General features: G+C 67.7%; 57 protein-coding genes and 4 pseudogenes (2 of these 61 cut by a window edge). 36 read left to right on the top strand and 25 right to left on the bottom strand.

Annotated features, from left to right (window positions below):
* The 5 genes from dapA to EV644_RS03305 all read left to right on the top strand — a co-directional run.
* Positions 1-449 carry the final stretch of a 4-hydroxy-tetrahydrodipicolinate synthase gene (gene dapA, locus EV644_RS03325; protein WP_132187014.1) on the top strand. The gene continues 475 nt to the left of window position 1, outside the view, so the window shows 449 of its 924 coding nt (coding positions 476-924); the start codon falls outside the window, past its left edge; the stop codon is at positions 447-449.
* Entirely contained in the window at positions 446-1150 is a 705-nt protein-coding gene (locus tag EV644_RS03320) for a dienelactone hydrolase family protein (protein ID WP_132187015.1), read from the top strand. Before dapA ends, EV644_RS03320 begins: the two co-directional genes overlap by 4 nt.
* A 100-nt stretch (positions 1151-1250) precedes the next feature.
* Positions 1251-1820, top strand: a complete 570-nt coding sequence (locus EV644_RS03315) for a carboxymuconolactone decarboxylase family protein (protein WP_132187016.1) — start codon at positions 1251-1253, stop codon at positions 1818-1820.
* Positions 1817-2800 carry an ornithine cyclodeaminase family protein gene (locus EV644_RS03310; protein ID WP_255511266.1) on the top strand — a complete coding sequence of 328 codons (984 nt, stop codon included), beginning with the start codon at positions 1817-1819 and terminating at the stop codon, positions 2798-2800. The genes EV644_RS03315 and EV644_RS03310 overlap by 4 nt, the downstream gene beginning before the upstream one ends.
* Before the next feature lie 60 nt (positions 2801-2860).
* Positions 2861-4075 carry a M24 family metallopeptidase gene (locus tag EV644_RS03305; protein WP_132187018.1) on the top strand — a complete coding sequence of 405 codons (1215 nt, stop codon included), beginning with the start codon at positions 2861-2863 and terminating at the stop codon, positions 4073-4075.
* Positions 4076-4113: 38 nt separating this feature from the next.
* Here the strand turns inward: EV644_RS03305 and EV644_RS03300 are convergent, their stop codons facing one another.
* A complete protein-coding gene (locus tag EV644_RS03300) occupies positions 4114-4872 on the bottom strand; it encodes a hypothetical protein (protein WP_199239611.1) in 759 nt (252 codons plus the stop codon).
* A 17-nt stretch (positions 4873-4889) separates the two neighbouring features.
* On the opposite strand from EV644_RS03300, the gene EV644_RS03295 reads away from it, so the two are divergent.
* The 3 genes from EV644_RS03295 (at position 4890) to EV644_RS03285 (ending at position 7655) form a co-directional block, all read left to right on the top strand.
* Positions 4890-5825 (top strand): alpha/beta hydrolase, encoded by a 936-nt coding sequence (locus EV644_RS03295; protein WP_132187019.1) that lies wholly within the window; start codon positions 4890-4892, stop codon positions 5823-5825.
* Positions 5822-6715: an alpha/beta fold hydrolase gene (locus EV644_RS03290; protein ID WP_132187020.1), complete on the top strand. Its 894-nt coding sequence runs from the start codon at positions 5822-5824 to the stop codon at positions 6713-6715. Before EV644_RS03295 ends, EV644_RS03290 begins: the two co-directional genes overlap by 4 nt.
* Before the next feature lie 148 nt (positions 6716-6863).
* A complete protein-coding gene (locus EV644_RS03285) occupies positions 6864-7655 on the top strand; it encodes an IclR family transcriptional regulator (RefSeq protein ID WP_158292731.1) in 792 nt (263 codons plus the stop codon).
* Here the strand turns inward: EV644_RS03285 and EV644_RS03280 are convergent, their stop codons facing one another.
* Entirely contained in the window at positions 7656-8447 is a 792-nt protein-coding gene (locus EV644_RS03280) for an IclR family transcriptional regulator (protein ID WP_132187022.1), read from the bottom strand.
* Between the two features lie 310 nt (positions 8448-8757).
* On the opposite strand from EV644_RS03280, the gene EV644_RS03275 reads away from it, so the two are divergent.
* From EV644_RS03275 to EV644_RS03260, 3 genes are all read left to right on the top strand, one after another.
* Complete coding sequence (locus tag EV644_RS03275) at positions 8758-10830, top strand: FAD-dependent monooxygenase (RefSeq protein ID WP_199239610.1); 2073 nt, start codon at positions 8758-8760, stop codon at positions 10828-10830.
* 2 nt (positions 10831-10832) lie between these two features.
* A complete protein-coding gene (locus EV644_RS03265) occupies positions 10833-11684 on the top strand; it encodes a fumarylacetoacetate hydrolase family protein (protein WP_132187023.1) in 852 nt (283 codons plus the stop codon).
* 348 nt (positions 11685-12032) lie between these two features.
* A complete protein-coding gene (locus EV644_RS03260) occupies positions 12033-12491 on the top strand; it encodes a DoxX family protein (RefSeq protein ID WP_132187024.1) in 459 nt (152 codons plus the stop codon).
* Positions 12492-12586: 95 nt separating this feature from the next.
* Here the strand turns inward: EV644_RS03260 and EV644_RS03255 are convergent, their stop codons facing one another.
* The 3 genes from EV644_RS03255 to EV644_RS03250 all read right to left on the bottom strand — a co-directional run bounded on the left by EV644_RS03255 (position 12587) and on the right by EV644_RS03250 (position 15511).
* Entirely contained in the window at positions 12587-12889 is a 303-nt protein-coding gene (locus EV644_RS03255) for a hypothetical protein (RefSeq protein WP_132187025.1), read from the bottom strand.
* Between the two features lie 175 nt (positions 12890-13064).
* Complete coding sequence (locus EV644_RS44370; RefSeq protein WP_158292730.1) at positions 13065-13235, bottom strand: hypothetical protein; 171 nt, start codon at positions 13233-13235, stop codon at positions 13065-13067.
* A complete protein-coding gene (locus EV644_RS03250) occupies positions 13232-15511 on the bottom strand; it encodes an MMPL family transporter (RefSeq protein ID WP_158292729.1) in 2280 nt (759 codons plus the stop codon). The genes EV644_RS44370 and EV644_RS03250 overlap by 4 nt, the downstream gene beginning before the upstream one ends.
* A gap of 189 nt (positions 15512-15700) precedes the next feature.
* On the opposite strand from EV644_RS03250, the gene EV644_RS03245 reads away from it, so the two are divergent.
* On the top strand, positions 15701-16909 hold the full coding sequence (locus EV644_RS03245; RefSeq protein WP_132187027.1) for a sensor histidine kinase: 1209 nt from the start codon (positions 15701-15703) through the stop codon (positions 16907-16909).
* Positions 16906-17592: a response regulator transcription factor gene (locus EV644_RS03240; RefSeq protein WP_132187028.1), complete on the top strand. Its 687-nt coding sequence runs from the start codon at positions 16906-16908 to the stop codon at positions 17590-17592. Before EV644_RS03245 ends, EV644_RS03240 begins: the two co-directional genes overlap by 4 nt.
* A 347-nt stretch (positions 17593-17939) precedes the next feature.
* Here EV644_RS03240 and EV644_RS47075 read toward each other — a convergent pair whose 3' ends face one another.
* From EV644_RS47075 to EV644_RS03225, 3 genes and pseudogenes are all read right to left on the bottom strand, one after another.
* Complete coding sequence (locus tag EV644_RS47075) at positions 17940-18359, bottom strand: MFS transporter (protein WP_255511277.1); 420 nt, start codon at positions 18357-18359, stop codon at positions 17940-17942.
* A 67-nt stretch (positions 18360-18426) separates the two neighbouring features.
* A pseudogene (locus tag EV644_RS47070) lies at positions 18427-19188 on the bottom strand (MFS transporter); the annotation flags it as partial.
* Positions 19185-19604, bottom strand: coding sequence for a rhodanese-like domain-containing protein (locus EV644_RS03225; protein ID WP_132187031.1), 420 nt, complete (start codon positions 19602-19604; stop codon positions 19185-19187). The gene EV644_RS03225 and the pseudogene EV644_RS47070, both read right to left, overlap by 4 nt.
* A gap of 108 nt (positions 19605-19712) precedes the next feature.
* Here EV644_RS03225 and EV644_RS03220 point away from each other — a divergent pair, with 108 nt between their 5' ends.
* From EV644_RS03220 to EV644_RS03195, 6 genes are all read left to right on the top strand, one after another.
* The gene (locus tag EV644_RS03220; RefSeq protein ID WP_241997784.1) at positions 19713-20198 is read left to right on the top strand and encodes an Lrp/AsnC family transcriptional regulator; all 486 of its coding nucleotides are present in this window, start codon (positions 19713-19715) and stop codon (positions 20196-20198) included.
* 366 nt (positions 20199-20564) lie between these two features.
* Entirely contained in the window at positions 20565-21515 is a 951-nt protein-coding gene (locus tag EV644_RS03215; RefSeq protein WP_241997786.1) for an NADP-dependent oxidoreductase, read from the top strand.
* A 129-nt stretch (positions 21516-21644) separates the two neighbouring features.
* Positions 21645-22139, top strand: coding sequence for a MarR family winged helix-turn-helix transcriptional regulator (locus tag EV644_RS03210; protein WP_132187032.1), 495 nt, complete (start codon positions 21645-21647; stop codon positions 22137-22139).
* A gap of 642 nt (positions 22140-22781) precedes the next feature.
* A complete protein-coding gene (locus EV644_RS03205; RefSeq protein WP_132187033.1) occupies positions 22782-23315 on the top strand; it encodes a DoxX family protein in 534 nt (177 codons plus the stop codon).
* A gap of 115 nt (positions 23316-23430) precedes the next feature.
* Positions 23431-25746: an ATP-binding protein gene (locus EV644_RS45970; RefSeq protein WP_132187034.1), complete on the top strand. Its 2316-nt coding sequence runs from the start codon at positions 23431-23433 to the stop codon at positions 25744-25746.
* 118 nt (positions 25747-25864) lie between these two features.
* Positions 25865-27547 (top strand): glycoside hydrolase family 13 protein, encoded by a 1683-nt coding sequence (locus tag EV644_RS03195; RefSeq protein WP_132187035.1) that lies wholly within the window; start codon positions 25865-25867, stop codon positions 27545-27547.
* An 11-nt stretch (positions 27548-27558) separates the two neighbouring features.
* On the opposite strand, the pseudogene EV644_RS03190 reads toward EV644_RS03195, so the two are convergent.
* The 9 genes and pseudogenes from EV644_RS03190 to EV644_RS03155 form a co-directional block, all read right to left on the bottom strand.
* Positions 27559-27741, bottom strand: a pseudogene (locus tag EV644_RS03190) (IS3 family transposase); the annotation flags it as partial.
* Positions 27742-27929: 188 nt separating this feature from the next.
* Positions 27930-28673 (bottom strand): DUF4158 domain-containing protein, encoded by a 744-nt coding sequence (locus EV644_RS03185; RefSeq protein WP_132187036.1) that lies wholly within the window; start codon positions 28671-28673, stop codon positions 27930-27932.
* Between the two features lie 160 nt (positions 28674-28833).
* Complete coding sequence (locus EV644_RS03180; protein WP_132187037.1) at positions 28834-29604, bottom strand: SGNH/GDSL hydrolase family protein; 771 nt, start codon at positions 29602-29604, stop codon at positions 28834-28836.
* Positions 29601-30161: a PadR family transcriptional regulator gene (locus EV644_RS03175; protein WP_132187038.1), complete on the bottom strand. Its 561-nt coding sequence runs from the start codon at positions 30159-30161 to the stop codon at positions 29601-29603. The genes EV644_RS03180 and EV644_RS03175 overlap by 4 nt, the downstream gene beginning before the upstream one ends.
* Before the next feature lie 41 nt (positions 30162-30202).
* Positions 30203-30361, bottom strand: coding sequence for a hypothetical protein (locus EV644_RS44365; protein WP_158292728.1), 159 nt, complete (start codon positions 30359-30361; stop codon positions 30203-30205).
* A gap of 545 nt (positions 30362-30906) precedes the next feature.
* Complete coding sequence (locus EV644_RS03170; RefSeq protein WP_132187039.1) at positions 30907-31647, bottom strand: ABC transporter permease subunit; 741 nt, start codon at positions 31645-31647, stop codon at positions 30907-30909.
* Entirely contained in the window at positions 31647-32363 is a 717-nt protein-coding gene (locus tag EV644_RS03165; RefSeq protein WP_132187040.1) for an ABC transporter ATP-binding protein, read from the bottom strand. Before EV644_RS03165 ends, EV644_RS03170 begins: the two co-directional genes overlap by 1 nt.
* On the bottom strand, positions 32336-32587 hold the full coding sequence (locus EV644_RS03160; RefSeq protein ID WP_132187041.1) for a hypothetical protein: 252 nt from the start codon (positions 32585-32587) through the stop codon (positions 32336-32338). Before EV644_RS03160 ends, EV644_RS03165 begins: the two co-directional genes overlap by 28 nt.
* The gene (locus tag EV644_RS03155) at positions 32548-33036 is read right to left on the bottom strand and encodes a hypothetical protein (RefSeq protein WP_132187042.1); all 489 of its coding nucleotides are present in this window, start codon (positions 33034-33036) and stop codon (positions 32548-32550) included. Before EV644_RS03155 ends, EV644_RS03160 begins: the two co-directional genes overlap by 40 nt.
* Between EV644_RS03155 and EV644_RS47650 the strand changes: the two are divergent.
* The 5 genes and pseudogenes from EV644_RS47650 to EV644_RS03130 all read left to right on the top strand — a co-directional run.
* Positions 33019-33599, top strand: a pseudogene (locus tag EV644_RS47650) (LD-carboxypeptidase); the annotation flags it as partial. The gene EV644_RS03155 and the pseudogene EV644_RS47650 overlap by 18 nt on opposite strands.
* Positions 33594-34238: a S66 peptidase family protein gene (locus tag EV644_RS03145; RefSeq protein WP_369410484.1), complete on the top strand. Its 645-nt coding sequence runs from the start codon at positions 33594-33596 to the stop codon at positions 34236-34238. The pseudogene EV644_RS47650 and the gene EV644_RS03145, both read left to right, overlap by 6 nt.
* Positions 34235-35419 (top strand): sensor histidine kinase, encoded by a 1185-nt coding sequence (locus EV644_RS03140; RefSeq protein WP_132187045.1) that lies wholly within the window; start codon positions 34235-34237, stop codon positions 35417-35419. The genes EV644_RS03145 and EV644_RS03140 overlap by 4 nt, the downstream gene beginning before the upstream one ends.
* A gap of 7 nt (positions 35420-35426) precedes the next feature.
* Positions 35427-36083, top strand: coding sequence for a response regulator (locus EV644_RS03135; RefSeq protein ID WP_132187046.1), 657 nt, complete (start codon positions 35427-35429; stop codon positions 36081-36083).
* Between the two features lie 8 nt (positions 36084-36091).
* Positions 36092-36652, top strand: a complete 561-nt coding sequence (locus EV644_RS03130; protein ID WP_132187047.1) for a GNAT family N-acetyltransferase — start codon at positions 36092-36094, stop codon at positions 36650-36652.
* A gap of 227 nt (positions 36653-36879) precedes the next feature.
* Here EV644_RS03130 and EV644_RS03125 read toward each other — a convergent pair whose 3' ends face one another.
* Positions 36880-37515 (bottom strand): TetR/AcrR family transcriptional regulator, encoded by a 636-nt coding sequence (locus EV644_RS03125; RefSeq protein ID WP_132187048.1) that lies wholly within the window; start codon positions 37513-37515, stop codon positions 36880-36882.
* A gap of 87 nt (positions 37516-37602) precedes the next feature.
* Here EV644_RS03125 and EV644_RS03120 point away from each other — a divergent pair, with 87 nt between their 5' ends.
* The 3 genes from EV644_RS03120 to EV644_RS03110 all read left to right on the top strand — a co-directional run bounded on the left by EV644_RS03120 (position 37603) and on the right by EV644_RS03110 (position 41378).
* Complete coding sequence (locus EV644_RS03120) at positions 37603-39087, top strand: MFS transporter (protein WP_132187049.1); 1485 nt, start codon at positions 37603-37605, stop codon at positions 39085-39087.
* Positions 39088-39517: 430 nt separating this feature from the next.
* Entirely contained in the window at positions 39518-39886 is a 369-nt protein-coding gene (locus EV644_RS03115; protein WP_132187050.1) for a YciI family protein, read from the top strand.
* 688 nt (positions 39887-40574) lie between these two features.
* A complete protein-coding gene (locus EV644_RS03110; protein WP_132187051.1) occupies positions 40575-41378 on the top strand; it encodes a hypothetical protein in 804 nt (267 codons plus the stop codon).
* Between the two features lie 103 nt (positions 41379-41481).
* Here the strand turns inward: EV644_RS03110 and EV644_RS47065 are convergent, their stop codons facing one another.
* The gene (locus tag EV644_RS47065; protein WP_255511267.1) at positions 41482-41616 is read right to left on the bottom strand and encodes a hypothetical protein; all 135 of its coding nucleotides are present in this window, start codon (positions 41614-41616) and stop codon (positions 41482-41484) included.
* Here EV644_RS47065 and EV644_RS47645 point away from each other — a divergent pair.
* Positions 41563-41700, top strand: a pseudogene (locus EV644_RS47645) (PaaI family thioesterase); the annotation flags it as partial. The gene EV644_RS47065 and the pseudogene EV644_RS47645 overlap by 54 nt on opposite strands.
* A 99-nt stretch (positions 41701-41799) precedes the next feature.
* On the opposite strand, the gene EV644_RS03100 reads toward EV644_RS47645, so the two are convergent.
* Positions 41800-42279, bottom strand: a complete 480-nt coding sequence (locus EV644_RS03100; protein ID WP_132187622.1) for an organic hydroperoxide resistance protein — start codon at positions 42277-42279, stop codon at positions 41800-41802.
* Positions 42280-42505: 226 nt separating this feature from the next.
* Here EV644_RS03100 and EV644_RS03095 point away from each other — a divergent pair, with 226 nt between their 5' ends.
* Positions 42506-43072 carry a COG4315 family predicted lipoprotein gene (locus EV644_RS03095; protein ID WP_132187052.1) on the top strand — a complete coding sequence of 189 codons (567 nt, stop codon included), beginning with the start codon at positions 42506-42508 and terminating at the stop codon, positions 43070-43072.
* A 30-nt stretch (positions 43073-43102) separates the two neighbouring features.
* Here the strand turns inward: EV644_RS03095 and EV644_RS03090 are convergent, their stop codons facing one another.
* On the bottom strand, positions 43103-43912 hold the full coding sequence (locus EV644_RS03090; protein WP_132187053.1) for a DinB family protein: 810 nt from the start codon (positions 43910-43912) through the stop codon (positions 43103-43105).
* 232 nt (positions 43913-44144) lie between these two features.
* On the opposite strand from EV644_RS03090, the gene EV644_RS03085 reads away from it, so the two are divergent.
* On the top strand, positions 44145-45566 hold the full coding sequence (locus tag EV644_RS03085; RefSeq protein WP_132187054.1) for a glycosyl hydrolase family 18 protein: 1422 nt from the start codon (positions 44145-44147) through the stop codon (positions 45564-45566).
* A 343-nt stretch (positions 45567-45909) separates the two neighbouring features.
* The gene (locus tag EV644_RS03080; RefSeq protein ID WP_132187055.1) at positions 45910-46536 is read left to right on the top strand and encodes an MOSC domain-containing protein; all 627 of its coding nucleotides are present in this window, start codon (positions 45910-45912) and stop codon (positions 46534-46536) included.
* Positions 46537-46559: 23 nt separating this feature from the next.
* Here the strand turns inward: EV644_RS03080 and EV644_RS03075 are convergent, their stop codons facing one another.
* Together EV644_RS03075 and EV644_RS03070 are read right to left on the bottom strand one after the other, a co-directional pair.
* Complete coding sequence (locus tag EV644_RS03075) at positions 46560-48119, bottom strand: LCP family protein (RefSeq protein ID WP_132187056.1); 1560 nt, start codon at positions 48117-48119, stop codon at positions 46560-46562.
* A 205-nt stretch (positions 48120-48324) separates the two neighbouring features.
* Positions 48325-49203: a Sco1979 family transcriptional regulator gene (locus tag EV644_RS03070; RefSeq protein ID WP_370451389.1), complete on the bottom strand. Its 879-nt coding sequence runs from the start codon at positions 49201-49203 to the stop codon at positions 48325-48327.
* 198 nt (positions 49204-49401) lie between these two features.
* On the opposite strand from EV644_RS03070, the gene EV644_RS03065 reads away from it, so the two are divergent.
* The gene (locus EV644_RS03065; RefSeq protein ID WP_132187057.1) at positions 49402-50232 is read left to right on the top strand and encodes an SAM-dependent methyltransferase; all 831 of its coding nucleotides are present in this window, start codon (positions 49402-49404) and stop codon (positions 50230-50232) included.
* A 22-nt stretch (positions 50233-50254) separates the two neighbouring features.
* Here EV644_RS03065 and EV644_RS03060 read toward each other — a convergent pair whose 3' ends face one another.
* The gene (locus tag EV644_RS03060; protein ID WP_132187624.1) at positions 50255-50809 is read right to left on the bottom strand and encodes a helix-turn-helix domain-containing protein; all 555 of its coding nucleotides are present in this window, start codon (positions 50807-50809) and stop codon (positions 50255-50257) included.
* Between the two features lie 69 nt (positions 50810-50878).
* Between EV644_RS03060 and EV644_RS03055 the strand changes: the two genes are divergently transcribed.
* Genes EV644_RS03055 through EV644_RS45130 form a run of 3 tightly spaced genes read left to right on the top strand, consistent with a single transcriptional unit; the run spans position 50879 to position 52676 of the window.
* Positions 50879-51565: an AzlC family ABC transporter permease gene (locus EV644_RS03055; RefSeq protein ID WP_132187058.1), complete on the top strand. Its 687-nt coding sequence runs from the start codon at positions 50879-50881 to the stop codon at positions 51563-51565.
* A 16-nt stretch (positions 51566-51581) separates the two neighbouring features.
* The gene (locus EV644_RS03050) at positions 51582-51902 is read left to right on the top strand and encodes an AzlD domain-containing protein (protein ID WP_132187059.1); all 321 of its coding nucleotides are present in this window, start codon (positions 51582-51584) and stop codon (positions 51900-51902) included.
* A 45-nt stretch (positions 51903-51947) separates the two neighbouring features.
* Positions 51948-52676 carry a hypothetical protein gene (locus tag EV644_RS45130; RefSeq protein ID WP_199239608.1) on the top strand — a complete coding sequence of 243 codons (729 nt, stop codon included), beginning with the start codon at positions 51948-51950 and terminating at the stop codon, positions 52674-52676.
* Positions 52677-52755: 79 nt separating this feature from the next.
* Here the strand turns inward: EV644_RS45130 and EV644_RS03040 are convergent, their stop codons facing one another.
* Entirely contained in the window at positions 52756-54837 is a 2082-nt protein-coding gene (locus tag EV644_RS03040; RefSeq protein WP_132187060.1) for a spermine/spermidine synthase domain-containing protein, read from the bottom strand.
* A 622-nt stretch (positions 54838-55459) separates the two neighbouring features.
* Here EV644_RS03040 and EV644_RS03030 point away from each other — a divergent pair.
* On the top strand, positions 55460-55784 hold the 5' portion of the coding sequence (locus EV644_RS03030; RefSeq protein ID WP_132187061.1) for an LCP family glycopolymer transferase. Its footprint extends 1148 nt past the window's final position; 325 of the gene's 1473 nt are visible here — the first part of the coding sequence; it begins with the start codon at positions 55460-55462; its stop codon lies off the right edge, out of view.

Genomic DNA, 55784 nt, shown 5'->3' with positions numbered 1-55784 from the left:
AGGCGGTACGGCGGGCCCCGAACATCGTCGGGGTCAAGCACGCCTCCGCCGACCTGGCCTGGGCCACCGAACTCCTGACCGAGCTCGGCCCGAGCTTCCGGCTGTTCTGTGGTCTGGAGGAGATGTCCTTCCCCATGCTCGCGCTCGGCGCGGCCGGCCTGATGAATGCTGCTGCGAACATCGCGCCCACGCCGATCGGCCAGCTCTGCCAAGCCGTCGCCGACGGCGACCTCGCCATGGCCAGACGACTTCATTTCGAGCTGTTCACTCTCAACCAAGCGGTGTTCTGGGACACGAATCCCATCCCCGTCAAGTACCTCATGTACCGCCTCGGTCTGCTGCCCAGCAACGAACACCGGCTGCCCATGTCACCGCCGCCCCCCGAGCTGGAGACTCGGCTCGACGCACTTCTTCCCCAGCTCCTCCCGATCGCAGGAGTTCCCGCATGAACCGGTGGACCACGCTCGAGACCGCCGACGGCCCCATGCGGGTGTACGAGGCGCACCCGGCCGTACCGACCGGGCGAACGGTCGTGGTGCTGCAGGAGGCCTTCGGTGTCAACGCACACATCCAGGGCATCGCCCGCCGTTTCGCTGCCCGCGGTTTCCTCGCGCTTGCCCCCGACCTGTTTCACCGCAGCGGGATCACCGAGCTCGCCTATGACCAACACGCTCTTGCCATGCCTTTGATCGCAGCGATCGGCCCAGAGCTGATCACAGCCGATGTCCATGGCGTCCTGGCTACGAAGGGCATCGCGCCGGACCGTACGGCGATCGTCGGTTTCTGCTTCGGCGGACGTGCGGCCTTTACCGCTGCGACGGCCACACCCGGATTGGCCGCCGCGGTGGTCTTCTACGGTCCGGGCATCGCCGCCGGGCCGCACGCGGTGCTCGACCGCGCCGCGTCCATCACTGCGCCGATGCTGCTGCATGTCGGAGCCGAGGATCCCACCATTCCCCAGCCGCAGGTCGAGGAGATCGACAGCGTGCTGACCGCCGCCGACGTGGACTTCGAGCAGCTCGTCTACGCCGGAGCGGGGCATGCGTTCGCCTGCGATGCACGACCTCACATGTTCCATGAGGCGTCCGCCGCGATTGCCTGGGACCGCACCTACGCCTTTCTGGACAAGAATCTCCCGCCCACGACCTGACGGCTGCATCGAGCGAAGCCCTTGGCGGGGCAACGGCAGATGCTCGGTGTCTGACATACAGAACTTTAGTCGCGATACAGACAATGACTGTGAGGTGAGCATGACCAGCGCGCTGCGTCGGCTGGACTACGAGCAACTGGACGCGTCCCTGCAGGAGGCACTGGGGCCGAAGGTCCGGCGACTGGGATACCTGGGTGAATTCTTCGCCGTGGCCGGACATCAACCCGCTGCCATGCTGGCGTTCCACGAGTTCACAGAGGCGTTGAAACGGGCGTTGCCACCGGAACTCGCCGAGGTCGTCGCCCTGACGGCCGCGGCCGAGCTGGGAAGCGATTACGAGCGCTGCCAGCATGAGCGGCTCGCCGTCAGCCTCGGGTTTGGCCTGGCCTGGATCGCTGCGGCGGAGGGACGCGAGGGAAGTGACCCCTCATTCCTGAGCGACGAGGCTAGGTGCACGCGCGACCTGGTTCTGGCGATTCTCGCTGACCGAGGCCACGAAGCGGGAGTCCAGGTCGATGTGGCGATCGAGCAGCTCGGGGAGGAGCAGACCGTCGCGGTGCTTCTACTGATCGGACGCTCTGTGGCCCACGGGTTCGTCAGCAACAGCACGGGGCTGACCGCGCCGGTGCCCTCGGTGTTCGACGGCGCAGCGGTGGTGACGGCATCGTGACCGCGCGACTTCTTACCGAGGCTGACGTCACGTCGATGCTTGACCTGCCAGCCGCCATCCGCGCCGTCGAGGACGGTCTGCGTCAGCAGGCCGGTGGCATTGCGCACGCGATGGAGAAGACACACGCAGCCTGGGAGAGTTCCACGCTGCACGCGATCGGTGGCGTGCTCACCGATGACGGGCTCGCCGGGACGAAGACCTGGGCGCACACGCCCGGCGGAGCCGCGCCGTACCTGTTGTTGTTCGATGCCCGGGACGGATCACTTCGAGCGCTCATCGAAGCGTTCGCGCTCGGGCAGCTTCGCACCGCAGCCGTCTCCGGCGTAGCGACCGCTCGGTTGGCCGACCCCGACGCCGGCGAGCTCGCGATCATCGGCACCGGTAAGCAGGCATTGACTCAGGTGGCGGCGGTGGCAGCGGTCCGTCCGCTGCGCCAGGTGCATGCCTACTCCCGGGACCCGGCGAAGGCGTCCGCCTTCTGCCACCAGGTCACAGATCAACTCGCGATCTCGGCGCGGCCGGCAGTCAGCGTTGCCGATGCGGTGCGGGACGCTCCTGTCATCACCCTGGCAACCAGGGCAACCGAGCCGTTCCTGTCTGCCGACCTACCCGCCATAGGGGCCCACATCAACGCGATGGGCGCGGTCACTCCAGAGCGCGCCGAGTTCCAGCCTGACCTGCTGAAGCGTTGCTCGGTGGTGGTGGCGGACAGCGTGGAGCAGGCCCGGCACCTCTCCGCGGAGATGCGTGCGTTCTACGGGCCGGGTCCGGACGCGTGGTCGGCGGTGCGGAGACTCGCCGACCTGGCGCCGGGAGACGTGGCACGCGCAGACGGTCGCGATCTGACCTTGTTCAAGGCGATGGGCGTCGGTCTGTTCGACCTCACGCTGGGTGCGTACTGCCTGCGTCAGGCGGAGGCCAGCGACGTCGGCCTTCCGCTGCCCGCCCCGGTCCGCTCCCGTGCCCGCTTGCACGGCTGAGGTGGCGCATCTCAAGAACCGACCGTACCTGCGGTCACCTACAGAAAGGATCACTGGCTCATGAGCGCGTTGGCAAACGTCATCTCCTATGACCTGGATGAGCGAGACCTCCGTTGGGGACGCGTCCGCGCCGCCATGGGGGAGCAGGGCATCGACCTCCTGATCGTGCTGCCGGAATCTGACGCCACCGACGCACGGTATCTGGCGCAGGAGGCCGGTGCCGTGCTGTTCCCGCTGGAAGGCGATCCGTGGATCGTGATCGGTGGTGAGGACAGCCATCTCGCCCTGACCCGCAAAGCATGGATGGATCAGAGGATCAGCGCGACGGACCAAGGAGTCAACCGGTGGTCCTACGGCAGCGCCGTGGCCGAAAATCTTCGAAAGCTGAAGCTGACCCCCAGCCGCGTCGGCATCGCCGGCCTGGATGGCAGTCTGTACTCGCACGTACGCGCGCTTGACGGATATGCGCTCTATTCCACGGTCACGCGCATTCTGGAGGCCCTGCCAGGTGCGGAGGTGGTCAACGCTGCCCCTCTGATGGCAGGAGTGCGCTACATCAAGAGTGCGGCGGAGATCTCCGCGGTGCGGGCCGGCGTACAGGTGGCAGAGGCGGCGGCGGCCGCGATCGGTGCAGCGTATCGAGCGGGGACGAGCCAGGCCGAGTTGTACCGCGCCGGGTACGCTCAACTGCTCGAACCCGGGGTCGGCGGCCCATTCGGCGGCATGCCGATGCTCGCCTGGTGCCCGGGGCAATGGGGGCAGGTCCGGCCGCGCTTGGTGGGTACTCCGACTGGTCTCGTCGAGGACGGCCTGTGCGTGGCGACCGAGATCATCGCGGTCGTGCGTGGTTGCTTCGCCCAGGTCGCCGAGCCGTACGTGGCCGGTGCGGTGACTGCCGAGCAGCAGGAGGTCTTCGATCTCAACATCGCGGCGTTCGAGGCCGCCTGCCGCGCAATGCGACCGGGGACGACCTGGCGTGAGGTCAAGGAGCGAACGCTGGCCGTGGCAGCGGGCACCGAGTGGAAGATCACCTTCCTCCTGCACGGCGGCGTGGACGGGCCGTTGTTCATCCCCGGGGACCGGCACGAGGACTGGCTCGACGACAAGGTCGAGGCCGGTACGACGCTGATCTGCAAGCCACACGCCTTTCCCGCGGACCAGGATGACCAGATCGCCCGGAGTCACGATGTCACCTGGGGGGACATGGTGGTGGTGCGGGAAGGCGGAGCCGAACGGCTCGGTAGCCGGCCGCAGCAGCTGATCTCGTACTCGTGAGTCCGCATTCACCGGCCGGCGGTTGGACTGGCCACCAGTCAGGCCTCTTCGCGTTCCAGGGCGCGGACCAAGGCCTCGAAGCCGGCGTCGATACCGGCCGCGTCGCCGCTCGTCCGCCACTCGATCAGGAAGCCGCGCAGCGACGCCAGGATGAACTCCGCGACCTCCAGCTTTCGTCGATCCGGCCAGTCCTCGGGGCAGCCGGCCAGCAGGGTGGGCATGTACTGCCTCGACGCCTCCCGCGCGAGCTGCGCATAGCGGGCGGGGTCGTACATCGCCAGGCCGATCGCCTGATCCAGCACCCACGATTCCTCACTGATCAACACCGGCCAGACAGCTCGTACGAACTCCGCCAAGGACAGCCGATCCGGCCCGCCGGTCGCCGCGAGAACGGCACGGCCGATGCGACGATCCCGCAGCTCGAGGACCGCACGGGTGAGGAGGTCCTCGACTCCTTCGAAGTGATACAGCAGCACCTTGTGAGTCGCTCCGGCCGCGCGCGCTGCCCGACGCAGCGAGAAGTCCGCAAGCCCGTTGACCGCGAGATCGTCGGCAACCCGCCCCAGCAACTTCCGTCGCCGCGCCTCGCCCCGCGGCGACCCCACCGACCGCCGATACCCGGGCGCCGCCGGCTCGTCACCACCGAGCCGCTCGCCGCCCGCCCGATCAGCGTCCGCTCGATCCGCCGTCTGGTCGCCCTGAAGAGTCGCGCGACCGGCCGCTGCGGGGTCGTCGGGTGAGGCGTTCACGGTCTCAGCTTCGCCGAGGCGGCGGTCCATGGACAGTTTGCGAACCATGTGGTTCACTTTAGCTCATGGCGAGATCTCGAACTGCAGAGAACGGCGCCGGCGGGCTTCCCCGGCCGGAAGAGCGAGTGAAAGTCCGCTTCCCCAGCGGCGACACCGAGTGCGCGGCCTGGCACTACCCCGGGACGAACGGCGGCTGCGTGATCATGACCGGCGGCCTGGCGGTGACCAAGGAGCCGGGCACCGACAGGTTCGCGGAGCGGTTCCACCAGGCCGGGTTCAGCGTGCTCGCGTTCGACTACCGCCGGCTGGGCGAGAGCGGCGGCCAACCCCGTCAAGTGGTCCGGATCAAGGACGAACTCGCCGACTGGGACGCCGCGATCACCTTCGCCCGGGCGCTGCCGGAGGTCGATCCGACCAAGCTCGCGATCTGGGCCTTCTCCCTCTCCGGCGGGCACATCTTCCGCGTCGCGGCCCGTCATCCCGACCTGGCCGCAGCGATCGCGCAGACCCCGAACGCCGACGGCCCGGCGGCCACCCGGAACGCGACTCGCCACCAGAAGCCGACCGCGCTCCTCCGCACCACCGCGCTCGGCCTTCTCGACGCGATGGGCGGGCTGATCGGACGTTCGCCCCGGCTGTTGCCGCTGGTGGGACCGCCCGGGACCGTCGCACTCCTCACGACTCCGGACGTGCTCGACAACGTCCTCGATCAGGACAACAAGTACCCCGAGTGGCAGCAGACCGTTGCCGCCCGCTCGACCTTCCGCCTCGGTCTCTACCGCCCCGGCCGCGACGCATCCCAGATCCGGTCTCCGCTGCTCGTGGTCGTCGCCGAGCAAGATCGATCAGCACTTGCCGCGCCCGCCGTGGAAGCCGCCCAACGAGCCCCCCACGCGGAGCTCGTCCGAGTCGGCGGGGGCCATTACGCCCCCTTCACCAACGCCCACGAAGAGGTCGTCGCGGCCGAGCTCTCGTTCCTCCAACGCCACCTTGTGCCATGAAGACGATCGAGCTGTCGGCCGGGACCATCGAGTATGAGGACACCGGCGGCACCGGCCCGACGGTCGTGCTCTTGCACGGATTGCTGATGGACGCGTCGCTCTACCACGGCGTGGTCTCCGAGCTCTCGGCCGACCACCGCTGCGTAGTACCGACGTTGCCTCTCGGCGCACACCGGCACGCCATGCACCCGGACGCCGACCTGTCGCTCATCGGGGTCGCCCACTTGGTCGTGGAATTCCTCGAAGTCCTGGACCTCAGCGATGTCGTCCTGGTGGGCAACGACACCGGCGGCGCACTCATTCAGCTGCTCCTCGGCCGAGGCACGAGCGCCCGCGTGGGACGGGTTGTGCTGGTGTCGTGTGAAGCGTTCGACAACTTCCCGGCTCGGGTGACCGGCAAAACCCTGGCGCTCGCGGGCAAGCTCTCGCCGCTGATGTTCGGGCTTTTCATGCAGCAACTGCGACTGAGGATCGTCCGGCGGTCGCCGATCGCGTTCGGCTGGCTGACCCTGCACGGGGACGCCACCACCGCCAAGTGGATCGAGCCGGTGCTGAGGCAACCCGAGATCCGCCGCGACGCAGTACGGCTGCTCCGGGCAGCAGCAGCCCAGGCCGAGCTGCTCGATGAAGCCGCCGAACAGCTGCCGTCCTTCGATCGCCCGGCCCTGGTCGTCTGGGCGGCGAACGACCGCGTGATGCCGCCGGAGCACGGCCAGCGCCTCGCCACCCTTCTCCTCCGGTCGAAGTTGATCGAGGTCGACGACACCTACACCCTCATCGCCCTGGACCAGCCGACCCAGCTGGCTGACCTGATCCGGCAGTTCGCCACGGCCTGGCCCGCACACCGGGCACGCGGCGAGCGCGGCTTCTGCGAGCCGCCACGGCCCTAGCCAGGTTCGGTCGGGGTCACACCATCGCCTGTGCCGCAAGCGGGATCCGGGCCACAAGGTGAAGAGGTGGTCTGCTAGCCGGATCTTAGTTCTCAGCAATTGCGCGATCGAGCGCGATATGCGGCGTGTCACAGCTAAAGTGTCTGTCATGCAGACTACTGAGCCGCCAGGCCCGCGCCCGCAGTATCCGATCGAGGCGGTGGACAAGGCATTCCAGATGCTGAATCTCTTCCGCGATCAGAAACAGGTGCGCCTGGCGGACGTACGTGACGCACTCGGGCTCACCCAGTCGCGCGCGCATCGGCTGATGGCGATGCTCGTGTACCACGGCTTCGCCGAGCAGGACCGGCTGACCCGCACGTACCGGCCCGGTCCCACCCTGGTCGACCTGGGGCTGTCGGTGGTTCGCGGGATGGATATACGCAGCATCGCCCGGCCGGTGCTCGAAGAGTTGGCCGCCGAGGTCGGTGAGACCACAGGCCTCGGTGTGCTGCAGGGCTCGGAGGTCCGTTTCATCGACGGGGTGGAGAGCGAGCTGGCGCTGCGGGTCGCCAATCGGATGGGCAAGCTGCTTCCGGCGCATGCGACGAGCATCGGAAAGGCTCTGCTCGCTGAGCTTCCGGAGGAGACACTCAGGGTGCTCTACCCCAGTGAACAGCTCACCCCGGTGACCACCCACACGATCGCGCGCCGGTCAGAGCTCGAGGAGCAGCTCAAGACCGTGCGCAAGCGCGGCTACGCGGTCAACGCCTCCGAGAGCGAGGAGGGGGTCAGTTCGGTCGCCATGGTGATCCGTGATCCTGCCCGCGGCGCGATCGCGGCCATCAGTATCGCGGCCCCGGTCAGCCGCATGCCCATGAGCCAGGCCAAGACCGTGGCTGAGCGGCTGACCGCCGCGGTCGAGCGCATCAACAAGGCAATCGCCAAGCCGGTCGCCTGATCACTCGTCGATGTGTTGCAGGCGGGTCGTGATGCGCTCGGCGGCGTTGCGGACCGCCTTGGTGACCTTCGTCGTCCTACTCTCCGGGACCCGGGTGGCGAGCGCGGCGATGCTGATCGCGGCCTCGACCTTGTCATCGGCCGACCAGATGGGTGCGGCAACGCCGAGGACGTCGGGGTCCAGTTCTCCGCTGGACAGTGCGAATCCCTGCCGGCGGATCTGCGCGAGCCTGGTGTGCAGTGCGGTGGGGCTGGTGATGGTGTGCCGGGTGAATCGCTTCAGCGGCGCCGCGGCAAGGATCTCGTCAACGTCGGCGGCTGGTGTCCAAGCCAGCAGCACCTCGGCCGCTGCGCCGGCATTGACCGGCATGACGTGGCCCCGCTCGTAGGACAGGCGGATGTGGTGCGTGCTCTCCTCCAACTCGAGACAGACCACCGCAGTGCCGGAGAGACGAGTGAGCAGGACAGTCTCACCGACGTCGTCCGCGAGTTCGCGCATGACCGGCCTGGCGATCTCGGACAGCCCCAAGCCTTTCCGGGCCAGGCGAGCGAGCTCGAACACCCTGGGACCGAGGCGGAAGCCACCGTCGCACTCTTCGATGAAGCCGGAGCTGACCAACCCCTTGAGGTAGCGGTAGCCAGTTGAGCGCGCGACACCGAAGTGCGCAGCGATCTCGCTACCTGACCAGACCAACCTGTCGTCGGAGAACAGTTGCAGGACCTCGAGAGCACGATCCGCGGTGGAGTTGCGGTCGCGGTACCCGCTCGCAGGTCGGTCAAGTTGTCCTGTCATGTAGGACATGTTACCTGGGCCATCGGCTCGGCGTGTAGTGATCGATCCGGGTGGCTACAGGGTCCGGACTCGAAAGCTTGACCACTATCGATGCCGCGCTGGTCACCCCTGAGCACGCCGGCCACCTGAGCTGTCGTTGCCAACGGCCATGTCCTGCAATACAGTCCCTATGTAGCGAGAAATGAAACGAGCACCGTTCCGTCCGAGGAGGGCATGATGCCGTTGCGCCTGAGTTGCTCCGGGTCCGGGACGTCCCCACACGTTCACTGGACATCGCCGTAATGCCTGGCTCGGTAAGGGAGCTCCGATCATGTCGCTTCCGGTGTTGATCGTCGGCGCAGGGCCTGTTGGGCTGACCACGGCGAACCTGCTTGTGTCCCGAGACGTTCCGGTGCTTCTCGTCGAGCGCAATGCCACGACGAGCGACGATGCCAAGGCGATCAGCCTCGACGATGAGTCGCTCCGGACGTTCGACACGATCGGCCTCGCTGACCGAGTGCTCGACATCGTGGTCCCCGGTACTGGCACCCGGTACTTCGATCGCAAGGGTCGGTCGCTGTTCCATGCGGGCGGACCATGGCCGGCCAGGCTCGGCTACCCGATCAAGAACCAGTTCGCCCAGCCGGAACTTGAGAGCATGCTGCTCGGCGCGCTTCGCGACCATCCACGCGCCGACATCCGGTTCGGCACGGAGCTGGTGTCGTTGGCTCAGGAAGCCGGCCAGGTGATTGCCTGCCTGCGTTCGGACGAGACCAATGCACAGGTCGCGGTCAGCTGGGTGCTCGGCTGCGACGGCGGGCGCAGCACCGTCCGCGAACTCACTGGCATCAATATGACCGGGGTCAGCCATGAGGAACCGTGGCTGGTCGTCGATACCACCGGCGACACCCACGACCAGCGGTACGGCATGCACCACGGCAATCCAGCCCGGCCAACCGTGATCGTCGCCGGTCGCGGAGGAAGGTGCCGGTACGAGTTCCTGCTGCAGCCTGGCGAGGGTGCGGCACGCAGTACGCCCGACTTCGCGCTCATCACGAGGCTTCTGGCGCCGTACCGTGCCATCACACTCGAACAGGTCGAGCGGGCGACGATCTACACCTTCAACTCCGTCGTGGCCGACCAGTGGCGCAGCGGCAGGTGCCTGCTGCTGGGAGATGCCGCTCACATGATGCCGCCGTTCGCCGGCCAGGGCCTCAATTCCGGCGTTCGGGACGCGGCCAATCTCGCCTGGAAGATCGCGGAGGTGTGGCACGGCCGAGCCGGTGAGCAACTGCTCGACACCTACGAGTCGGAGCGACGCTCACATGCTGCCGCCATGGTCCGGTTCTCCGCCCGGCTCGGCACCGTGGTCATGACCACGAGCAAGAATCGTGCACGCATACGCGATCTGCTCGTTCGAGCGCTGCTGCGCACGGCGCGTGGTCGCCGGTACCTCACGGAGATGCGGTTCCGGCCACCAGCGCGACACACCGCTGGTCTGGTGTTACCAGGCGGCGAGGGACTGACCGGCACGCAGCTACCAGCGTTTCAGGTTCTCGTGCCTCCCGGACTGCGATCCGTCCCGGTCGACGGCGTACTCAGGCAGGGCTTGTCGGTGCTGGGGATCGACGTACCGCGGGAGAGTTGGCAGCGGATCGAGGACCTGCTGCGACCCTGGGCGCCGCGCCGGATCGATGTCGCGATCGGTCATCGGCTACCTGCCCAGGCGCTCGGCGGCCTCGTCGACGTCGCCGTCGCCGCCGACCGATCGATCGACGGCGAGTTGGCTGCTGTTCGCGGCCGATTCCTGCTCGTCAAGCCCGACCGCTACATCGCAGCCGTGTTCGATGCTGCGGACGAGGTGCTGGAACTACTGCGAACGAGATATCCCGTCATCAAGGAGGACAGTATGGGCATCACTGGCCTGGGGCACACCGGATTCTGGGTCGACGACCTGGCGACGATGCGCGACTTCTACCATCGCGTGCTCGGACTGACCATCACCGACGAGGACGAGGAGCGAGGGATCGTCTTCTTCTCCGCGCGCCCCGCCGAAGAGCACCACGAGTTCGTGCTCCAGCGCGGACGCACCGCACCACCGGGTGCGAAGCTGACGCACCAGGTGTCCTGGCGAGTCGATTCGCTGGAGACGATCCTTGCCTTCCACCAGCGGTTCCGGGAGGAGGGCGTCGAAGTGCAGCAGGAAGTGACCCACGGCAACGCGATCGGGATCTACTTCTTCGATCCGGAGGGCAACCGCAACGAGGTGTACCTGCGGATCGAGAAGGATGTGCGGCAACCGTTCCGTAAGACCCTGAACCTCGACCAGGACGCGGCCGGTGTCCTTGCCGAAGCTCAGCGGTTGCTCACCGATGGCGGCCCCAACTACCAGGCGGTGCAGTAGCCATGCGCCTGTCCACTGTACGGTTGCCGGCCGGCGGCACCGCGGCAGCGCGTTACGACGGGGACGATCTGGTTCTGCTCCAGTACGACGATGTCGGCGCACTGCTTGCCAGCGGCAAAGACTGGATGGAATGGGCGGCCAGGGCGGATGGGGACCGTCTGCCACTGGCGGGCGCGTCGCTCGCTCCGGTAGTGCCGCACCCGAACAAGATCATCTGCCTGGGATTGAACTATGCGTCGCACATCGCCGAGATGGGCCGGCCCACGCCGCAGTACCCGACCCTGTTCGCCAAGTACGACGGTTCCCTGATCGGTGCGAATGACGCCATCCTGGCCCCGGCGGTCAGCGATCAGCTCGATTGGGAGGCGGAGCTGGGCGTCGTCGTCGGACAGTCGGCCCGGCACGTCGTACCGGCCGACGCGCTGGCTCATGTCGCCGGCTACACCGTCGTCAACGACATCACGGTGCGCGACTGGCAACACCGGACACGAGAATTCCTGGCCGGCAAGACGTTCGAGTCCACCACGCCGGTCGGCCCCGCATTGGTCACGCCGGACGAACTGCCCGCCGGCGCATCGGGTCTGGACATCAGCTGTCAGGTCGATGGTGTCGTGATGCAGCACTCCACCACAGCCGACCTGTTGTTCAGCGCCGCCCACATCATCGCCTACGTCAGCACAATCATCACTCTGCTCCCAGGCGACGTGATCGCCACCGGGACTCCTGGCGGTGTCGGCGCCGGACGCGATCCTCAGATCTTCCTCGCTCCCGGACAAGAAGTCGTCACCCGGATCGAAGGCATCGGCGAACTCCGCAATACAGTCACCGCTGATCTCGCGACACCGCCGGGATAACCACGCCCGTGCACACGTACGGATGGTGAACTGATCGAGGTGTTTGTGGCGGCCCACGCGACTCGAGTCATCGGACATCGGAGCACGGTCCGGCCACAACCCGTCGAGGAGTACGTCGCGGTGCAGCCGCCCGATGCGGCCGGAGGCTCGAGCGGCTGCTCCCTGAGGCTTCAGGGTTCCCCCTGAGTCGTACGTCGTCCAGGCGAGGTCGGTGTAGGTCGCCGTACCGCGCCTGAGGTAGGGCCGTACCGCGCCTGAGGTAGGCAAGTGCCGTCGGTTGCCCGACGCGGTGGAGGGGTGGTTTTCGCGACGCTTTTGGCACATCGATCGCGACAGGAGAAACCGACTATGAATGCCTTGATTTACAGGGGAGACCGGGTCGCCGGCTGGTTGAGCCGGCACAGCGTCGATATCTTGCGGGTCAGCCTCGGACTGACCTTCCTCGGGTTCGGCGTACTCAAGTTCTTTCCGGGGGTGAGCCCGGCGGAGGCGCTGGTGATGCGCACCATCGACACGCTCACTCTCGGAATCGTCAGCGGGCGGAACGCCGTCCTGCTGGCCGCGCTGCTGGAGTGCTTCATCGGGCTCACCCTCGTCACCGGCAAGCTGCTGCGGACCGGGCTGCTGGTGCTCGGGTTCTCGCTGCTGGGGATCATGTCGCCGCTGGTGCTGTTCTTCGGCGACCTGTTCCCGGGCACGCCGACGCTCGAGGCGCAGTACGTGCTGAAGGACATCGTGCTGGCGGCCGCCGGACTGGTGATCGCCGCGAAGGCCCTAGCCGCGTCACCACTGCGACTGCGGGCTTGAGGAGTCACCACCGCAACTGCGGGCGAGTGACAAGCGCCGCCCGGTGCTGCTGCTCGCGGTGGTGCTGGCCGGGAACGAGCAGGCCCTGACCGGCACTAGTTGCGCACGGACCCGCACTCCAAGAAGCAGGGCTGCCCCAGCATCAGTGCGGGTTCGGGATGCCAGGGCCGGTGCTCGGTGCGCTGGTCGCGCAACGGCAGGTTCGAGTGCAGCAGCGCGATGCAGTACAGGAGCGGGTCGCGGCTGGCGCGGATGATCTGGCGCGGGTCCTGGCCCGGGTACACCGGTACGGCGTAGTGGTGGTTGCGGTCGCGCCGGCTGCGCGCGACGAAGGCGTGCGTCTCGCCGTCGTACTTCGCGTCGAGCGCGATCTGTGTGAGTTCGGTTCGTGTGGGCATCTGCGGCTCCCCAGCGTGGTGACCGATTGGGTGACGGCAGGCGTTGTGGGCCTGCCGGCAACTGCCGGCAAGCCAGGCCGCCCTAGAGCTCCGCGCGTGTTCCTTCTGAAGAGTTGTGCGGCGAAATAGGGACCGCCCGGGCGGTGTTTGCCCGGGCGGTCCGCGTCGTCCAAGTTCAGAAAGAACTCGGGTGGAGGGAGGGTGGGGAGCCCGCGAGCTCTCGGGCCTGCCGGAGGATCCTGCCGACCAGCGCCATGATGATCAGCGCGTTGACCGCGTGCAGGCCGGCCGTCCTACCACCTCCAATCTCGTCGAACGCACTGGCGATCGCCCGGATCGGCGTCACGATCCGACCGGGGCCGGGGCCGGGGCCGGGGTCGATGTCTCGGCGTCGCGGGCGGACAGGTACGCGTCGGGCCGCCCTTCGACGTGCAGGTTTGGCACCCAGCGCTCCAGCGGACGGGGTAGCCACCAGTTGCTCCGGCCGAGCAGCCGCATCACCGCCGGGACCAGCAGCATTCGGACGATCGTCGCGTCCACCAGAATCGCGGCCGCCATGCCCACCCCGAAAGACTTGATGGTCACGTCGTCGAGCGCGATCATCGCCGCGAAGACCAGGAACATGATGGTTGCGGCGGCAGTGATCACCCGGCCGGTTCCGGCCAGCCCGGTGAGGATGGCCTGGCCGTTGTCCCGGGTGCGCACCCATGTCTCGCTCATCCGGCTGATCAGGAAGACCTCGTAGTCCATCGAGAGCCCGAACAGCAAGGCGAACATGATCACCGGAACGTAGCCCGCCATCGGCGCCGGCGAGTCGATGCCGATCAGTTGGCCAGCCCAACCTCCTTCGAGGAAGAACGCCAGTACGCCGTACGCGGCCGCCACGGAGAGCAGGTTCATCACCGCCGCGGTGACGGCGATCACGACGCTGCGGAACGCCACGAGCAGGAGGAGCACCGACGTGATGACGACTCCGCCGATGAGATACGGCAGCCGGTCGACGATCGATGAGTTGACGTCGATCGTGGTGGCGGTCCTCCCGCCGACGTGTGCCTGCGTACCTGTGTCTTCGACGGCGGCCGGGATCACGGTGTCCCGGACCGAGTGCACCAGGTCCACGGTGGCGCTGTCTTGTGGTCCCGTGGTGGGCACGACCGTGATCAGCGCGGTGTCGCCGGCCGCGTTGACCACCGGCGGCGACACCGCGGCGACGCCGGCTGCCGCCTGGAGCTCAGCGTGCAGCCGCTTGAGGGCCATCTCGCCCTCAGCCCGCCCGAGGTCCGCGACCACCAGTAGCGGACCGCTGGTGCCCGGACCGAAGCCCTCGGCCAGCATGTCGTAGCCCTGCCGGTTGGAGGTGTCCTCGGGGGCGTTGCCCGCGTCGGGCATGGCGAACTGGACCCCGAGGAAGGGAACGGCGAGTACGACCAACAGGGCGATGGCACCCGCAGAGGCGAGCGCGCTGTGCCGCTGCACGAGCCGACTCCAGCGCACCCAGCCGACCGCCGGGACCACGTGGCCGTCGGCGGAGACCCGTACGACACGGCGTCGCCCCAGCGGCAGTCGCAACCGGTCGATCGACCCGCCCAGGTACCCCAGCAACGCGGGGAATAGCGTCAGAGCGGCGAGCATTACGACGAGTATCGCCACCATCGTCACGACAGCGGTGCCGTTCATGATGGACAGTCCCATCGCGAAGAGTCCGCCCATGCTCACGAGCACCGTCCCACCGGCGACCAGGACGGCCCGACCTGCAGTGTCGAGTGTCGCCACTGTGGCCATCTCCTGATCGAGCCCTACGGCCCGCCACTCCCGGAACCGGGTCACCATCAGCAGCGCATAGTCGATGCCCACGGCAATGCCGAGCATCGCCCCGATGAGCGGCGCGAAGTCGGGCACATCCACCACCGCCGCCACCAGGCCGACCAGGCTGGAGCTCACCAGCAAACCACCGACCGCCAGGACCAGGGGCAGCCCGGCTGCCACCAGCGACCCGAACGTGATCAGCAGGACCACGGCGGCCGCGAGCAGCCCCAGCATCTCGGTGCTGCTGCCCTGCGGCGCTTCTGCCAGCTGAACCGCCCGGCCGGTGAGGGCGATCTCCAGGCCTTCGCCCTCGGCCTCGTCAGTGGCAGCCAGCAGCTTCCCGGTGTCCTCGACCGGCATGTCGTTGGGGTTGGTGACATCGAGATAGACGCGTGCGACCAGCGTCCTGCCATCCGGTGAGACCGCAGTACGGGTGACGTACGGATCCTCGACCTCCGCGACGTGTGGCATGCCGTCCATCTGTCTGAGGAGCGCCTCGATCCGGTCTCGGACCTGACTGCCGGCCACGTCATCAGCGCGGACCACCACATCGACGCGGTCGCCGGCCTGAGCCGGGAATCGCTCGTTCAGCAGTGTCTGTGCCTGCTCGGAGTCCGATCCGGGCAGGGACGCGCCGTTGACATTCTCGTCGCCGAACCCTGCCGACAGACCGATGGCGAGGCCGAGCCCGAGGAGCCAAGCCAGGAGCACCATCCCTCGCCGGCGGAAGGACAGGCGTGCCAGCCGTCCCAACGGTCCGGGGCGCACCGGTTCGGCACCGGTGTGGCGATCGTCGGGCAGGTACGTGTCGGTCATGAGGGCCTCCGTTGGTGATGCAACGGAGTCGATCGTCGCGTCGACAAGGAGGCCGGGTCGTCCGTTTGACGACGACACCATCTACGCAGTTCGACGTAGACGTGCCGCGGTCGGACCGCGCTCCTCGTCGTAGTCGCCCGCGCAGCTGACAGCACTCCATGCCGCGGCCGGAAGACCTATGATCGCGACATGCAAGCCCGCGCTGCCTCGTTACACCTGCCTGCGTTCGCGCTGGACTTGTTGATCGCGCTCTTCATCACTGTGATGCAGGTCCAAGGCACCCTGGCCAAAGTGGCAGCGGATCCCGAATCGGTGCTACGGCCCCTCGCGGACCTCGGCCACCTCGGATACATCCTGCTGATCGCAAGTGGCGTCGTCGTTGTCCTGCGGCGCCAGTTCCCGGTGGCGGTCGTCGCGATCATCGCGCTCACCAGCCTGATCTACTACACCCTGGACTTCCCGGACGGGCCCGGCTGGCTCGGGCTCTTCGTCGCCCTCTACACCCTCACTGCGTATGGCGACGGCCGCTGGTCGCTGGCGATCGCCGGGGCCGTGATCGCGGTGCTAGCCGTCGATTGGCTCGTCGCCGCAGCCAACGTCGAGCCACGGGCCGCCATCGGGTGGGTGTTCTTCCGGATCGGGGCGTCGGTGATGAGTGCCGCCCTCGGCGAGTCGGTCCGGACCCGACGCGTGATCGCTGCCGACGCACTGGAGCGAGCCGAGCTGGCTGAACGAACCCGCGAGGAGGAAGCACGGGCCCGGGTCGACGAAGAACGACTCAGGATCGCACGCGAGGTCCACGACACCGTCGCTCACGCCATCGCCATCATCAACGTTCAGTCCGGCGTCACAGCCCACCTATTCGACAAACGGCCCGAACGGACACGCGAGGCACTCGAGGCCATCGAGAAGACCAGCTCCCAGGCGCTGCGCGAGATGCGGTCGATCCTCGGTGTGCTCCGCGATGCCCACGACGGGCGAGTGCCGCACCCGGGCCTCGGACAGATCGACGAACTGATCGCACAGGCACGCCACGCCGGACTCGACATCAAGCTCGAGAGTGCGCCGGCGACCGAGGCACTGCCCAGCGCGGTAGACAGTGCGGCGTACCGAATCCTTCAGGAGTCGATCACCAACGTGATCCGCCACGTCGGTTCGACCCGCGTGACAATCAGGCTCGTCTATGGAGTCGACTCCCTCGAGTTGTGTGTGACCAACGAGCGTGGCGATACCTCCCACGATGGCGGGACATCCGCCGTACCCGGGCGTGGGATCACAGGCATGCGCGAGCGGTGTTCACTCCTGGGCGGCGACCTCGACGCCGGGCCGAGAGCTGACGGCGGGTTCGCGGTGAGCGCACGACTACCCTTTGCGCCGGTGGGAGGAGCGGGCCATTGAACACGTCCTTCGACGACATCCCAATCAAGGTGCTACTCGTCGACGACGAGGGTCTGGTGAGATCAGGCTTCAGGTTGCTCCTCGATGCCGAGGACGGCATCGAAGTGGTAAGCGAAGCCACCAACGGCGCTCAGGCTGTCGAGCAAGCCCGAGCCACCCGGCCCGACGTCGTACTGATGGACATCCGGATGCCGAAGATGGATGGCATCGAGGCCACCAGGCAGATCGCCACGACACACGGACTCGAGCACGTCCGCATCCTCATCCTGACCACCTACGACACGGACGCGTACGTCTTCGAGGGACTCCAGGCCGGCGCCAGTGGGTTCCTGCTGAAGGACGCCGGCCCCGCCGAGCTCCTCCACGGCATACGCGTTGTCGCCGCGGGAGACTCGCTGCTCGCACCGCGAATCACCCGCCGCCTCATCTCACAGTTCACCGCCCGACGAACAGCCAGCAAGACGGCCGAGGAACGGCTCGCGGTGCTCACCGAACGGGAACGAGAAGTCGTGGCCCTGGTCGGTCAGGGCATGAGCAACGACGAGATCGGCGCCGAGCTGTTCCTCAGCCCAGCCACCGCACGCACCCATGTCAGCCGCGCCATGGTGAAACTCGGTGCCCGCGACCGTGCGCAACTGGTGGTCATCGCCTACCAGACAGGACTGGTCAGCCCCCAACCTTGACCACCAGGATCGTCGGCCGACGGAGTTGCCGGCCGCTCCGATTCGAGGAGGTCCCGCCGGAAACATCCGCGAGTGCACTGGTCGCGAATGGCCAGCCGGAGGAGTTCGTCACCGCTCTGATGGCCAGATCCGCGCGCGGAGTGGGGGCAGCCGGCGACCGCACCGACCAGGTACGCCGGCTTATCGGCTGTTCCGATCGCACCTTCGCCCGATGGGTCGCCGACCATGCGGCTACGTTTCGGCGGTTGAGCTCATAACCATCTACAGCCGCATGCCCACGAAAGTCGCGAGGTCCGGTGTCTGTCCCACCCCCTCGCTGCAGTGGCATTCGCGTACCCGCGGACCAGCTAGCGTGTCGTGCTGCGGAGGGGTGAGCGGAGCAGCGGGATGAAGCACAGCGAGGCGATGACAGACGCACAGACCAGCGCCGAGCGGAGTCCGGCGACTTGTCCGATGAACCCGCCCAGCAACGCTCCGCCAGGCAATGCTCCCCAGGACACGAATCGATGCACCGCCGTGGCGCGCGCACGCATCTCAGGACTGCTGTAGCGCTGCCTCAGCGTGACTGCGTTGACGCCGAAGCACCCTTGCCCTATCCCGACGATGAACACGCCGGCGGCAACGACTGCCAACGCAGGTCGACCGAACGCCAACGCTGAGACGAGGATGCCTCCTACCGACGGGATCGCTGCCCAGATCAGGGCTGGGCCCATACCGACGCGGCTGTTGAAGCGACTCGAAAGGAGGCTCCCCAAGGGAAATCCGATGCCACCGATGCCGATGGCAAGACCGACCTCGGTCGGACCGGCGTGCAGGGGTCTGGATGCCGAACAGGACGAGCAAGGTCTCGAACATGGCCGCGCCTAGGTTGTAGGCCGCACCAGTCCACATGATGGCCCGCAGTACCGGACTACGGCGCACATATCGCATCCCCTCCCAAACAGCCCGCCGGGTGGCAATCCGAGGGATAGGTGCCGGGTCTCGGGTCCGGGCGCTCGCACGACCAACCAGAATGAGCGCGAGGGATATCACACTGGCGACATAGGTCATCACGTCGAGGACCAATGCACCGCGGAGGGTCAGCAATCCGATCGCCAGTCCACCGACCGCCGGCCCGATCAGCAAGGACAGCGATTCCGACAACGTGAGTCGGGTGTTGGCCCCGTGCCACAGGCCTTCCTGCGAAACGATCTCGGGAACGAACGACTGATACGACACCTGAAAGAAGACCGTTGCGACGCCGACGGCGGAGACCGCGATCACCAGCAGCCAAAGGTCCGCTGCGCCCAGGCCGATTGCCATCACTACGAGGGCGATGGCGAGGCCCCGAACGATGTCTGCGGCGAGCATCGACCGGGCGAGCCCGAGCCGTCCGACCCACACACCGGCCTGTAGCCCGATCAGGAGGAAAGGGATGCGCAGACATGCGCCCAGGAGCCCTACGTCAGCCGGGGTTCCGTGTGCGAACGTGACTGCCACCAGCGGTAGCGCTATCAGCGTGATCTGATCACCGATGAGGCTGGCACTTTGACCGGCCCATAACAGATGGAATGACCGCCCGAACGTCGGCTTCAGTGCTTGGGAGGTCGAGGTCATCCGACCAGCGGCGCAGTCAGGCCGTCAATTGGAAGCCGCGACCGACCGGACTCGTTCTCGATCTGCAGTCCTTCCCTGGCCCAGTACTCGAAACCGCCGATCAGCTCTCGAACCGAGTAGCCGAGCTGACTCAGTACCAACGCAGCTTTGGTGCTGCCATTGCAGCCAGGACCCCAGCAGTAAACGATCACGTCGGCGTCGCGGGGAACCTCCACCGCCGCCCTCAGTTCCAACTCATCTCCGGGGATGTGGACGGCTCCCGCGATCCGGCCTTGCTTCCATGAGGCGAGGCTGCGGACGTCGATCACCAGCGGCCGAGCCCCGCCGCCGCGAAGTGTTGCGAGGTCTGCGGGGTCGATCTCGTAGCGGAGCTTGGCGGCGAAGTGCTCAGAGGCACTGACAGCGTGAGTGGTCATGACTCAATCGTCGGCGCTGGCTCCACCCGACCACAGGCAAATATCCTGGCGCTCGCGAGGGCTGACCGATAATATCGAGGAAGAATCCTCAGCTAAGCAGGAGATCCCTTGTTACGCCTGGACGAGACCGACAGTCGCATCCTCGAGGTGCTTCAAACCGACGGGCGGATCTCGATGACCGAGCTCGGACGGGCGATCTCGCTGTCCGCAGCCGCCACCACCGAACGGGTCCGGCGGCTGGAAGAAGCCGGAGTCATCGAGGGCTACCGCGCGTCCATCAACACGGAAGCCCTCGGCTACGGCATCGCCGCGTTCGTGCGACTCAAGTACCCGCACGGCAACTACAAGCCGATGCACGACCTGCTCGCCACGACTCCCGAGGTCACGTCAGCTCATCACGTCACCGGAGCCGACTGCTTTGTCCTCCAGGTGATCGCGCACTCGATGGCTCATCTCGAACAGGTCACCGGACGTCTGGCTGGGCTCGGATCCATCACCACCAGCATCGTCTACTCCAGCGCGCTGGAACCTCGATCGATCAAGCCGTACACGCCCAAAGGCACCGAACCTCCGGCACTGAGAAGGCTGGGATAGGTCCGACTCCTCTTCCAGAACGTCGAGGACAGCTTCGTCGGCTCCGACCCGACCGGGTGGCGCCCGTCACCCCGCCGTACGCGTCGTCCTCGACCAGCTCGCCGAAGCAGCGCGACAGAGGCGCCCAGTCCGCGCGTCCTCCTCAAGACGACCGGCTCGAGGTGAACGGCGCCCAGCTGGCTGACGGCATCGCCAACGCCTTCGACCGCGCAGAGCGGCGCCGCAACGGCGGCCCGGCCGAGGGCGACACGTCTAGCAGAGACCGTGGCCACCGCTCAGTGTCGTCTTCCATGCAGGACAGCGCTCCTGATTTATAGGACGCCATTCTTGCCTCAGGATAGTTCTGCATGCTAGAAGTATTGTCTGATGACCGAACAACTGAGGAGCGTGCGCATGGCGGATCGACGCCGGTCGAAGGCAGTGGTCTTCACCGAGTTTGGGTCGCCTGACGTGCTCCGGTACGTCGATGTCGAGGAGCCGCATCCCGGGCCCGGGGAGGTGCGCATCGGTGTGCGCGCCGCGGGCGTGAATCCGCTGGACGTCAAGGTCCGCCGGGGCGTGATGGAGGCGATGTTTCCCACGGCCCTGCCTCACGTTCTCGGGATGGAGCTGGCAGGCGTCGTCGACGAGATTGGTGAAGGCGTCGACGACTGGAAAGTAGGCGACGAGGTCGTTGCCTGGCCGAAGAATGGCTCGTACCGTGAGTTCGCCATCGCAGACAGCCTCATTCGAAAGCCCGCGAAGGTGCCATGGGAGGTTGCGGGTGCCATCGGGATCGCTGCCGAGACTGCGGCGCGCGCACTTGACCTACTCGCTGTCGCCCCTGGCGGAACGCTCCTCGTTCATGCTGCGGCCGGCGGCGTTGGGTCGGTCGCCGCGCAAATCGCCAAAACGCGGGCTATCAACGTCATCGGGACGGCTGGCGTCGCCAATCACGACTACCTGCGCGCTCTTGGCGTGACGCCCGTGACTTATGGAGTCGGCCTCGCCGAGCGCGTACGATCTGTCGCCCCCGACGGCGTGGATTGGGCGTTCGACTGTGCGGGGCGTGACGCGTTACCCGCGTCGATCGAGCTGACCGGCTCGCCCGAACGCGTGTTGACGATCGGCGACCGCAGTGCCCCCGAGTACGGAGTGTCGTTCTCCCTCATGCCCGCGAACCCGCGCCGAGACGTCGTGGTGGACGCGCTCGCAATGGTCCTCGAAGGAACGCTGCAGCTGAACATCGAGCGCGCATATCCGCTCTCCGAAGCGGCGGCCGCTCACGGCCACAGCGAGACCGGTCACCTGCGGGGGAAGATCGTGCTCATTCCCTGACGGAGTTGGTAGCTTCGCGTTGATCTCTCTGTCCGTGGTGCTGGGCCATCAATCTGTCTTCGTGGTGCAGATCGGCGCTGGCTGAGTAGGATATTGTGCGTACGTCGTACGACACGAGGAGCAGATTTTATGAGTCCGGGGTCTTCCAACCTGGCGCGACGCCGCCGGCGGCTGGCGACCGAGATCAAGGATTTGCTGCGGGAGTTGAGCAACGAGCTGTCGTTGCTCAACCACCAGGTCGGCGCGCACCTAGAACTGAAGGACGTCGACCTGGACTGCCTTGAGCTCATCAGCCGGTACGGCCCGATGAGCCCGAGCACCGTGGCAAGGCGGGCGGGGCTGCATCCGGCGACGATGACGGGCGTGCTCGACCGCCTGCAACGGGGCGGCTGGATCACCCGCGAGCGCGACCCGGAGGCCACCGACCGCCGTGCCGTTACTGTGCGCGCCCTCCGCGACCGCAATGCCGAGGTCTTCCACCTCTACTCGGGCATGAACAGCACGATGGACAACGTCCTGGCGGACTACTCCGAGGGCGACCTGGAGCTCCTCGTCGACTTCCTCCAACGCACTACCACCGCTGGCCAGTCCGCCACTGCGACGCTCGCTGAGGCCGAAGCCTAGCTCTCGGGCCACTCCAGGCCTCCAGAGATTACTTGGCGATCGCCGCAGGTGGAGGGTCTCACGCTGCTGTCCCTGTCGGAGACTCTGGGTCAAGGTGATCGTGGCCAGGGAGCTGCCTCGCCGGGTTCGGTCACGCTGCTGACTCCTCACCACCTCCGAGTCTGGCGGCCGGGAGGAGCCGTACGTCACGCTTGTGTGGAACGGGGTCCGTCGAGGGACAAATCGCCAACGGGAGTCCCGGACTCGAGGTGCGGCAGCTGAGCATGCTCTTGCGGGATCTCCTTGCCGTCGCGAGCGACCTCGTCCTGTCGTTCGGTACAGCCGGACCGGAGCGGCGGAGATCCCGGCGGTGGTATCCGCACTCTATTACACGAGATCCATAACTTATCAATAGCATATGTGCTCGAACGTCGCCGTGATCCGTCGGAGGTCATCCACGACAGGCGACGACTCCGAGGACTGGATCGTCGAGGACGCCGCCCTCCGGCGCGCTTGCTGATGCTGAACAGAGATGATACGGTTCCCATATTATCTCTCGTGCAAATTTTCGGCATCAGGGTGGGCAGCGGAAGGAAGCGTCCCGCAGAGGGAAGCAGCGACGACCCGACCGCCAGACCTTCCCGTACGCGAAGGAGCAGTAACATGAACACAACGTTGCACGTCGTTCTCTGGATCGCCCAAGGCTTCCTTGCCTTCTTCTTTCTCGCGGGTGGAGCCCCGAAGGTGCTCGGCCGCGGCATCGACCGCTGGACCGGGTTCGCCGACCTGCCCCGCGCCCAGGTGATCCTCGTTGGCGTCGCGGAGGTCCTCGCCGCCGTGGGTCTGGTGCTGCCCAAGGCGACCGGAACGCTGCCGTGGCTGACCCCGCTGGCGGCCATCGGCCTCGCCGTCATCAGCCTGATGGCCGCTGGGTTCCACGTGCGCGCCAACGAACACCTCAACGTACTCGAGACAACACTCCTGGCTTGCATCGGCGCGGCGATCGCTATCGGCCGCTGGGACCTCATCGACTCAAGCGCCGATGTCTCGCCGTTGACGCTGGTCGTGGCTCTCTGCCTGCTGGTCCCTGCGGCCATCATCAACGTCATCGTCCTCTACTCGGGCAATGGCGAGCAGGCTGAGCCGGCGAACAGCAGTTCCGGACAGGTTGACGGAGCCCGGCAGCCCGTCGGGTGATGACGCTGCCTGCGGTCCACCCATAACCAGAGGCAGCGATGGCGAGGCGGACCACTCCCTGCTTGAGACCGGCTTGAGCCGGTCTCAAGCAGGAGGATCGGGCCTAGGCTGAGGCATGGCCGAGTCGAGGCCTGCGGCGGTTCGTGGGCGGTTGCCGGCTGAGCTGACGAGTTTCGTGGGGCGGCGTCGTGCGCTGGCGGACACGAGGCGGTTGCTGTCAAGCAGCCGCCTGCTGACGCTGACCGGAGTCGGGGGGGTCGGCAAGACGCGCCTGGCGCTGCGGATGGCGGCAGAGGTACGACGGACGTTCGGAGACGGAGTCTGGTTCGTCGAGCTGGCCGCATTGCGGGACCCGGCGCTGCTCGGACTCACCCTGGCGCAGAGGCTCGAACTGAGCCGCGTGTCGGCGAACCCGACGGCCGACCTGGCGGAGTACCTGGAGGATAGGCACCTGCTCCTGGTGCTCGACAACTGTGAGCAGGTTGCCGAGGCGTGCGCCGTACTGGTGAGCAAGCTACTTGCGGCCGCGCCGCAGCTGCGGATTCTGGCGACCAGCCGGCACGTGCTCGGCGTGGAGGGGGAGCAGGTTCTGTCGGTGCCCCCGTTGTCAACGCCACCCGTGGAAGCGCCGGTCGCCGACGCCGGCCAGTACGAGTCGGTGGTGCTCTTCGCCGACCGGGTCCGCGCGGTGCTGCCGGAGTTCGTGATCGGCGAGACCAACCGGGCCCAGGTGATCGAGGTGTGCCGGCGGCTGGACGGCGTGCCGCTGGCTCTCGAGCTCGCGGCGGTCTGGATGCGGACGCTGTCGCTGTCGCAGATTCTCGATCGGCTCGAGGACCGCTTCCGGCTGCTCGCGACTGGACGGCAAGCCCGACCAGCCAGGCAGCGGGCGCTGGACGCAGCTGTCGGCTGGAGCTATGACCTCTGCTCGCCGGCCGAGCGGATGCTGTGGGATCGGCTGTCGGTCTTCGCCGGCGGCTTCGACCTGGAGGGCGCGGAGGAAGTGTGCTCGGGAGACGGCATCCCATGTGACGCGGTGCTCAACCTAGTGGCCGGACTGGTGGACAAGTCGATCATCACCCGCATGATGGGTACCGCCCACACGGCCGCCTGGTACGACATGCTCACGACGATCGGTCAGTACGGCGGGCTGCGGCTCGCCGAGGCCGGGCAGACACGTGAGTTCCGGTTCCGGCACCGCGACTACTACCGGTCGCTGGCGGCTCGCTGGGAGGCGGAGAGCTTCGGCCCGCGGCAGGCCGACTGGTACCTGCAGCTGCGTCGCGAGCACGACAACCTCCGCGCCGCGCTCGACTTCTGCCTGGCCGAGCCGGGCGAAGGTCCGGCCGCGCTGGAGATCGCGGCGCCGATCTGGATGTTCTGGTTCGCCGGCTTCCTGCGGGAGGGCCATCGATACCTCAGCCGGGCGATCGACGCGGCGCCGGAACAGACACCGACCCGGGCGAAGGGCCTGTGGGCGGGCAGCTACCTGGCCTCGTTCCTGGATGAGGCCGAGCAGGCGACCCGGCTGCTGACCGAGTACGAGGAGCTTGCCGAGCGGTACGACGACGATCACATGCGGGCTCGGATCGCCGAGCTGTCGGGTCACATGCTGATCCTGCAAGGTGATCTCGTCGGAGCCGTCGCCCAGCTCGAGCGCGGTCTGGTCGGACACCGCGCGGTCGGGGACGTGCAGGGCGAGTTCGACGTTCTGATCTTGTTGTCTGCGGCAACCTTCTTCCTCGGCGATCCTCGGGTCGAGGACTTCGGCCGGCAGGCGTACGAGCTGACCGAGTCCCGTGGCGCGGACTCGGCGAAGGGGTACGCCCTGTGGACTATCGGCCTCGTCCAGTGGCGGGATCACAACCAGTTCGACAAGGCGACGCTCTCCCTGCGGGAGTCGATCCGGCTGTGGCAGCCGGTGAATGACCGGACCGGGATGGGCTTCAGCGTGCAGGCGCTGTCGTGGTGTGCCGGGTCGGATGCGCCCGACGAGCGTGCGGCCCGGCTGATGGGCGCCTCCCGGGCGGTGTGGCGGTCGAATGGTGCGTATGTCGTCGGGATGACGCCGTACAGCCAGTTCGACGATCAGACCGAGCAGCGGATCCGGTCGACGGTCGGTGACGAGGTCTTCGACGCCGCTTTCGCGCAGGGCGCGGCGTACTCGTTCGAGCAGGCGGTCGCGCTGGCGCTGGGGGAGGAGACCGAACGTGACGGGGCCGCGAAGCCTGGGATGGCCGGGCGCCTGACGCGGCGGGAGCTCGAGATCGCGGGGCTGGTCGGTGAGGGCCTGAGCAACCGGGAGATCGCCGCCCGCCTGGTCATCTCGCAGCGCACCGCCGAGACCCACGTCGAGCACATCCTCACCAAGCTCGGCTTCAGCTCCCGCGCCCAGATCGCCCGCTGGGTCACCGACCACCTCGAGCGCTAGTTTTGCCAGATCTTTCGGTAAGTACGTAGCCAAATCCGTAGGTGTACCGATGTTCGGGCGGCGCCGCACCGGGATCGTTACTGACAACGTTGTCCCACCCACGTTGCCGAGGTGCCCGATGTCTGCCGAACCGACCTGCCCGCCACTCTCGGGCAGCACCCACGACTGGTGGCGGAACGCGGTCATCTACCAGGTCTACCTGCGCAGCTTCGCCGACTCCGACGGTGACGGTATCGGCGACCTCGACGGCGTCCGCGCCCGATTGCCGTACCTGCGCAGTCTGGGCGTCGACGGGCTGTGGCTCAACCCGTTCTACCCCTCACCGCAGCACGATCACGGGTACGACATCTCCGACTACCGCGGCGTGCATCCGGAGTACGGGACGCTCGAGTCCTTCGACCGGCTGATCCGGGATGCCCACCGGCTCGACCTCAAGGTGATCGTCGACGTCGTACCGAACCACTGCTCGGTCGAGCACCCCTGGTTCACCGGGGCCCTGGCGGCTGGTCCGGGCAGCCCGGAGCGGGCCCGCTTCCACTTCGCTGACGGGCAGGGCGAGGACGGCGAGTTGCCGCCGAACAACTGGCGGTCGATCTTCGGCGGCCCCGCGTGGCAGCGGGTCGCGGACGGCCAGTGGTACTTGCACACGTTCGCCGCCGAGCAGCCGGACTTCAACTGGCGGCACCCGGATGTCTCGTCGTACTTCGAGGAGGTCGTGCGCTTCTGGCTCGACCGCGGCGTGGACGGCCTGCGGATCGACGTCGCGCACGGGCTGCACAAGGCCGAAGGCCTGCCGGACCACGAGCACGCCGGCCTGGACGAGCTCACCGGTGACCCGGTCAACCCCCACGCCTGGAACCAGCCCGAGGTGCACGATGTGTGGCGCAGCTGGCGAGCGATCGCGCAGGAGTACACGCGGCGGACCGGCCGGGAGCGGGTTCTGGTCGGCGAGGTCGGCCTACTGGACACGGAGCAGGTCGCGCAGTACCAGCGTCCGGACGAGCTGCACCAGACTTTCTTCTTCGAGTTCCTCCGCACCGAGTGGGACGACAAGGCGCTGTGCGACGTGATCGACCGGGGGCTCGCGACGATCGCCGGGTCCGGCTCATCAGTCGCCTGGGTGCTGAACAACCACGACATGCCGAGGTCCGTCACCCGGTATGCCGGGGGAGCACCAGGTGTCGGACCCGGCGATCTCGACCTCGGCCTGGCCCGGGCGCGTGCGGCGGCCCTGTTGATGTTGGCGCTGCCGGGATCGTCGTACCTGTATCAAGGCGAGGAGCTGGGGCTGCCGGAGGTCACGGACCTGCCGGAGCACGTGCTGACCGACCCGATGTTCCACCGCAGCGGCGGCGTTCGGCGGGGCCGGGACGGCTGTCGGGTGCCGCTACCGTGGACAGCGGCACACAAGTCCTTCGGGTTCTCACCGGACGGAACTCCGGAAACGGCGTGGCTACCGCAGCCGGACTGGTTCGCGGACCATGCGGCGGACCTGTTGCTCGGCAGTGGCGACTCGATGCTGCACCTCTATCGCGAGGCGCTGGCGCTGCGGCACCGGATCCCGGTGATCGGGTCCGACGACCTGCGATGGCTGCCGACGGAGCCCGGCGTTCTCGCGTTCACTCGCGGCGACGGGTTCGCCTGCGTCGTCAACTGTTCGTCGCAACCGGTCTGCAACCCGGTCGACGGCGCCCTGCTGATCGCCAGCGACCCCGAAGCCGGCGAGAAGCTGGCCCCGAACAGTGCCGCCTGGTTCCTGCTGGACCTCGAGCCTGGCAGAGGCGGGGCGGCTGATGGGTGAAGCGGCGTGGTCAGCCAGACCAAGTTCGGCGCCAGCTCGGTGAACCCGCGTTTCACCAGGTCGTCGTGCACAGGTGGGCCGACGTTGCGGTTGGGGCCACGCTTCTTGGCGTGGATCGACCAGATCCGCTCCTGCGAGCACAACGTGGCGTCGCTGTTCTCACCCGCCACGACGCCTTGGGCGGCGAGTTCGTTGCGGGTGGCAATAAGCAGCACGAACAGGTCCAGCGCGTCGTCGATCGCCTGCGCCTCCAGATTCCGGACCACCGCGGTCATCAGCGCCGTACGCCGCGGCTCTGGGGTGCGCTCGAGGACCGCAGCCTTGCTCTACATCCCGTACTGCGCCAGCGTCGCCAGCCGGTTCACCGGCACCCGCGACAAATTCACCCGGCCAGCCTGTACGCGGAGATCTCGTTGACCCGATCCAGCGCCTGCGCCATCGCCGTGCCCGTCGAGCGCGTCGGCGACCGCCGCAGCCGTTCCAGCTCCGATCGGCCCTCACCGTCGGGTACCGCGAGCAGCCCGACCAGCGCCGGCGGCAGTGCAGGATGCGCGCGGAACGTCGCGCGGGCGACCGTGGCGTGCAGCCGATCCTCCGCTGCGGTCCGCGCGGCCGACACCTGCCGCGCCAGCACGCCCACCCCTGGCAGCAGCACCCGATGGCGCCGCAGCCACGCGGTCGGGTGGTTGAACAATGCGACCGGGCCTTCGGCATGGGTCCAGGCGCGGCCGTAGAGGAACGTGCGGAACTTGCGGCCCCAATCCGGGTCGTCGTACTTGTGGTAGCCGAAAGCCTGCTCGATCTCCCAGGCATGCTCGTAGGCGGTCTTCTCCCGATCGATGTAGATCTTCACCACCGACGGGTCCGCCAGGCCGAGCTGCTCGGCGAGGTACTCCACCACCGGCCACCGCACATCGAGCCGATCGACCAGGAACAACCCGACGTAGCGGACCATGCAAACCTGCAACGCGAACCCCAGCCGCGAGTGATCACCACGGCGTTTACCGATCAACCGGCGGTCCTCATCGTCGAGGAGGACGAACCGCTCCAGCTCCGGACGGCTCGGCTCCAGGCGGAACGCCCCGTACGACTCGGCCCGCTCATCAGTCAAGAACTCCACCGGCACGGCGGAACCGTAGCGTCAGGCCGGTTGACCAGCGAATCTGGGGATTAGCGCCAACGGCTGTACTGCTGCTACTCAACCCCGGCATCCTGCGCTTCTTCGCCCGCTCACCACCCCCAGCCCCTGGCGGACCCTCACCTGACCAGGCTCCCGCCAGTGAGTGTCAGGGGAGGGCGACCGGGGTCAAGTGCGGGCGTTTGGCGGTCCGGCCATCGGCGGTGGAGCGACCTCGAAGGCGACGGTAGGCCCAGGGGGTGACGAAGGAGGCTATCCAGGCCAGCTCGGTGCGGGTGGCTTGCCAGGGTGTCGGGCGGGCTTGGGGTTCCAACGGGAGCGTCCAGGCGTCGTCGCTGCCAGGCAGGCCGAACACGTGGCTCATCGCGGCGGCGATACGGGCATGACCAAGTGGGCTGGCATGCAGGCGATCCGCGCTCCACATTCTCGGGTCGGTGGCGAACGCGTGCGGGAAGGTGTCGGCCACCAGTACGCCGTGCCTGTCCGCGGCGGCTGTGATCCGGGCGTTGAACTCGATCACGCGGGGTCGCAGGCGCTTGGCGAGCGGCGCGATCTTCCCGATGTCAGGCAGCGTGACCGTGGCGACCACCGCACCGGCGGCCGTCAGAGCCACGAAGATCTCCTCGAGGTCCGCGACGACCTCGGCAGCGCGGAAGCCCGGCCGGATCAGGTCGTTCATCCCGCCCAACACGGTTGCGATGTCGGGCTGCAGGGCCAGGGCCGGCTCCAGTTGCCCAGCCCGGATCTGGGCGGTTCCGAGGCCACGGATAGCGAGATTGGCGTACTGCAGGCCCGGGTTCGCCTCAGCCAGCTGATCGGCCAGCCGATCGGCCCAACCCCGATAGCCGGCGCTCCCGTCCCAGTCGCCGAGCCCCTCCGTCTGGCTGTCTCCCAGGGCGACATAGCGCTGGTAAGTCATGACGTTCCCCTCCGTTGGCGTAGCACTTCGGCGGTCGTGGTCGACCAGTCGCGCACGACCTGCTGGAACCGGATGCCGCCCAGGCAGGTCAGGTAAGGCCCGATCTGCTCACCCCGCCGCAGATAGGTCTGCTCGTCGAGGTCGCCGCGCAGCCGGAGCAGGATCTGGCCGAAGAGTTCGAGTTTGGCCGACGCCTCTGCGGCCCGCTCCTCGAGCTGGGCGATCACCGGTTCCGGATCGAGCTGGTCGATCACCTGGATCTTGACCAGCAGGTCGTCGCGGAACGACAGCGGCTTGGAATCCGCCGCCGCGAACTTCGCCAGCTCCTCGAGCCCGGCCGGCGTCACTGTGAACACCCGCTTGTTCGGCCGGTCCAGCTGGACCACCTCGCGGCCGCTGATCAACCCGGCCTGCTCGAGCCGGGTCAGCTCGGAGTACAGCTGCTGCGATGAGGCGGACCAGAAGTTCGCCACCCCGACATCGAAGGCCTTGGCCAGCTGGTAGCCGCTGTACTCGTCGTCGCACAACGCTGCCAGTACTGCGTGCCGAAGGCCCATGAGCATTCCCTACCCAAGAAATTGACTAACCATGATTATGACTAGGGATATCGATGTCCGTCAAGCGCGTCCAGGTTGTCGATCAGCGTGAACTTGTCCGACAGCAGCGTCCGGCCCAGCCGGCGGCCCTCGCTGCCACGGAAGGTGCGGACGAGGAACGACCGGGTGTCGCCGGTTACTCGATGGGCGTCTTGGCGCACATCGGGCCCGCGGAGCACTCACGTCTTAACTCACGTGATTCAGCGGCAGAGAGTGATAATGCTGAGTGTCGGTGAGATGCTCAGTTAGGCATAAGCCCAGGTCATGAGCGCTCTTGCGGGCTGATCGCAGGCGATGAGCGGTTTGGGCTCAGAAAGCGGTGGTTAGGGGTTCGACCTCCCGTCAATTCCCGCCCAGCTCGAGGGGTGCGACGCGGGAGCTGACGCTCCTCCTGCTCCGTTGCTGCTCCGTCGGACATCGGCAACTGGTGACTAGTGGCGGAAACCCTTGGGTGATGAAACCGCAGGTCAGAAGCTCCTTGAGTTTGCGGGGACCAGGGATCCTTCACGCCTCTCGAAGATCACCCAGATCTACGAGGGCACCAACCAGGTCCAACGAATCGTCATGGCCGCCAGCTCCTCAAGGGCCTCGGCTGACCACATCTGCGCAGGTCAGAGCGGGACGATCCGACGTTCCATGGCAGCTCTGTCAGAGGCCGTGTCCGCGATGTTTCCGGCGATGCTCGGTCCAGTCCTGCTGAGAACGCTCAGGCGGGGTCGCGGCGTACGAATGCGAGTGATCCCGCGAGGACGACGATCGCGGTGTACGCCGCGAAGACAAGGGCGCCGGCCCATGGCTGCAGGAGCGTCGGGCCGCCGTCGGACAGCGCGCCGTCAGACAGCACGGCGTCGGCCGCGTGGCCGGGTAGCCACTTGGCGATGCCGGGAGCCCGGGTGACTATCGGCAGGATGCCCTCGAGCACCAGCCTCCAGACCAGTACGGCGACGATGGCGACGGTACTGCTGGGCAGCAACGCTCCGGCACCGGCTGCCAGCACGGCCCACGCTGCGCCGAGGGCGGCAACGCCGAGCACGGTTGTCACGACGTCGAAGCTCCAGTCGATCTGTATGTCGTGCTTCAGCCGCATCGTCACGACGGCGGCCATGACACTCACTGCCGATCCCACCACGGCGATCATCGAGCCGTAAGTGGCGACCACGACGGCTTTGGCCACGATCACCCTGGACCGCTGCGGAGTCTGCAGCACGGTGGTGCGGATGGTGCGGTGGTGGAACTCCCCGGCCACCGAGAGCACGGCCACGATGACGGCAAGGAACCACATGGGCTGGCCGGACACGACGACGGCGGCGGTCGAGGTCACATCCCCGCCTGCATCACCGAGGAAGAAGCCTCCGAGTGCGGAGATCACGACCGCGACCCCGAGGACGACCCGTGAGATCAGCAGCGTGCGCAGCTTCAGCGCCTGGGCGGCGATCAAGTCCTTCATTACCCTTGTCCCTCCTGGATGAGGCCGAAGAACAGGTCCTCGAGCGAGTCGGACGCATTCGTGTCGAAGAGCTCGGCCATCGAGCCGTGGATGATCAGGCGCCCGCGATCGATGACCATGACGTCGTCGACTGTCTGGGCGAGTTCGGCGAGCAGGTGGCTGGAGACGAGCACGGTCCGGCCGTCGGCCGCGAGCCCGCGCAGCAGCCGTCGCAGCCACAGCACACCGGCCGGGTCGAGCCCGTTGGCCGGCTCGTCGAGGATCAGTGTCTCCGGGTCTCCGAGCAATGCGCTCGCGAGCCCGAGCCGCTGACGCATTCCCATCGAGAACCCGCCAGTACGCCGACGGGCCGCGTCGCCAAGGTCGACCAGCTCCAGGACCTCGTCGACCCGGCGGTCGGGTATCCGTGACACCCGAGCAAGGACGCGCAGCGAATTGCGGGCCGACCGGCCTGGGTGGAACACGTCTGGGTCGGTCATCGCGCCGACGACTCGCGCCGGGCTGCGCAGATCGGCGTACTCGAGTCCGTCGATGGTGGCCCGACCGGAGGTCGGTCTGGTCAGCCCGAGCAGCATCCGCAAGGTGGTGGACTTTCCGGCACCGTTCGCGCCCAGGAAACCGGTGATGGTGCCTGACTCCAATGTCACACTGAGGTCCTCGACGGCAGCCACCGCGCCGTAGTGCTTGGTCAGCCGAGCGAGCTCAATTCGTCCCATGACCGGTCCTCCCGGTAGCAGCGTGGGGCCCACTGGTCGTCGCTCAGCCGCATGATCCGGGCGGCGATGGCCGCGGCGGTGGCGAGTGCCAGCGCGTACTTGGCGAGGCTGAGGTCGACTGCGCTGGCCGGGAATGCCTCGATGGCTACCGCCGCGGCCGCTGGCCCGACCACCGACAGCGGGATCAGCCGTCCGCGGTACAGCGCGACGGGAAGCAGCACCACAGCGAGGGCGTAGGCCGTGATGAGCGGCAGCACGACCGCGCCGCCGGCGCTGGAGTCGATGGCTTCGAGCGTGCCGATCGCGTCGGCAGCAACGCGAACGTCGAGTACGCCATGTGGCCGAGCGCGCCCATCACCCCGAGCAGCGCCGCCGCTCGAGCAAGGTAACGGCCCCGGCCCTGCACCAGTCGTGCTGCGCCGATCACGCCGAAGACCAGCAGGATCGACGACACAACCATGACGATCGCCTCGGCCATCAGCCGGCCGGAGGCCTCGGTCGCGATCCGGTAGAGCTCGTCGGGTTCACCGGAGTTCGGGGGCGCGAGGACGCCGCCGACGGCGACCAGCGCGGCCGATCCGACCAGGCCGACCGCAGTGACCGTCCGGTGTACGCGCGCCTGGCTTGCGGCCCCGGCGGAGGTACCTCCGAGGTGATGCTGTTTCGAACTCATGAAGCTCTCCATCTGGGTTCGTGGCTTCGATGTCGTCGACTGTGCGGCGTTCGCGGTCTCGGATGCGTCCACCCGGGGATCGGCGCGAGCACTTCGCCGGTGGGTCGTGCTGGGCTGCGTTCCACCCGTGGGTGGAACCGGCCCGGCCGCAGGGTGGATGCCGGAACCGGGGCTGGGTTGGCAGACTCGTGGCATGACCACGCCTCGGGGTCCGTCACCGGACCCGTCATGAACACCGTTGTGGCGAAGGCTGCGCCACCCGGCTCGACCATCGGCGTCGTCACGCCGGGCAGCCCTGCGGAAAGCCGCGCCCAGATCCAGCGCGCCATCCGCCGACAGGAGGAGCACGGTTATCGGGTCAAGCTGGCCGCCGGAGCACTCGAACGCCAGGATTGGCATGCCGGCAGCCCCGAGACGCGCAGCCGCGATCTGCAGGACGCCTTCGGGATCCGGAGATCGACGCCGTCCTGACCATGCGGGGCGGCTACGGCTCCGCGCAGCTCATCCCGCTGCTCGACTTCGAGGCGATCGGGCGCAACCCGAGGGCGTTCATCGGGATGTCCGACATCACGGCGTTGCACACGGCGCTGGGTAGGTTCGCCGGATTGGTGACTTTCTATGGCCCGTCGTTGACCCACTTCGGGAGTCCGTCCGTGCCCGCGCTCACCAGTGAGCGGTTTCTGCAGGTGCTATCGGGACAGACGACCGGAACGGTGCCGGCGGATACGGAGCGACTCAACCTCATCGGTCTGGTGGGAGGGCGGGCAAGCGGCCGGATCGTCGGCGGCTGTCTCGGCGACCTCCAGCACACGATCGGTACGCCGTGGGAGTTCCAGCTGGACGGCGCCATCTTCTTCTTCGAGGATGTCGGCCGCGCACCGATTCAGCTCGACCGGTCCCTGCTCCACCTCGAACAGATCGGCAAGCTCGACGGCGTGCTGGGAATCGTGGTCGGCGAGCTGGCCGGCTGCGAGTGGGACGAATGGACCTCCGCGCCACATACGAAGACGCTCGAGGAGGTCCTCCTCGGTCGGCTCGGCCATCTCGGCGTACCGATCCTCTACGGGCTGCCCCTCGGCCACGGTTCGAGCATCGCGACGCTGCCGCTCGGGGTGGAGGCTACCGTCGACGCCGACGCGATGACCCTCACCGTCAACCAGCCCGCCTTAGAGCCGGGCTCGGTGGCAGACTTGCTGCCATGACCGTGCGCACCGCTCATACCGGTCGATCGGCGAGCACTCGGTCGGCCGGCTTCCGATCGGAGTCAGCGCGGGAGGATCTGCTGCTCGGTGCCGTGGTTGGGTTCGCCGGGCTGCTCGAGATCGTCGCCGGTGCGGTTGAGGAGCATCGGCTCGTGGCCTCCGTGTCCGTGGTTGGCATGGCCGCGGCGCTGGTGTTCCGCCGCCGCCACCCGCTCGTCGTCTTGGTTGCCGTGCTGCTGCTGTTCCTGATCCAATCCGCTGCTGGTGTGTCCGCCAATGCTCAGCTGGCAACGTTGGCGTGCTCGCTGATCGCGGCGTACTCGCTCGGAGCGCACGCGGATGTCGCCGCCGCTGCGTCGGGCCTGCTGCTGGGTCTGCTGGTCGTCGTTGGTGTCATCTACGCTGACGGCGGTGGGGCGTCTGACTACGGGTTCGGTGCGCTGGTGGTGGTCGGCCCCTGGCTGGCCGGGCTGTTCGTACGACGCCGCGCTGTGGCCGCCGCCGACTCCGACGCGAAGGCGGCCGCGGTCGCTGCATCCGCGCAGGCGCGGGCGCTGAAAGCAGCCGACGATGAGCGAGCCCGGATCGCGCGCGAGCTGCACGACGTGGTGTCGCATGGGTTGTCCGCGATGGTGGTGCAGGCCACCGCAGCAGCCGAGCTGGTTGACCGCGACCCGGATCGTGCCCGTGCCGCGATGCGCGAGGTCCAGCTAACCGGGCGGGAGGCGATGGTGGAGATGAAGCACCTGCTCGGTGTGCTCCGCCCGTCGGAGGGTCAGGCTCGGCACCCGCAGCCCACCCTGGACGAGGTGGCGGAGCTGGTGCGTGCCGAGCAGGCGTCCGGACGCTCCGTGTCGCTGGAAGTCGCGGGTGATCGGCGTGAGCTGCCGCGCGGCCTGGCGCTGTCGGCCTATCGCATCGTGCAAGAAGGGCTGACCAACGTGCGCAAGCACGCGGGCAATGGCTCGGCTCGCGTGTGCGTGCGATTCGAGCCTGGCGCACTCCAGGTCGAGGTGATCGACGACGCGGCGCCGTCGGGATCCGAGGTCACGGATCCTGGCTATGGACTGGCGGGCATGCGCGAGCGCGCCCAGCTGTATGGCGGCCGTGTCGACGCTGGTCCGCGTGCCGATGGCCCGGGCTGGCACGTCCGGGCCACCTTCCCACTCGAGCCGAAGTGACCGCGGCATGATCCGGGTGCTCATCGTCGACGACCAGGCGCTGGTGCGGGCCGGGTTCCACGCGATCCTCGAATCCCGGCCAGACCTGGAAGTCGTGGGAGAGTCCGACGACGGCGTCGGCGCGATCGAGCGGGCGCGAGCCCTGACCCCGGACATCGTCCTGATGGACATCCGAATGCCAAGACTCGACGGGATCGAAGCCACCCGCAGGCTCTGCGCCGATCCTGACTGGCTCGGGCGGATCATCGTGCTCACCACCTACGACGCCGATGAGAACGTCTGGGACGCACTGCACGCCGGCGCCTCGGGGTTCGTACTGAAGACCACGACCGCAGAGGAGTTGGTGCACGCGGTCCGCACCGTTGCCGCAGGCAAGGAACTCCTGGCGCCGGAGGTGACCGAGCGACTCGTGCGCGAGTTCGTGTCCCACCCGCGCCCCGGTACCCAGCCGCAGCCCCTGGCCGAGCTCACCGAACGGGAGGCCGAGGTCCTGCGCCTGGTCGCCGCGGGACGTTCCAACGCCGACATCGCGCTCGAGATGTTCGTCGCCGAGTCGACCGTGAAGACCCACATCAACCGGCTGTTCGCCAAGCTCGGCGTGCGCGACCGCGTCCAGGCCGTCGTCCTGGCGTATGAGTCGGGCTTCGTCGTGCCAGGTCGATAGGACCATCGGTGTTGTCGCCCGAGTTTCCGTTGCGGACCGCACGGCTGCTGTTGCGGCCCTTCTCGGACGCCGACTTCGAGGACCTGTACGCGATTCACTCCCGCCCGGACGTGACCCGCTATCTCTACGCCGAACCTGGGGACGCGGCGCAGGTGCGTGAGCTACTCGACCGCAAGGTCGGCGAGTCGACGCTCGACGGCGCGAGACAGCGCCTCTCGCTTGCTGTGGTCTGGCCGCAGGTCGACCGGGTGATCGGCGAGATCCACCTGGAGTGGCTTAGCCGCGAGCACCGCCAGGGCGAGATCGGGTTCGTGTTCCACCCCGACCATCACGGCCAGGGGTTCGCGACCGAGGCGGCCGAGGTCTCATTGCGTCTCGGTTTCGACGGCCTCGGCCTGCACCGGATCATCGGCCGCGTGGACTCCCGCAACATCGGCTCGGCGCGGGTCCTGGAGAAGCTCGGCATGCGACGCGAGGCGCACTTCGTACACGACGAGTTCTTCAAGGGCGAGTGGGCCGACCAGCTCGTGTACGCACTCCTCGACCAGGAGTGGAGGGCGCGCCACTGAGACTCGGTCACACGGCGGGCTTTCAGCACAGCCTCGTCCATAGGTTGAACGACGATCCCCCTCCTCGGACACCATGGGGTTCAACTCCCTGGGAACGCCTGAACGTCGCCTTCAACTCTCCAGCCGCGAGCGACCACAGGTCACCCGTTGTGCGCGCCGGTCGAACCAGGGCTTGGACATCTGTTGGGTCGGCCAGGTCCGCATCGTCCGGCCCGGCGACCCAGCGCTCAGGCCCGCCAGCGGTCGGTCAGTTCGTCATTGCTGGGGGGCGGTCCCGGGAGTTCCGAACCGCCGCCCGGTCGTTCCCCGGGCCGATGCATCGCCTCCAGCATCAGGGTGAGGTACCGGTGCCGGAGCTGGTTCGTCCGAGCCTCGTCGCCGAGCTTGATCGATGTGATCTGCTCGAGGATCACCCCGAAGTCCTCGACCACGATCCCTGGCCGGAGGTACTCCTTCGTCCGCGCGTAGATGGCCTGGTTCAGCTCGGCCGCCCGGGCGGCGTCCTGCCACAGGTCGGGCGTCGGGGTGAACGTTCCCGCCAGCCGCTGGGTCAGTGAGTTGGTGTCAGCGTCGACCTGCGCGTGCAGGAACGCTCCGAACGCAACCCACGGCTCGCGGTCGTCGGCGAGAGCCTTCTCCGACTCCTCGATGTACCGGGCCAGCCCGTCGCTGCAGAGCTTGCGGAGCAACTCCTCCTTGCTCGCGTACCGCCGGTAGAGCGCGCTGATACCGACACCAGCGCGCTCCGCCACCGCGGAGATCGGGGCGCCCGGATCGGCGATGAACACCGCCCGGGCCGCGGCCAGGATCACTTCGTCGTTGCGGGCCGCCTGCGCCTGCCGGCCACTGAGAGCTTTCGTCATGTCGCCAAGATTACCACTTGAACGGAATGCTCCGTTCCGTTAGAGTTGGAACAGAACGTTTCGTTCCGTTTGGGTTGGGAGCCGATGATGACCGCAGTCGTAGAACTCCACCGCAGCGCAGCAGCAGCCGCCGTCCTCGAGGCCGCCCCGCGGCGCCTTCGCAAGCGCTGGCTCGCCTTCTCCGCGGTCATCACCGCGTCGGTGATGGACCTACTCGACTCGACCGTGATGAACGTCGCCGCCCCCGCCATCCGCGCAGACCTCGGCGGCTCCTACGCGAGCCTTCAGTGGATGGCCGCCGGGTACACGATGGCCCTGGCCGTCCTGCTCCTCGTCGGCGGCCGCCTCGGTGACCTGGTCGGCAGGAAGCAGGCGCTGCTGATCGGCGTCGGCGGGTTCACCGTGATCTCGTTCCTCTGCGGCCTCGCGGTGTCGTCGGAGGCGCTGATCGCCGCGCGTGTCGCCCAGGGCGTGTTCGCCGCGATCATGTTGCCGCAGGGCTTCGGACTGGCCCGAGACCTGTTCGAACCGGACGAGCGAGCCAAGGCATTCGGGTTCTTCGGTCCGGTGATGGGTCTGTCGGCGGTGGTCGGCCCGGTCGTCGGCGGCACGCTGCTCGACGCGGACCTGCTGGGTATCGGCTGGCGAGCGATCTTCCTGGTGAACATCCCGGTCGGCATCTTCACCTTCGTCGTCGCGGCCAAGTACCTGCCGAACACTCAGCCCACTGGCCGCCGGATCTCGCTGGACATTCCCGGGCTGCTGATCGCCGGCGCCGGCCTGGTCGCCCTGGTCTACCCGCTGGTGCAAGGTCACGAGATCGGCTGGCCGCTGTGGTCGAAGGCGCTGCTGGTCGCCTCGGTACCGGTGCTCGCCGGGTTCGGTGTCTACCAGTCCCGCCGGCAGCGCAGCGGCGCGACCCCGCTGATCGAGCCCGGGCTGCTGCGGAGCCGCTCGTACCTGTCCGGCGTGCTCTTCGCGGTGGTCTTCTTCGGTGCGATGGCCGGCACGTTCGTCCTGGGCATGTTCCTCCAGGTCGGCCTCGGCTACACCCCGATCCACGCGAGCCTGGCGATGGCGCCCTGGGCGTTCGGGGCGCTGATCGGCTCGGCGGTCTCCGGGATCGCGATGCAGAAGTACGGTCGCAAGCTGCTGCATATCGGCCTCGCGCTGATGGCGATTGGACTGCTCGGACTGTACGGCGTGCTGGCGCTGACCGGCCTGAACGTCGGGCACTGGGATCTCGTGGTCCCCAACCTGATCGGCGGAGCCGGTATGGGCATGGTCTTCGTCCCGCTGTTCGACATCATCCTTAGCGGCGTTCGGGACGAGGAGGTCGGCTCGGCCACGGGCATGCTGGGCTCGCTCGAGCAGGTGGGTATCGCGCTCGGTATCGCGGTGATCGGGACCATCTTCATGGGCAAGGTCGCCCACGCCGCGCCCGCGACCCGCGCCCTGGCCGCACTCGACGGCACCCAGGCGGCGCTCCTCGCCACCGTCGGCGGGATCCTCCTCGCGTTCGCGGTCGGCTTCCTGCTCCCCAAGACCGCCCGAGCCGGCGCCGAGCACTGATCCAGCCGGCCTCGGCCGGTCTCCCGGCAGCCTGAGAGCCGCCGCTCCATTCCCCGGAGCGGCGACTCCCTGCCGCACCGAGCCCCGGCCACCGCCTACACCGCCCGCCGGGGCTGGAAGGCGGTCGTTGCCATGTCGCCGCAGGTCCCACGGCTTCCTGCATCAAGTGCGGGAGCCCACGCTGATGGGGTGCGAGTTGGATGGTGTTGCGGGCGTGGTGCCTCGGCTGTTGGGTGATCCCGAGATTGGGCTGCTGCTCGGATGAGTGCTCTCGGCCGATCCGCCCAGGACGGTCCTTGAAATTGGTCTCCGGGATGGTGTCGTATCAGCGTGCTGCCGTTCGTGGAGTTGGTGTGCGGCGGTCGTCCTGGCCGCCGCAGCCGGGGGAGCCACCAGATGGCCCCTCGTTTTGGCCTGAGAGGAGACGACAGTGGTGGAGTATCTGATCACTTTCAACGACGAGTGGGTGCCCGGGTTCACGCTGGAGGAGGTGCGCGAGAAGGCCGCCTCCGTCAGGCCCGTGATCGAGGAGATGAAGGCCGCCGGCGTCTTCGTGTTCGGTAACGGGGGTTTGGATGCGTCGACCGTGGTGTGCAGTGTCACGGCGCGAGACGGAGAGCCGGTCTTCACCGATGGGCCGTACGTGGAGTCCAAGGAGCATCTGGGCGGCTTCGCCGTGGTCGACGTCCTCGACGATGCTGCCGCGCGGTACTGGGCCGGCCGGATCGCCGTCGCGCTTGATTGGCCGCAGGAGGTGCACCGGTTTCCCCGTTCCGTCGAGACCGACTCCATCGCCTGATGGGGAGGGATTGAGATGCGCGATTTTGTCGCAACTCCCGTGCATCGAACTCCCGTTTCTGCCGGTTGGTCCGCTCAATCGCTTCAGGTCGTGCGGACTGACCGACGTCGCGGGGGTAGACACCCGACCTCCGCAGCTCTGTCGTAGGAGCCGCCATCGCGTGGCCTTGCGTCGCGCCGTCCCGCGCCGACGAGGCCGCCGAAGACGTCGCAGCAAGTGAATCGTCCTGTCGGGTCAAGGTTGTTGACTGGGTTGCCGGAGACATAGGAGTAGCGGCTTGCCGCTTCGGGAGAGAGCAGCAGGTCAATGGGGTGAACGACCTGCAACAACCTGCAGCTTTCAGTTCGCCCGACCTATCGACGTCACCATCGGACTCTGCTAGCCGAAGGCTGCTTTCGGTCGCTGCCCGCGGTCTACTTCTCACCCACAAAGCCCGACGACGTTGCCCCGGGCAACTGTATCCAGACCGACCCAGATAAGAGGCTGGTTCACCCTCGTTCTGTGCGATGTCAGCCCAAGTCAGCTGGAAGATCACTCGGTTGCGATCGCTCAATCGGTCGAATACCTGCGGGGCGCAGAACGGTCGCCTCAGCGCTGTTCGTGGCGTTTGGACACAGCGAAGCGGACTCGCTACTGTGCGCGGGCGACCGGACAGCCCCGGGAGCATCCGTTCCGGAGGTGGGGTTCCGTGGTTCCGAGCGTCGTCAGCGCCATCACCTTGGTGTCAGTGGACAGCAAGGCCTACAAGATTGGCGCCGCGACGCCGGCCGTGCTGGGGTTGGCCCTGCTGATCGGTGGGCTGGTAGCGCTCCTCCGCATCTACCGCCGCGACAAGGCCGCGCCGTCGCCGGCCTTGCCACCGTCAGTCCCGGGCACCCCGTCCCGACCAGATGCCATGCCGCCGTACCGGCAAGGCGACACGCCCCACGCGTCCGGCGTGCAGAAGCCGAAGAACCGGGCCAAGGAGGTTGCGATAGCGTGCCTCGCCGTCGGCGGACTGATCGTCCTCGGCAGCCTGTCGAACTTGGTGCAGTCGGCCAGCGCGGAGCCCGAGCGGCGGATCGTGATCGCCGAGACGGCCGGTGGGGTGCATCGCGTCCAACTCGCGCCGCAGGTCACCGCCGCGCTGGAGCAGCGGCGAGGCGCGGCCGCCAAGGAAGGCGTCGATTTCCAGTTCGGCGGGTACGCGCACCCCAAGGGCGGCGACGCCTTCGTGCTCTTCATGGGCATCGAGCAGCAGATTTCCGACCCGGAGCAGGGCATCAAGGATTTCTTCGCCGGTATCGCGGAGAGCAGCGGTGTACAGCCCAGGTTGACGGAGTACCCGGCCGGTGACCTGGGTGGCGAGGTGCGCTGCGCCGCCGGCACCGAGCTCCGCTGCGCCTGGGCCGATCGGAGCACCTACGGAGCGCTGACGGCAACCGACGTCACCGAGGCGGAGCTCGCCGCGCTGCTGGTCAAGATGCGTACCGACCTCGAGCAATCGAAGTAACCACCCCGAACTGGTCCCCCCCGACATCCCCAGGTCGCACGCTGAGGACCTCACACACCAAGTTGGATGTTGTGATGACTACGGCAGGATCGCTCGACGCGACCTAGTCGTAGAGGCCGAAGAAGTTCCGCCCCGCATGGGGCCCGTGATCGTAGGTGAGGTCGGCGAGCACCTGTACAACCCCATCGGTGTCGTCCAGGGCGGCGTCGCAGCGACATTCCTCGACAGCGTCGTGCACTCTGTGCTGCCCGCCGGCACCAGCTACACCAGCCTCGACCTGTCAGTTAAGTTTCTCCGGCCGATCCTCGCGGGCATCGGCCCGCTCCGCGCCATCGGTACCGTCATCAAGCGCGGCCGGCGGACAGCTCTGGCCAACGCCGAGCAGCTGATCACTAACTCGCAGGCATGGTCGGAGCGTCGGTTATGCGGCGCCTTGGTCGCTCCTGGCGATCTCCTCGATCGGCGTCCCGTCGACGTTGAGCATGACCTGAATATTGCCGCGAGTGGCGTTGGAATAAGGGCAACGCTGGTGCGCCTCGGCCATCAGGTAGGCGGCTGCGGCAGGAACCAGGTGCGGCGCGTGCAGGTCCAGGGCCACCTGAATGCCGAAGCCGCCGTATCCGGTCGGGCCGATTCCGACGCGGGCGGTGATCCGGGAGTCGCCGGCATCAAGCTTGTGCCCCTGGGCGATTGACAGGATGGTCGACTGGAAACAGGCCCCGTAGCCGATGGCGAACAACTGCTCGGGGTTGGTGCCTGATCCACCCTTGCCGCCCATGTCGTCGGGCACCGAGAGCTCGACTTCCAAGCGGCCGTCAGAAGTGCGGCCGTGCCCTGACCGGCCGCCTTCGGTGACCGCCTCTGCGGTGTAGAGGATCCTTCTCAACGGAATGGCTGGCATTTCAGTACCTTCCTTGCAGCGTTGACGTTCTCGCCTCACATCGGTGTTCGAGGCGCCGGCTTCCGACGCTAGCCCGCTGCGTTCGTTCCGTCGGTCCCTTGATGCCCTGGTCAAGCCAACCGGGTATCGAAACCCGTGCCTTCCCGGGGTCGATGCGTGGCCAACACCGCGACTGTGGAGCTGTCAGCAAACCCGGAAGACCAGCTCGCTTAAGGAGCGACCCACAGTGATCACTCATCGGAAGTCGAACACGATCCATCGCCCGCACCTCCAGATCGCAGCGATGGCCCTCGCTGCAGTCGCTTTCACACTGACCGCGGCCGGCTGCGGCGATGACTCAGGCGGCTCCGCCGGATCGGCACCGGCGCCGGTGCCGTCGGCCACCGGCGATGCGGTCAGCGCGCAAGGCACCGCACTCGGCACCATCCTCGTCGACGGCCAAGGCCGGACTGTCTACGAGTTCGCCAACGACACGAGCAGCAAGTCGACCTGCGCCGCGGCGTGCGCGGCCAACTGGCGCTTTGTGCCGGCGCCGGCATCGCTGCCGACGTCCCTACCCGGCGTGACCGGCACCCTCGGTACGACCACCCGCGACGGCGGCGCCACCCAGCTGACCGTCGCAGGCCACCCTGTCTACACTTTCGTCGGCGACTCCGCCCCAGGCCAGACCAACGGTCAGGGCGTCACCCTCGACGGCGGCCTGTGGACCGTCGTGTCCCAGGCCGGCGCGCCTGTCACGAACCCCAGCCCGGTCGGTGCCTCGACACAGAACCCCGTCGGCCCCGGCTACTGAGCACCGAAAGCTGCTCAAGGGCTTGCCTGATCAGGGGATGCGGGACTCTTGTTCCAGGGCGGTCAGGTCGCGTTCGGCGTAGAGGCGGTGTTCCCATTCCTCGTTGAGGACTGTGCGGAGGCATTCCTTGAGGGGGCAGTTCTCGAGCTGGGGCCAGCCGGGATCGGTCTGGGTGACCTTCGAGGCGAGTTGCTCGTCGGTGAGGGAGGCTAGGACGTCGCGGACCATCGTCTGGCGATCGCGGCGGATCGCGAGCACCTCGTCGAGTGTGGGTCGTGCTTCGCGGTCGCGCGGGATGTCGGCCCACTTGGGCGCCTCGTCCCAGGGGAGGTCCAGTTGGTGCCACGGGTAGGGGTTGCCGAGGATCATCCGGCCGACCCAGGCGGCGCTGGCGAAGTTGAGGTGCCGCAGGGTCTGGATGAAGGACCACTCGTCGTCGACGCCGCGATGGAGGTCGGCTTCCGGGAAGGTTCTCACCCGCGCGACAGTCCCCTCCCACAGCCGCTCCAGGATCGTCCACGCCTGACGGAATCCGTCGGGGTCGTCCGGGCGCATCTTCGCTCGGTCGGGGGTACGGCGATTCAGCTCGGCCTCGACGAGCGGTGCGATGTCCACGCCGTTCACGACGACGTTCTGGAGCTCACCGCTGATCTGGACGTCGCACAGCTCAACACCCCGCAGGCGGGTCCGGTAGAACCAGGCGGCGCGGATCTGTGCCTCGCTGAAGTCGATGCCGCGCAGGCCGGCGCCCTTGAGCGACACCTCGCTGAGGGTGGCGTCGCGGAGGTTCACCCGCTCGAAGCGTGCTCCGGTCAGGTCTTGCTCAGTGAACTCGCTCATGGACAGCACCGTAGAGCCGATCCCGGACGATCCGCTTCCGATTCACTCGATCTCTGGTCGGGACCGCCGCGCGGTCCGCTGCTACTGCTCAGCGGCCCGCCGACGGCATTCATCCTCCGTGACCTCTTGACGACGCTCAGAGATCAGAGTTGAATGCGCTGCATTCAGTCAACTCTTTTCTTATCTTCACCTTCGCAGTTCCCGCCCCCGGAAGGTAAAGGACACCCGCCCCATGCACCCTTCTTCTTCGTCTTGGATCAAGATCCGAAGTCGCGTCGCCGTCGCAGCTCTTGCGCTGGCGACCGTCGCGGCCGGAGCCACGGCTCTGCTCGCTCCGGCGCCGCCTGCGAGCGCCGAGGCCACTGCCCAGACCGCCGCCGCGGCGCTGCCCAACGGTTTCCGCAGTGTCGGCTACATGCCGTCCTGGTCCGGCGAGGTCAACGCCATCCAGTACTCGAAGCTGACCCACATCAACTACGCGTTCGCGCTGCCGAACTCCAACGGCACCCTGCAGGGGATCGAGAACACGTCGAAGCTGTCCTCGCTGGTGTCCCAGGGGCACAACAACGGGGTCAAGGTGTCGCTGGCCATCGGCGGCTGGAACGACGGCAACGACTCCGCCTTCGAGGCGCTCGCGGGCAACTCCGGTAGCCGCACCACCTTCGTCAACAGCGTGATGAGCATCATCAACCAGTACAACCTCGACGGCATCGACATCGACTGGGAGTACCCCGATCCAGGGACGTCCGGCAACAACTACACCGCGCTGATGCAGCAACTGAGCAACGCGTTGCACGGCAGCGGCAAACTGCTCACCGCCGCGGTGGTGTCCGAGGGCGATACGGCGAACGGCGTACAGCCCGCGGTCTTCGGCTACGTCGACTGGCTCAACATCATGGCGTACGACGGCGGCAGCCCGCACGCCAACTACGACTGGTCCATCGCCGCGGCCAACTTCTGGAAGAACCGCGGCCTGCCGAAGGCCAAGACAGTGCTCGGCGTGCCGTTCTACAGCCGTCCCGGCTACCTGACCTACTCGCAGATCGTCGCGCTGAACCCGAACAACGCGAACGTCGACTGCGTCAACGCCAACGGCGCCCAGCAGTGCTACAACGGCATCCCCACGATCAAGCGTAAGACGCAGTGGGCGGTGGCGAACGCGGGCGGCATCATGAACTGGGAGCTGTCCCAGGACACCACCGGCAGCACCTCGCTGGTCAGCGCGATCTTCGACGCCGCGGGCGGCACGGGTACGCCGCCGACCGGTGGCAAGACCGGCCCGATCAAGGGCATCGCGGGCAAGTGCGTCGACGTGGCCAGCGCTAACAGCGCGAACGGGACCGCGGTACAGCTCTGGACCTGCAACGGCAGTTCGGCGCAGACCTGGACGGTCGGCTCCGACAACACCATCCGGGCCCTCGGCAAGTGCATGGACGTCACCGCCGCGGGCACGGCCAACGGCACCAAGGTCCAGCTGTACGACTGCAACGGCACCGGCGCCCAGACGTGGCAGGCGCAGTCCAACGGCACCCTCCGCAACCCGGCATCGGGTCGCTGCCTGGACGCCACTGGCCCCAGCTCGGCAGACGGCACCCGCCTGCAGATCTGGGACTGCTTCGGCGGCAGCAACCAGGTCTGGAGCCTCCCCGCCTGACCCAGCTAAGCCTCAAGGGACACGCTTCGCCCCCACTGGGGCCGAGCGTGTCCCTTTCCATCTCTGTACGACGTAAGGCGTATCGCTGATGTCTCCTGGCGGGAGATGTGGTCGGTGGGGTCGAGCCGGAATTCTCGACTGATGGAGGCGATGCACAGATGGAACGACGAACTTTCTTGCGGGGTTCACTTCTGTCGACTGCGGGTGTCTCGTCGCAGATGACAGGCGGCACCCTCGCCGGCTGGTTCGACCTCCTGGTCCATCGTCAGCAGGTCTCGCCGGTCCACGGGATTTGAGCAAAACGATCAAGTGAGGCAGGACTTCGGTATGCCTCACTGGAGGCATGGGCAGCGTCGAGGCGGTGAACGTGGTCGGGCAGGTGCGGAATGGGCGGTGGGGTTTGACGGCGATCGACAAACGCCCGGTCGACGGGCTGGTCGCGGTCGGTGAGTTCGGGCTCACCGGAGATCAGCAGTTGACCGGCGGGCATGGCGGGCGAGATCGGGCCGTCTATGCCTACGCGAGTGAGGATGCTGCGTGGTGGGCCGAAGAACTCGGGCGGGAGACGCCGACCGGGCTGTTCGGGGAGAACCTCAGGACGGTCGGGCTACCGGTCGGGGACGCGCAGATCGGGGAGCGCTGGCGGATCCGGGACGTGGTGCTGGAGGTTCGGTTGCCGCGGACGCCGTGTGAGAATCTCTCGCTCCGCTTGGGGATCGAGCGGTTCCATCGCCGCTTCGCGAGCACGGGAAGAGTCGGCGCGATGCTCAGGGTCCTCGAGCCCGGCGAGCTCCGGGCCGGTGACGCGATCGAGATCGTCTACCGCCCCGACCACGGCCTGACGATCAGCGACCTCGCTGTCGGCGCCCCACCCGATCGCGCCCGACGCCTCCTCGACTCAGGCCTCCCCGTCGCCTCCACCGTCCGGGCCAAGCTCCGCCGAATCGTCCGCCGAGCCGCCACGCACTGACTTTCTGCCCGGCCGGCAGGGAATCATGGAGTCTCGACCGGGTGGTACTCGCAGGCGTCGGCGAGGTCGGCGCTGGGGGTGGTCGTGCCGGGAGTCGTCGTTGTGCCTGGGCGGGGTTTCACCGGCGTAGCCGTGGTCCGCGGCTTCACAGGCGTCGTCGGCGCGGTCGGCGTGGCGGGCTTCGGGGCCAGGGCGGCGGCGACGGTGGCGCGCAGGCCGTCGTAGTCCGGGTGTGGGTAGGCGAACTTCAGTTCGCGGCCGTCGAGCGGAACCTCGGAGACCTTCGCCGACTTCACCTTCAGGCCCAGGTCGAGGAACGCGGGCAGCAGGTCCTGCGGGATGTCGGTGCGGACCATGTTCTTCCCGACCGCGGCGAGCTTCTGGTAGCTCTTCAGCAGGTTGGCCGGCGTGGCCGCCTCGGCGATCGCGTGGATCGCGCACCGCTGCCGGGCGCTGCGAGCGTCGTCGGGGTTGGGGATCTGGTACCGCCCGCGGGCGTACCAGAGCGCCTCGAGGCCCCAGAGGTGCTTGTTCTGCGCGGGTTTGAGGTAGTAGTTCGGCGGCCGCTTCGCGTCGTCGCTGCCGCCGACCGGGATCGGGTAGTTGATGTTGACGGTGATGCCGCCGAGCGCGTTCACCAGCCCGGTGAACCCGGCCAGGTTGATCTGGACGTAGTAGTCCATCGTCAGCCCGGTCGCCTCGCCGACGGCGAGCTTGAGGACGTCCGCGCCCTGGTTGTCGGACCGCCCGACGATGCCCGGGTGCGCGGCCGGCACATTCTTGTAGATCGCGTCCAGCATCCACTCCAGCCGGTCCTGCAGGCTGATGCCGTCCTTGCCGAACCCGTCCGGGTAGGCCTCGTGCAGCTTGGTGCCCTTCGGGAACGGCATGAACATCAGCTTGCGCGGCAGCGAGATCAGCGAGGTGTCGCCGGTCGTGGTGTCGATGCTCGCGACGATCACCGTGTCGGTCCGCACGCCGTCGCGGTCGGGGCCGTCGTCCGCACCGAGCAGCAAGATGTTCAGCCGGGGCTTGGCGGCCCAGGGGTCCTCCTTGTTCTCCACGTTCGGCCGGGTCGCGCTCTCGCTGTCCTTGCCGGCGAACACGGACTTGACCAGGTCCCGCTGGGTCCGCGCGGTCTGCACGCCCAGCGCGGTCGGTACGGCGACGGCGAAGCAGAGCACCCCGACGAAGGCCGCCCCGATCACCCGCGTGGCCTCGGAGGCGGTGCCGGGACGCAGCGCCCGGTGTGAGGTGATGATGACGACGATCCAGGCCACGCCGAGCACCAGCAGTCCGAGCGTGGCGTACAGCAGTTTCTGCGGCGTGACGGCCAGTTCGATGATCTGCTCGCGCCTGGTCAGTCCGAGGTAGGCGACCACCGCCAGCAGCGCCACGCTGACGCCGAGCACGGCCGCACCGAGTTTGCGCCGTCCGGCGAGCAGGTAGCCGGTGCCCGGGATCAGAGACCCGACCAGGGTCAGCCCGAGGATGGCGAAGGTACCGCGGTCCTTGGCCCGCTGTCGCGGTACGGCCCGGTGGGCCGGGCCGCGCGAGTTCTCCGGTTCGTGATCGCTCACCATCGGTGTCTCGACTGCTCCGTCCCACGAGAGTTAGGCGCAAAGAATATGACGAGCCGGGGGCCGGAAAGGTTGCCGGTGCACCCCTTGGAGGCAGGCCTTCACTTTCCGGTCACAGAGCACTACGTTGCGTGGTTGCTATCTCATGCCGCGTCCTGGAATCCGCACTAGTGCAAACCTCCGGAAAATTATGTTGCCTGAGGCAACTTCAGCTGATCTCCGCGATGATCGAGGCGAGCAGGTGCTGGGTCTGCCGCGGCGTGCTGGCGGCGATCGACAGCGAGTCCATCGTGACCACGTACTCGTCCAGGTCCTCGCGCTTGTCCAGGTAGACCGCACTGGTCAGGTGCTCGATGTAGACGATGTCCGGCAGGTCGGCGTCGCCGAACCGCAGCAGGCTGAACGCGCCGCCGGTGGCCGCGTAGCCGCCGCCGGAGAACGGCAGGATCTGCAGCGTCACGTTCGGCTTGCGCGACACCTCCACCAGGTACTCGAGCTGCGCGCGCAGCACCGCCCAGCCGCCGATCGGCCGGCGCAGCACGGCTTCGTCGACCACCGCCCACAAGCGGGCGGGTCGTTCGTCGCGGGTCAGGATCTCCTGGCGTGACCTCCGCAGCGTGACGAGTCGCTCGACCTCGGCGTCCGGCAGCACCCGCTCACCCCGGCCGAGCTGTACGACGGCCCGCGCGTAGTCCGCGGTCTGCAGTAGCCCGGGCACGAACTGGACCTCGTAGGTACGGATCAGCTGCGCCGCGACCTCGAGCCCGAGGTAGGAATGGAACCACGTCGGCGTCAGGTCGTCGTACCGCTGCCACCAGCCGGGGTTGTTCGCCTCGCGGGCCAGGTTCAGCAGGCGCTCGCGCTCGGCCGGGTCGTCGAGCTTGTAGAGCGTCAGCAGGTCGTCGACGTCACGCACCTTGAAGCCGACCCGGCCGAGCTCGAGCCGGCTGATCTTGGACTCCGAGCCGCGGATCGCCCAGCCGGCGTCGGAGCGGCTGATGTTGGCATCCTCGCGCATCCGGCGAAGGTGTGCGCCGAGCATGATCCGCAGGGCGGTCGGGCCGCCCGGCGTCCCCTGCTCCGCCACTGCCGCCTCCCTGTTCAGCCCACGCCCCAGTCGGGGCCGATCGCCCCTGTGGTCGCTACATCGTGCTTCGTCGGTGGATCATTTCACGGTTGCCCGGCCGGTGGGGTAGCCCGACGCGCACAGACAGGGTGAACCGGTGCCCCCACGGTGAGTAGGCTCAGTGCTCATCACCCGGACAAACCATCTGCGAGGTCGTCGATGCCTGATGCCACCAAAGCCCCCAGCTCAGTGCCGGTCGGAGTGGACACGACCCGGGCCAGCATCGCCCGTGTGTACGACGCCGCGCTGAACGGCAAGGACAACTTCGAGATCGACCGCGAGGTGCTCCGCCAGGTGGCCACCGTGGCCCCGCAGGTGAACGACCTGGCCTGGTCGAACCGGAACTTCCTGATCCGGGCCTGCCGGTTCCTCGCCAGCCAGGGCGGCATCACGCAGTACCTGGACTGCGGTTCGGGGCTGCCGACCGCCGAGAACACCCACCAGGTGGTGCAGCGGCTGCAGCCGACCGCGAAGGTGCTCTACGTCGACAACGACCCAGTGGTGCTCGCGCACGGCCGCGCGCTGCTGGAGGAGAACGAGCAGACCCTGTTCATCAGCGCCGACATCTTCCAGCCCGAGGAGATCCTCGGCAACGACGAGGTGCGGGAGTTCCTCGACTTCAGCCAGCCGATCGCGCTGATCCACAACGGCACCCTGCACCACTATCTGGGCCACGACGGCCCGGAGATCATCAAGAAGTACACCGACGAGATGCTGCCCGGGTCGTACACGGTGATCGCGCACTTCCTCGACCCGGAGACGCCGGAGCACTCGCAGATCGCCCGGGCGATGGAGCAGAAGTTCACCCACAGCCCGATGGGCAGCGGCGTCTTCCGCACCCACGACCAGATCGCGGCGATGTTCGGCGACCAGGAGCTGGTCGAGCCCGGTCTGGTGCTGTGCGACGACTGGTGGCCGGACGGCCCCCGGGTCAAGCCGCTCAACCAGGTCGAGGAGTGCATCGCCGGAGCCGTCGGCCGCAAGGTCTGATTGCCTGAGGCAATCGTTCCGCTCAGCTGGTCTCCGAGATCAGTACTGCGGACGTGTCCTTGGTGAGCGCCTTGAAGACGTGCGGCAGGTCGCCCGGATAGGCGATGTAGTCGCCCGGGTGGAGTTCGACGGGTTCGATGGTCGGGCCGATCAGGGCCCGGCCGCTGCTGAGTACGACGTGCTCCACCGTGCCCGGCATGTGCGGCTCGGACTCCCGACCGGGGCCGGGGGCAACGACGATCCGGTAGATGTCGCGCCGGGCCTTCGGTGGGCAGGAGGCGACCAGAGTCGCGCTGTAGTCGGCGTGCTCGGAGTAGATCGCCGGGCCTTCGTTCGCCCGGATCACCTGGACCTTCGGCCGCGGCGGGTCCAGCAGGTCGGCGAACTGGATCTCGAGGGCGACACAGAGCGCCCAGAGCGTCTCCACGCTCGGGTTGCCGGTGCCGGACTCCAACTGGGACAGGGTCGACTTGGCCACGCCCGCCCGCCGGGCCACCTCGGTGAGGGAGAGACCGGCGCGGGCGCGCTCGCGGCGCAAGGAGCCGGCGATCACGTCGAGTGGTGCCTTGCTGTCCATCGGTGTTCGCTCCATCGGTCGGTTTGTTCGGCTTGACGAACGGGCGGTCTGCTGTTCATCATAAAACCCATGCGTTCGATATGGCGAACAATCGACCCGGGGCTACTGCGCGACATCGCGCTGGTCTGCCTGGCCGACGGCGTGGTCGGCCTCTCGTACGGCGCGATCAGCGTCGGCGGGGGACTCGACCTGTGGGTGCCGGTGCTGCTCTCGATCGTGGTGTTCGCCGGGGCGTCGCAGTTCCTCTTCGTCGGCATCGTCGCGGCCGGCGGCAGCCCGATCGCCGCCACCATCGCGGGACTGCTGGTGAACAGCAGGCACGTCGCGTTCGGCCTGGCCGTCAGCGAGGTGATCGGGAACGGCTGGCGGCGGCCGCTGGGCAGCCACGTGATGACCGACGAGACCGTCGCCTTCGCCCTCGGCCAGGACGACCTGCGGCAGAAGCGAGCGGCGTACTGGGTCTGCGGGATCGGGATCTTCATCTGCTGGAACATCGGAGTGGTGATCGGTGCGCTGGCCGGCTCGGTGATCACCGACACCGACGTGTTCGGGCTGGACGCGGCGTTCCCGGCGGTGCTCCTCGCGCTGGTGCTGCCGTCGCTGCGGGACAGGAAGACCCGTACGGCGGCGCTGGTCGGCTCGGTGGTCGCGCTCGCGGCGACGCCGTTCCTACCTGCCGGACTGCCAGTACTGCTTGCCCTTGTGGGGTTGGTGTTCTATCGCTCCGACAAGCCCGCGCTGGACGCTGTCCGATGAAGCTGGAGGTTGTCCGATGAATACGACGCTGTTGCTGGTCGGGATTCTCGTCCTTGCCGTGGGCACCTTCTCGCTGCGGCTTGCCGGGCCGTTGATGCGGACGCGGTTCGAACTACCCGAGCGCGCGCAGCAGGTGATGGCCGCGGCCGCGGTGGTCCTGTTGGCGGCGCTGGTGGCGACTGCCGCTCTCACTGACGGACACGGTGGTGCGGGGATCGCGCGGCCGGCTGGAGTGCTGGTCGGGGGAGTGCTCGCCTGGCGCAAGGTGCCCTTCGTGCTCGTGGTCGTCGCCGCAGCCGCCACTGCCGCCGGGCTGCGCCTGCTCGGCGTACCGTGACGGCGCTGACCCCCGCTGATGGGCCTGAGCGGCTAGCGTTCGGGTATGACGACCTATCCCGGGCAACCAGCGGCGCCGGCGCCGCGGCGGACGCTGACCTGGCTCGCGATCGCCAGTTTCGTCATCGGCCTCGTGCTGGCCGGGTTCTTCGTCTGGCGGATCGTCGAGACAGCGCCGCGCTCACCCGAGCGGATCGGCACCAGTGGCACGGTTCGCCTCGAGGAGGACGGCCTGACGATCTACTCGTCCCAGCCCGTACTGCGGCCGCCGTGCGAGGTGAAGGACTCGAGCGGTGCGGATGTGCCGCTGGAGTCACCCACCGGGTCCGAGACGATCACGGTGAACAACAACACCTGGTACGTGATCGCCCGCTCGGTCGAGACGGTGCCGCCCGGCGAGTACGTGGTCAGCTGCGCCGACGACGACACCGGTGCGTCGTACGGCGTCGGGCCGCGGATGTCGATCCTGGGCTTCGTCGGCGCCATCTTCGGCCTGCTCGGGTCTCTCCTGGTCTTCATCGGCCTGGGGGTCGTGTTGCTGATCGTCGGCGCGGTCAAGCGTCGCAAGGCGAACCGGCCGGGCAACACCTTCCCAGGCGGGCCGGGCGGATACCCGTACCCCGGCCAGCAGCCGCCCGGCTACCAGCAACCGGGTTACCCGCAGCAGGGCTATCAGCAGCCGGGGCAGCCGCCGCAGGGGTATCCGCCGCCGGGCTCCTACAACCCCGGGCCCAACCCGGACCGCCCGAACGACGACCGCCCCCAGGACACCTGATCCATCACGACGGCGGCCAGTTGCTGAGGACTGCGTCGAGGGCGTCGAGGGTCCTGGCCCAGGAGGTCTAGTACGGCGGCTAGGTCCTGAGTACTCCGGACGACTTGGGGCTGAGTAGGAAGGCCCCGGCGTACAGGAGTGCGGCGACGATCAGCAGGCCGTCGAAGCCGATGATCAGGGCTGCGTACTCGAGGCAGCCGCCGAGCATCGCGCCGAGCAGGTTGGCGCCGAAGCTGGCGGTGGCGTCGGCGGTGTCGGTGAAGCGCTTGGCGAAGATCACGTTGGCCGCGAAGATCGGCAGGAACGCGATCAGCACCGCGACCAGCGCGCGCAGCCCGACCGGCATCGAGAGCAGCCAGCTGTCCGGGAACACCCAGCTGAGCAGCAACCCGCCGAACAGCACGACGTACATCACCTTCAGTGGTGGTGTCTTGAACCGCCTCGTCACTTCGACCGCGGCGAGCACCGCCAGGAGCACGCCGGCGAAGACGATCGCGTTGACCACCCACGTCGTACCGAACAGCAGCGCGAACCCGGTGATGCTCTTCGTCTCCAGCAGCATGAACCCGGCACCCAGCAGGAACAGGTCCGCGTACGGCCGCATCCGCCGGTACGACGAGCCGCCGCCGGCGATGCCGACGCCGATGATCCCGGCCACCAGGATCAGCCCGAGCGTGATCAGGTAGAGCGATGGGATCCGGTCGGTGAACAGGTAGAGGAACGGCCGGTTGTCCGTGGCCGGAGGCGGCGTGATCGCGGTCGCGCCGGCCCAGGTGGAACCACACGACTGGTCGGCCTCGGTCAGGCCCACGGTCACCACGGCCTGCTGCAGTTCGTCGCCGACCTTGTCCACGCACGGCTTGTGCCCGAAGGCGGCCTGCGCGGTCGACGCGAGCCGGTCGATCAGCCAGGTCTCGCGGTAGTAGTTGTACATCGCGAACGCGCCACCCGGCGCCAGGTGGTCCCGCGCGCTCTCGAACGCCTGCTGGGTGAACAGGTAGCTCTCCAGCCGCAGCGAGCTCGCACCGTTCACCAGCGTCAGCGAGTCCGGCAGCGCCAGCAGGATCAGGTCGTACTTCTTGTCGGTCCGGGACAGGAACGCCCGCCCGTCGTCGATGTGCGAGGTCACCCGCGGGTCCGAGTACGACTTGTCCGGGTTGCGCTCGCGGCCGATGTCGCGGATCCGCGGGTCGATCTCCACCGCGTCGACGTGCTTGGCGCCCTTGCTCAGCGCGATCGCGACATCGGTGCCGCTGCCGGCGCCGATGATGAGGACGTTGCCGGGCTGCTTGCCGGCCACGGCGCGCTCGTACGGCATCCCGTACTGCGGTTCCCACTGCAGCCGGCTCGCGGCCGGGATCGCCTGCTGGTGCGGTACGCCGTTCACGGTGATCGTGAGCAGCGGCACACCCTGGAACTCCGAGTCGGCCGTCTGCACCTTGTAGTACGGCGACCAGCTGTTCTCGGGCCGGGTGGACTCGTGGAAGAGCACGCCCACCATCACCAGCAGGGGCGTGAGCACCAGCGCGGCACTGAGCGCGGTGGCGGTGGCCTTCCGCTGCTGCCGCGGGACCATCAGCACCAGGAACGACAGCGTGACGATCACGCCCCACCAGATCGGCGGCGCCCCCAGGAACGACAGCCCGGTGAAGGCCGCGATGCCGAGCAGGCTGCCGATCAGGTCGTACCGGTACGCCGTCAGCCGCGGCAGCTCCGCGAAGCACCGGCCGACGAGCTCCGCCGGCCCGGCCAGCACGACGGCCGCGGCGACGAAGACGATCGGCAGGATCACCCAGACCGGCGGCCCGGTGGTGTTCAGGCTGGTGAAGTAGATGACGCTGGAGGAGCTGCCGCGGTCGACCGTGACGGGTTTCCAGGCGATCACCGCGACCAGCAGGCCGAGCATGACCGGCGAGTAGTACGGCAGCCGCTTCGCCCGGCCGGACCGCAGGATGCCGATCCCGATGCCGAGGAACGAGCCGAGCAGCACGAAGTTCGAGAAGTAGCTCAGGTGCACGACGTTCGAGCCGGTCCAGCGGATCAGGGCCAGCTCGAGGAACAACATCAGCGCGCTGGACGCCACCAACCGCGGTCTGACTCCCAGGGGACTGTGCCACCGGGGAGCGCTGACCTGGCCGGGCGTGGAGGAGTCGACTGCCATGGGCGGCGACCATACCGGATCACAAGTGGTCTATGTCACCCTTCGCCCCCGAAACGCCCGGCCCTCAGCAACCGGTCAGCGGCGGCCGGGTTTCGCTGTTGCCCGCGGCGTCGGCCTCGCAGGCACGAGGGCCTTGTCGGTGGACAGCGACTCGGCGTACCGGACGAGCGAGGCGGAGCAGTTGCTCAGCGCGGCGATCCCGGTGAAGTCGGCGCCCGGCGCGGCGACCCGCCGGAGTCAGCGCAAGCAGGGTGTAGTCGTGCCAGGACTCTTCGTATCCGATGAACGGCGCATCCGGCCATCACAAGTCGATGAAAGTTGCCCGCCACGCCGTGGATGCACGGGTTTACCTCCGGGTACCAGGCTGGCGCCCCCCACCTTGCGCCTGCGGGCAGTGAATGCCCTGTTACCCTTCGTTTCCGGATCCGCCCGGCCCGAACCATGGCAGCGCCCGGTACGTCGTACCAGGTGGCGGATGGGGAACGAGAGGGACGGCGGCGCGCCTGAGAGGGTGGTCGCCGACCCGTGGCCATACTGATTGCGACGCGATACCGATACACAGGGGAGACGCCGTCCCGGGGGAGAAGTGCCGGCAGCGCCGTACGGAGAACGGAAGGACGTCATGTCGCAGGACAAGCCAGACCTGCGCAACCTCAGCGAGCCGGTTCGGTTCAAGCGAGCGCTGACGCTGCTGCTGATGACCCTGCTGCTACCCGGATCCGCGCAGATCGTGGCCGGCAGCAAGCGCGCCGGCCGGTGGGCCTGGCGGGTGATCGCCGGCATCTTCGCGATCCTCGTCTTCGTGATCGTGCTGTCGCTGGTCTGGCGGGCCGGCGCGATCAACCTGATGGTCTCGCCGAAGACCCTGCGCTTCCTCCAGATCGCCCTGATCGTGCTCGCGATCGGCTGGGCCGCGCTGTTCGTCGACGCCTACCGGCTCGGCCGTC

The sequence above is a fragment of the Kribbella orskensis genome (genome assembly GCF_004342085.1).
In the GTDB taxonomy this organism is placed as follows: Bacteria; Actinomycetota; Actinomycetes; order Propionibacteriales; family Kribbellaceae; genus Kribbella; species Kribbella orskensis.
The sequence above is the reverse complement of the archived record's forward strand: the minus strand, read 5'-3'. Positions and strand labels throughout refer to the sequence as shown.

Coding starts and splice junctions, on each gene's coding strand:
- EV644_RS03265 (WP_132187023.1), top strand. CDS start 10,833: ATGCGCCTGTCCACTGTACGGTTGCCGGCCGGCGGCACCGCGGCAGCG.
- EV644_RS03040 (WP_132187060.1), bottom strand. CDS start 54,837: ATGGCAGTCGACTCCTCCACGCCCGGCCAGGTCAGCGCTCCCCGGTGG.
- EV644_RS03065 (WP_132187057.1), top strand. CDS start 49,402: ATGCCTGATGCCACCAAAGCCCCCAGCTCAGTGCCGGTCGGAGTGGAC.
- EV644_RS03280 (WP_132187022.1), bottom strand. CDS start 8,447: ATGACAGGACAACTTGACCGACCTGCGAGCGGGTACCGCGACCGCAAC.
- EV644_RS03210 (WP_132187032.1), top strand. CDS start 21,645: ATGAGTCCGGGGTCTTCCAACCTGGCGCGACGCCGCCGGCGGCTGGCG.
- EV644_RS03275 (WP_199239610.1), top strand. CDS start 8,758: ATGTCGCTTCCGGTGTTGATCGTCGGCGCAGGGCCTGTTGGGCTGACC.
- EV644_RS03120 (WP_132187049.1), top strand. CDS start 37,603: ATGACCGCAGTCGTAGAACTCCACCGCAGCGCAGCAGCAGCCGCCGTC.
- EV644_RS03145 (WP_369410484.1), top strand. CDS start 33,594: ATGTCCGACATCACGGCGTTGCACACGGCGCTGGGTAGGTTCGCCGGA.
- EV644_RS03195 (WP_132187035.1), top strand. CDS start 25,865: ATGTCTGCCGAACCGACCTGCCCGCCACTCTCGGGCAGCACCCACGAC.
- EV644_RS45130 (WP_199239608.1), top strand. CDS start 51,948: ATGACGACCTATCCCGGGCAACCAGCGGCGCCGGCGCCGCGGCGGACG.
- EV644_RS03295 (WP_132187019.1), top strand. CDS start 4,890: ATGGCGAGATCTCGAACTGCAGAGAACGGCGCCGGCGGGCTTCCCCGG.
- EV644_RS03075 (WP_132187056.1), bottom strand. CDS start 48,119: ATGGTGAGCGATCACGAACCGGAGAACTCGCGCGGCCCGGCCCACCGG.
- EV644_RS03205 (WP_132187033.1), top strand. CDS start 22,782: ATGAACACAACGTTGCACGTCGTTCTCTGGATCGCCCAAGGCTTCCTT.
- EV644_RS03260 (WP_132187024.1), top strand. CDS start 12,033: ATGAATGCCTTGATTTACAGGGGAGACCGGGTCGCCGGCTGGTTGAGC.
- EV644_RS45970 (WP_132187034.1), top strand. CDS start 23,431: ATGGCCGAGTCGAGGCCTGCGGCGGTTCGTGGGCGGTTGCCGGCTGAG.
- EV644_RS03180 (WP_132187037.1), bottom strand. CDS start 29,604: ATGACTTACCAGCGCTATGTCGCCCTGGGAGACAGCCAGACGGAGGGG.
- EV644_RS03125 (WP_132187048.1), bottom strand. CDS start 37,515: ATGACGAAAGCTCTCAGTGGCCGGCAGGCGCAGGCGGCCCGCAACGAC.
- EV644_RS03285 (WP_158292731.1), top strand. CDS start 6,864: ATGCAGACTACTGAGCCGCCAGGCCCGCGCCCGCAGTATCCGATCGAG.
- EV644_RS03140 (WP_132187045.1), top strand. CDS start 34,235: ATGACCGTGCGCACCGCTCATACCGGTCGATCGGCGAGCACTCGGTCG.
- EV644_RS03135 (WP_132187046.1), top strand. CDS start 35,427: ATGATCCGGGTGCTCATCGTCGACGACCAGGCGCTGGTGCGGGCCGGG.
- EV644_RS03175 (WP_132187038.1), bottom strand. CDS start 30,161: ATGGGCCTTCGGCACGCAGTACTGGCAGCGTTGTGCGACGACGAGTAC.
- EV644_RS03245 (WP_132187027.1), top strand. CDS start 15,701: ATGCAAGCCCGCGCTGCCTCGTTACACCTGCCTGCGTTCGCGCTGGAC.
- EV644_RS03305 (WP_132187018.1), top strand. CDS start 2,861: ATGAGCGCGTTGGCAAACGTCATCTCCTATGACCTGGATGAGCGAGAC.
- EV644_RS03320 (WP_132187015.1), top strand. CDS start 446: ATGAACCGGTGGACCACGCTCGAGACCGCCGACGGCCCCATGCGGGTG.
- EV644_RS03055 (WP_132187058.1), top strand. CDS start 50,879: ATGCGTTCGATATGGCGAACAATCGACCCGGGGCTACTGCGCGACATC.
- EV644_RS03085 (WP_132187054.1), top strand. CDS start 44,145: ATGCACCCTTCTTCTTCGTCTTGGATCAAGATCCGAAGTCGCGTCGCC.
- EV644_RS03225 (WP_132187031.1), bottom strand. CDS start 19,604: ATGACCACTCACGCTGTCAGTGCCTCTGAGCACTTCGCCGCCAAGCTC.
- EV644_RS03250 (WP_158292729.1), bottom strand. CDS start 15,511: ATGACCGACACGTACCTGCCCGACGATCGCCACACCGGTGCCGAACCG.
- EV644_RS03215 (WP_241997786.1), top strand. CDS start 20,565: ATGACCGAACAACTGAGGAGCGTGCGCATGGCGGATCGACGCCGGTCG.
- EV644_RS03050 (WP_132187059.1), top strand. CDS start 51,582: ATGAATACGACGCTGTTGCTGGTCGGGATTCTCGTCCTTGCCGTGGGC.
- EV644_RS03060 (WP_132187624.1), bottom strand. CDS start 50,809: ATGGACAGCAAGGCACCACTCGACGTGATCGCCGGCTCCTTGCGCCGC.
- EV644_RS03155 (WP_132187042.1), bottom strand. CDS start 33,036: ATGAGTTCGAAACAGCATCACCTCGGAGGTACCTCCGCCGGGGCCGCA.
- EV644_RS03255 (WP_132187025.1), bottom strand. CDS start 12,889: ATGCCCACACGAACCGAACTCACACAGATCGCGCTCGACGCGAAGTAC.
- EV644_RS03300 (WP_199239611.1), bottom strand. CDS start 4,872: ATGGTTCGCAAACTGTCCATGGACCGCCGCCTCGGCGAAGCTGAGACC.
- EV644_RS03165 (WP_132187040.1), bottom strand. CDS start 32,363: ATGGGACGAATTGAGCTCGCTCGGCTGACCAAGCACTACGGCGCGGTG.
- EV644_RS03090 (WP_132187053.1), bottom strand. CDS start 43,912: ATGAGCGAGTTCACTGAGCAAGACCTGACCGGAGCACGCTTCGAGCGG.
- EV644_RS03080 (WP_132187055.1), top strand. CDS start 45,910: ATGGGCAGCGTCGAGGCGGTGAACGTGGTCGGGCAGGTGCGGAATGGG.
- EV644_RS03315 (WP_132187016.1), top strand. CDS start 1,251: ATGACCAGCGCGCTGCGTCGGCTGGACTACGAGCAACTGGACGCGTCC.
- EV644_RS03170 (WP_132187039.1), bottom strand. CDS start 31,647: ATGAAGGACTTGATCGCCGCCCAGGCGCTGAAGCTGCGCACGCTGCTG.
- EV644_RS03290 (WP_132187020.1), top strand. CDS start 5,822: ATGAAGACGATCGAGCTGTCGGCCGGGACCATCGAGTATGAGGACACC.
- EV644_RS03100 (WP_132187622.1), bottom strand. CDS start 42,279: ATGCCAGCCATTCCGTTGAGAAGGATCCTCTACACCGCAGAGGCGGTC.